Annotated in this window: 46 protein-coding genes and 1 pseudogene (1 of these 47 cut by a window edge); 24 read left to right on the top strand and 23 right to left on the bottom strand. The window is 70.0% G+C overall.

The window, feature by feature from the left end:
* Nucleotides 1-304, top strand: the 3' end of a protein-coding gene (locus tag ACFQS9_RS16755; RefSeq protein WP_378406664.1) for a cytochrome P450. Its footprint begins 836 nt before the window's first position; the window shows 304 of its 1,140 coding nt (coding positions 837-1,140); its start codon lies beyond the left edge, outside the window; its stop codon occupies nucleotides 302-304.
* Nucleotides 301-1,623 carry an MFS transporter gene (locus tag ACFQS9_RS16760; protein WP_378406666.1) on the top strand — a complete coding sequence of 441 codons (1,323 nt, stop codon included), beginning with the start codon at nucleotides 301-303 and terminating at the stop codon, nucleotides 1,621-1,623. Before ACFQS9_RS16755 ends, ACFQS9_RS16760 begins: the two co-directional genes overlap by 4 nt.
* 155 nt (nucleotides 1,624-1,778) lie before the next feature.
* On the opposite strand, the gene ACFQS9_RS16765 is transcribed toward ACFQS9_RS16760, so the two are convergent.
* Nucleotides 1,779-2,972: an MFS transporter gene (locus ACFQS9_RS16765; protein ID WP_378406668.1), complete on the bottom strand. Its 1,194-nt coding sequence runs from the start codon at nucleotides 2,970-2,972 to the stop codon at nucleotides 1,779-1,781.
* A gap of 116 nt (nucleotides 2,973-3,088) precedes the next feature.
* On the opposite strand from ACFQS9_RS16765, the gene ACFQS9_RS16770 reads away from it, so the two are divergent.
* The 3 genes from ACFQS9_RS16770 to ACFQS9_RS16780 all read left to right on the top strand — a co-directional run bounded on the left by ACFQS9_RS16770 (nucleotide 3,089) and on the right by ACFQS9_RS16780 (nucleotide 5,435).
* On the top strand, nucleotides 3,089-3,907 hold the full coding sequence (locus ACFQS9_RS16770) for an SDR family NAD(P)-dependent oxidoreductase (RefSeq protein WP_378406670.1): 819 nt from the start codon (nucleotides 3,089-3,091) through the stop codon (nucleotides 3,905-3,907).
* 88 nt (nucleotides 3,908-3,995) lie between these two features.
* Nucleotides 3,996-4,529 (top strand): MarR family winged helix-turn-helix transcriptional regulator, encoded by a 534-nt coding sequence (locus tag ACFQS9_RS16775; RefSeq protein WP_378406672.1) that lies wholly within the window; start codon nucleotides 3,996-3,998, stop codon nucleotides 4,527-4,529.
* A 30-nt stretch (nucleotides 4,530-4,559) separates the two neighbouring features.
* Complete coding sequence (locus ACFQS9_RS16780) at nucleotides 4,560-5,435, top strand: hypothetical protein (protein WP_378406674.1); 876 nt, start codon at nucleotides 4,560-4,562, stop codon at nucleotides 5,433-5,435.
* 6 nt (nucleotides 5,436-5,441) lie between these two features.
* Here ACFQS9_RS16780 and ACFQS9_RS16785 read toward each other — a convergent pair whose 3' ends face one another.
* From ACFQS9_RS16785 to ACFQS9_RS16805, 5 genes are read right to left on the bottom strand one after another with little or no spacing between them, the layout of a single operon-like run.
* Complete coding sequence (locus tag ACFQS9_RS16785; RefSeq protein ID WP_378406676.1) at nucleotides 5,442-6,218, bottom strand: enoyl-CoA hydratase; 777 nt, start codon at nucleotides 6,216-6,218, stop codon at nucleotides 5,442-5,444.
* Complete coding sequence (mmsB, locus tag ACFQS9_RS16790) at nucleotides 6,215-7,117, bottom strand: 3-hydroxyisobutyrate dehydrogenase (RefSeq protein ID WP_378406678.1); 903 nt, start codon at nucleotides 7,115-7,117, stop codon at nucleotides 6,215-6,217. The genes ACFQS9_RS16785 and mmsB overlap by 4 nt, the downstream gene beginning before the upstream one ends.
* A 2-nt stretch (nucleotides 7,118-7,119) precedes the next feature.
* Nucleotides 7,120-8,187 carry an enoyl-CoA hydratase/isomerase family protein gene (locus ACFQS9_RS16795; protein ID WP_378406680.1) on the bottom strand — a complete coding sequence of 356 codons (1,068 nt, stop codon included), beginning with the start codon at nucleotides 8,185-8,187 and terminating at the stop codon, nucleotides 7,120-7,122.
* Nucleotides 8,184-9,335: an isobutyryl-CoA dehydrogenase gene (locus tag ACFQS9_RS16800; protein ID WP_378406682.1), complete on the bottom strand. Its 1,152-nt coding sequence runs from the start codon at nucleotides 9,333-9,335 to the stop codon at nucleotides 8,184-8,186. Before ACFQS9_RS16800 ends, ACFQS9_RS16795 begins: the two co-directional genes overlap by 4 nt.
* 7 nt (nucleotides 9,336-9,342) lie before the next feature.
* Nucleotides 9,343-10,848 (bottom strand): CoA-acylating methylmalonate-semialdehyde dehydrogenase, encoded by a 1,506-nt coding sequence (locus ACFQS9_RS16805; RefSeq protein ID WP_378406684.1) that lies wholly within the window; start codon nucleotides 10,846-10,848, stop codon nucleotides 9,343-9,345.
* Between the two features lie 294 nt (nucleotides 10,849-11,142).
* On the opposite strand from ACFQS9_RS16805, the gene ACFQS9_RS16810 reads away from it, so the two are divergent.
* Nucleotides 11,143-12,816: a sulfatase family protein gene (locus ACFQS9_RS16810; RefSeq protein WP_378406686.1), complete on the top strand. Its 1,674-nt coding sequence runs from the start codon at nucleotides 11,143-11,145 to the stop codon at nucleotides 12,814-12,816.
* A gap of 65 nt (nucleotides 12,817-12,881) precedes the next feature.
* Entirely contained in the window at nucleotides 12,882-13,655 is a 774-nt protein-coding gene (locus ACFQS9_RS16815; RefSeq protein ID WP_378406688.1) for an SDR family NAD(P)-dependent oxidoreductase, read from the top strand.
* 10 nt (nucleotides 13,656-13,665) lie between these two features.
* Here ACFQS9_RS16815 and ACFQS9_RS16820 read toward each other — a convergent pair whose 3' ends face one another.
* Nucleotides 13,666-14,427, bottom strand: a complete 762-nt coding sequence (locus tag ACFQS9_RS16820; RefSeq protein WP_378406690.1) for an SWIM zinc finger family protein — start codon at nucleotides 14,425-14,427, stop codon at nucleotides 13,666-13,668.
* On the bottom strand, nucleotides 14,424-17,303 hold the full coding sequence (locus ACFQS9_RS16825; RefSeq protein ID WP_378406691.1) for a DEAD/DEAH box helicase: 2,880 nt from the start codon (nucleotides 17,301-17,303) through the stop codon (nucleotides 14,424-14,426). The genes ACFQS9_RS16820 and ACFQS9_RS16825 overlap by 4 nt, the downstream gene beginning before the upstream one ends.
* 104 nt (nucleotides 17,304-17,407) lie before the next feature.
* Between ACFQS9_RS16825 and ACFQS9_RS16830 the strand changes: the two genes are divergently transcribed.
* From ACFQS9_RS16830 to ACFQS9_RS16850, 5 genes are all read left to right on the top strand, one after another.
* Complete coding sequence (locus tag ACFQS9_RS16830; protein WP_378406692.1) at nucleotides 17,408-17,725, top strand: hypothetical protein; 318 nt, start codon at nucleotides 17,408-17,410, stop codon at nucleotides 17,723-17,725.
* 109 nt (nucleotides 17,726-17,834) lie between these two features.
* Nucleotides 17,835-18,779 (top strand): esterase/lipase family protein, encoded by a 945-nt coding sequence (locus ACFQS9_RS16835; protein ID WP_378406694.1) that lies wholly within the window; start codon nucleotides 17,835-17,837, stop codon nucleotides 18,777-18,779.
* Nucleotides 18,780-18,878: 99 nt separating this feature from the next.
* Entirely contained in the window at nucleotides 18,879-19,595 is a 717-nt protein-coding gene (locus ACFQS9_RS16840; RefSeq protein ID WP_378406696.1) for an HNH endonuclease family protein, read from the top strand.
* Between the two features lie 146 nt (nucleotides 19,596-19,741).
* Complete coding sequence (locus ACFQS9_RS16845; RefSeq protein WP_378406698.1) at nucleotides 19,742-20,203, top strand: hypothetical protein; 462 nt, start codon at nucleotides 19,742-19,744, stop codon at nucleotides 20,201-20,203.
* A gap of 51 nt (nucleotides 20,204-20,254) precedes the next feature.
* On the top strand, nucleotides 20,255-21,085 hold the full coding sequence (locus ACFQS9_RS16850; protein WP_378406700.1) for a shikimate 5-dehydrogenase: 831 nt from the start codon (nucleotides 20,255-20,257) through the stop codon (nucleotides 21,083-21,085).
* A gap of 11 nt (nucleotides 21,086-21,096) precedes the next feature.
* On the opposite strand, the gene ACFQS9_RS16855 is transcribed toward ACFQS9_RS16850, so the two are convergent.
* From ACFQS9_RS16855 to nagB, 5 genes and pseudogenes are all read right to left on the bottom strand, one after another.
* Nucleotides 21,097-21,960, bottom strand: a complete 864-nt coding sequence (locus ACFQS9_RS16855) for a sulfurtransferase (protein WP_378406741.1) — start codon at nucleotides 21,958-21,960, stop codon at nucleotides 21,097-21,099.
* Nucleotides 21,946-22,437 (bottom strand): annotated as a pseudogene (locus ACFQS9_RS16860) (O-acetyl-ADP-ribose deacetylase); the annotation flags it as partial. The gene ACFQS9_RS16855 and the pseudogene ACFQS9_RS16860, both read right to left, overlap by 15 nt.
* A gap of 41 nt (nucleotides 22,438-22,478) precedes the next feature.
* On the bottom strand, nucleotides 22,479-24,050 hold the full coding sequence (locus ACFQS9_RS16865; protein WP_378406702.1) for a molybdopterin-dependent oxidoreductase: 1,572 nt from the start codon (nucleotides 24,048-24,050) through the stop codon (nucleotides 22,479-22,481).
* 110 nt (nucleotides 24,051-24,160) lie between these two features.
* Nucleotides 24,161-25,426: a serine hydrolase domain-containing protein gene (locus ACFQS9_RS16870; RefSeq protein WP_378406704.1), complete on the bottom strand. Its 1,266-nt coding sequence runs from the start codon at nucleotides 25,424-25,426 to the stop codon at nucleotides 24,161-24,163.
* Between the two features lie 90 nt (nucleotides 25,427-25,516).
* Nucleotides 25,517-26,296 carry a glucosamine-6-phosphate deaminase gene (gene nagB / locus ACFQS9_RS16875; RefSeq protein ID WP_378406706.1) on the bottom strand — a complete coding sequence of 260 codons (780 nt, stop codon included), beginning with the start codon at nucleotides 26,294-26,296 and terminating at the stop codon, nucleotides 25,517-25,519.
* A 170-nt stretch (nucleotides 26,297-26,466) separates the two neighbouring features.
* Here nagB and ACFQS9_RS16880 point away from each other — a divergent pair, with 170 nt between their 5' ends.
* The gene (locus tag ACFQS9_RS16880; RefSeq protein WP_378406708.1) at nucleotides 26,467-26,724 is read left to right on the top strand and encodes a GlsB/YeaQ/YmgE family stress response membrane protein; all 258 of its coding nucleotides are present in this window, start codon (nucleotides 26,467-26,469) and stop codon (nucleotides 26,722-26,724) included.
* 153 nt (nucleotides 26,725-26,877) lie between these two features.
* On the top strand, nucleotides 26,878-28,086 hold the full coding sequence (locus ACFQS9_RS16885; RefSeq protein ID WP_378406743.1) for a benzoate/H(+) symporter BenE family transporter: 1,209 nt from the start codon (nucleotides 26,878-26,880) through the stop codon (nucleotides 28,084-28,086).
* Here ACFQS9_RS16885 and ACFQS9_RS16890 read toward each other — a convergent pair.
* From ACFQS9_RS16890 to ACFQS9_RS16910, 5 genes are all read right to left on the bottom strand, one after another.
* Nucleotides 28,061-28,747, bottom strand: coding sequence for an alpha/beta fold hydrolase (locus ACFQS9_RS16890; protein ID WP_378406710.1), 687 nt, complete (start codon nucleotides 28,745-28,747; stop codon nucleotides 28,061-28,063). The genes ACFQS9_RS16885 and ACFQS9_RS16890 overlap by 26 nt on opposite strands.
* A 100-nt stretch (nucleotides 28,748-28,847) precedes the next feature.
* Nucleotides 28,848-29,693 carry a poly(3-hydroxyalkanoate) depolymerase gene (gene phaZ, locus ACFQS9_RS16895; RefSeq protein WP_378406712.1) on the bottom strand — a complete coding sequence of 282 codons (846 nt, stop codon included), beginning with the start codon at nucleotides 29,691-29,693 and terminating at the stop codon, nucleotides 28,848-28,850.
* The gene (locus ACFQS9_RS16900; RefSeq protein ID WP_378406714.1) at nucleotides 29,690-30,142 is read right to left on the bottom strand and encodes a MaoC family dehydratase; all 453 of its coding nucleotides are present in this window, start codon (nucleotides 30,140-30,142) and stop codon (nucleotides 29,690-29,692) included. The genes phaZ and ACFQS9_RS16900 overlap by 4 nt, the downstream gene beginning before the upstream one ends.
* Nucleotides 30,143-30,180: 38 nt before the next feature.
* Complete coding sequence (locus tag ACFQS9_RS16905) at nucleotides 30,181-31,821, bottom strand: PHA/PHB synthase family protein (protein ID WP_378406745.1); 1,641 nt, start codon at nucleotides 31,819-31,821, stop codon at nucleotides 30,181-30,183.
* Nucleotides 31,822-31,880: 59 nt separating this feature from the next.
* A complete protein-coding gene (locus ACFQS9_RS16910) occupies nucleotides 31,881-33,392 on the bottom strand; it encodes a long-chain-fatty-acid--CoA ligase (protein ID WP_378406746.1) in 1,512 nt (503 codons plus the stop codon).
* A gap of 147 nt (nucleotides 33,393-33,539) precedes the next feature.
* Here ACFQS9_RS16910 and ACFQS9_RS16915 point away from each other — a divergent pair, with 147 nt between their 5' ends.
* Both ACFQS9_RS16915 and ACFQS9_RS16920 read left to right on the top strand, forming a co-directional pair.
* The gene (locus tag ACFQS9_RS16915) at nucleotides 33,540-34,736 is read left to right on the top strand and encodes a PucR family transcriptional regulator (RefSeq protein WP_378406716.1); all 1,197 of its coding nucleotides are present in this window, start codon (nucleotides 33,540-33,542) and stop codon (nucleotides 34,734-34,736) included.
* A 57-nt stretch (nucleotides 34,737-34,793) separates the two neighbouring features.
* Entirely contained in the window at nucleotides 34,794-35,246 is a 453-nt protein-coding gene (locus ACFQS9_RS16920; RefSeq protein ID WP_378406718.1) for an acyl-CoA thioesterase, read from the top strand.
* A 281-nt stretch (nucleotides 35,247-35,527) separates the two neighbouring features.
* Here the strand turns inward: ACFQS9_RS16920 and ACFQS9_RS16925 are convergent, their stop codons facing one another.
* Together ACFQS9_RS16925 and ACFQS9_RS16930 are read right to left on the bottom strand one after the other, a co-directional pair.
* Nucleotides 35,528-36,559 carry a phosphotransferase family protein gene (locus tag ACFQS9_RS16925; RefSeq protein ID WP_378406720.1) on the bottom strand — a complete coding sequence of 344 codons (1,032 nt, stop codon included), beginning with the start codon at nucleotides 36,557-36,559 and terminating at the stop codon, nucleotides 35,528-35,530.
* Between the two features lie 40 nt (nucleotides 36,560-36,599).
* Entirely contained in the window at nucleotides 36,600-37,835 is a 1,236-nt protein-coding gene (locus ACFQS9_RS16930) for an acyl-CoA dehydrogenase family protein (protein WP_378406748.1), read from the bottom strand.
* A gap of 239 nt (nucleotides 37,836-38,074) precedes the next feature.
* On the opposite strand from ACFQS9_RS16930, the gene ACFQS9_RS16935 reads away from it, so the two are divergent.
* The 6 genes from ACFQS9_RS16935 to ACFQS9_RS16960 all read left to right on the top strand — a co-directional run bounded on the left by ACFQS9_RS16935 (nucleotide 38,075) and on the right by ACFQS9_RS16960 (nucleotide 46,546).
* A complete protein-coding gene (locus tag ACFQS9_RS16935; RefSeq protein ID WP_378406722.1) occupies nucleotides 38,075-40,111 on the top strand; it encodes a CocE/NonD family hydrolase in 2,037 nt (678 codons plus the stop codon).
* A gap of 87 nt (nucleotides 40,112-40,198) precedes the next feature.
* Complete coding sequence (locus tag ACFQS9_RS16940) at nucleotides 40,199-41,584, top strand: cytochrome P450 (protein ID WP_378406723.1); 1,386 nt, start codon at nucleotides 40,199-40,201, stop codon at nucleotides 41,582-41,584.
* A gap of 64 nt (nucleotides 41,585-41,648) precedes the next feature.
* Nucleotides 41,649-43,049 (top strand): cytochrome P450, encoded by a 1,401-nt coding sequence (locus ACFQS9_RS16945; RefSeq protein ID WP_378406725.1) that lies wholly within the window; start codon nucleotides 41,649-41,651, stop codon nucleotides 43,047-43,049.
* 169 nt (nucleotides 43,050-43,218) lie between these two features.
* Nucleotides 43,219-44,307 (top strand): thiamine pyrophosphate-dependent dehydrogenase E1 component subunit alpha, encoded by a 1,089-nt coding sequence (locus ACFQS9_RS16950; protein ID WP_378406727.1) that lies wholly within the window; start codon nucleotides 43,219-43,221, stop codon nucleotides 44,305-44,307.
* Entirely contained in the window at nucleotides 44,304-45,281 is a 978-nt protein-coding gene (locus ACFQS9_RS16955; protein ID WP_378406729.1) for an alpha-ketoacid dehydrogenase subunit beta, read from the top strand. Before ACFQS9_RS16950 ends, ACFQS9_RS16955 begins: the two co-directional genes overlap by 4 nt.
* 11 nt (nucleotides 45,282-45,292) lie before the next feature.
* Entirely contained in the window at nucleotides 45,293-46,546 is a 1,254-nt protein-coding gene (locus tag ACFQS9_RS16960) for a dihydrolipoamide acetyltransferase family protein (protein WP_378406731.1), read from the top strand.
* Nucleotides 46,547-46,578: 32 nt separating this feature from the next.
* Here the strand turns inward: ACFQS9_RS16960 and ACFQS9_RS16965 are convergent, their stop codons facing one another.
* Complete coding sequence (locus ACFQS9_RS16965) at nucleotides 46,579-48,105, bottom strand: MFS transporter (protein ID WP_378406733.1); 1,527 nt, start codon at nucleotides 48,103-48,105, stop codon at nucleotides 46,579-46,581.
* A 38-nt stretch (nucleotides 48,106-48,143) separates the two neighbouring features.
* Entirely contained in the window at nucleotides 48,144-48,965 is an 822-nt protein-coding gene (locus tag ACFQS9_RS16970) for a class II glutamine amidotransferase (RefSeq protein WP_378406735.1), read from the bottom strand.
* 173 nt (nucleotides 48,966-49,138) lie between these two features.
* Between ACFQS9_RS16970 and ACFQS9_RS16975 the strand changes: the two genes are divergently transcribed.
* Both ACFQS9_RS16975 and ACFQS9_RS16980 read left to right on the top strand, forming a co-directional pair.
* Entirely contained in the window at nucleotides 49,139-49,537 is a 399-nt protein-coding gene (locus ACFQS9_RS16975) for a DUF7144 family membrane protein (RefSeq protein WP_378406737.1), read from the top strand.
* Between the two features lie 82 nt (nucleotides 49,538-49,619).
* Complete coding sequence (locus ACFQS9_RS16980) at nucleotides 49,620-50,825, top strand: MFS transporter (protein WP_378406739.1); 1,206 nt, start codon at nucleotides 49,620-49,622, stop codon at nucleotides 50,823-50,825.
* 90 nt (nucleotides 50,826-50,915) lie between these two features.
* On the opposite strand, the gene ACFQS9_RS16985 is transcribed toward ACFQS9_RS16980, so the two are convergent.
* The coding region (locus tag ACFQS9_RS16985; RefSeq protein WP_378406750.1) for a hypothetical protein at nucleotides 50,916-51,007 on the bottom strand (92 nt) is incomplete at its 5' end.

Here is a 51,007-nt window from a genome sequence, read left to right on the forward strand (position 1 = left end):
CGTCGTGGTGGATTTCGCCTCGGCGAACCGTGACCCTCGCCGCTTCGGTACACCGGACCGCCTGGACCCGTCCCGCGGCGACAAGAAGCACCTGGCGTTCGGGCACGGTCCGCACTACTGCCCAGGGGCCACCTTGGCGCGTCGGCAGGCCCATATCGTCTTGAAGGTCCTGGTGCCGCGCCTGGCTGCGCTGAGGCTTGCCGCGCCCGTCAGCGAAATGCGTTGGCACCAGAATCGTTTCAGCAGGCGACCACAATCTCTGCAGGTCACCGTCGCCGTCTCCGACTCCGAGGTCACCTCGTGAACACGAAGATCAATCCGATCACCCGCCGCTATGTCGTGCTCAATGTGCTCGGCTGGCTGCCGACCGGGCTGTGCGCCCCGGTTCTCGTCCTGCTGCTGGCCGCGCGCGGGATCGATGTGGCCACCATGGGCACCCTCCTCGCCGCCTACGGGCTGACGGCCGCGTGCCTGGAGTTGCCGACGGGCGGGGTCGCCGATGTCATCGGGCGCCGTCCGGTGCTCGTTGCCGCCTCGGTGCTGTTCCTGCTGTCGACGCTCCTGGTCGGGCTCGGCACCAGCATCCTCGTCATCGCTGCGGGGATCCTCCTCGAGGCGGTCGGCAGGGCGCTGGACTCCGGCCCGCTTCAGGCCTGGTACGTGGACACCGCGCACGCCGTGGACCGCGAGGCCGACCTCACGTCCGGGTTCGCGCGCGGCAGAACCGCCGGATCGCTCGCGCTGGCGGTCGGGGCGCTGGCAGGCGGGGCACTCGCGGGCGGCGCCCTGGCGGGCTGGTTGCCGCTACCGGCCGACGGCGATGCGCCGATCCTCTCGCTGTCCCTGCCCTACCTGGTGGCCGCCGGGGTCGTCGTGGTCCGCGGCCTCGCTCAGCTGGCGTGGCTCAGCGAGGCGGAACGCCCTCCGCGTGCGGTGCTGCGCGAGGTGCTGGCCGACATCCCGCGGACGGTGCGCGACGGGGTCCTGACCTGCGCCCGAAACAGCGTGCTCCGCCGAGTAACCGTCCTGTGCGGCGTGATCGGCGTCGTGCTCGCAACGGTCGAGTTGCTGGCCCCGCTGCGGATAGCCGAACTCCTGGGCGGGGAAAGCCGGGCCGTCGCCGCCTTTGCCGTCTTCACCGCGCTCGGAGGGTTCGCGATGGCGGCCGGGTCGTCCGTGTCGCCGGCGCTGTCGCGGCTGCTCGGGTCCGCCCGCCGGACGGTGGTCCTGGCGCTCGTCGCGGCGGCCGTCGCCGCTGCGGCGCTGAGTGCCCCCGTCTTCCTCCTGGCCGCCGCCGGCTACGTTGGCGTCTACCTCGCGCTCGGCGCCCCTGAACCGTTGTTGGACGCGCTCACTCACCGCGTGGCCACGTCCCGCGAACGCGCCACGGTGCTGTCGGTCCAGTCGCTCGCCTTGCGGCTGTGCGGAAGCGCCGGTGCGTTGGTGGCGGGCCTGCTCGCGGCGAATACCTCCATCGCCTACGCATGGGCGCTCGTCGTGGGCGTCCTCGGGGCCGGTGCGATCGTGGCGGTCGGGCTGTCCGGCCGCGAGACGGCGGACGAATCACCCGATGCCTCGGCGGAGTCCGACGCCCGCCCCAGCCCCGCGCTGGAACGGACGTGACCGGGAACCTTGGGTTCCCTTGGAGCGAGTGACGGGATTCGAACCCGTGTGGACGGCTTTGCAGGCCGGTGCCTAACCACTCAGCCACACCCGAATCGATGGGACACTCTGCCGCCCCACGAGCGGTCCCACCAGGGTTCGGCTCACGCTGATCGTTAGTCGGCCTGCTCGGGTCGACGCAGCGCGAGCAGGGCGCTGAACCCGGCGGCCAGCAGCGCGAACGCCACCGAGCACACCGCGAAGGCGGTGCCGCCGAGCGTCGTGTAGCCCAGCGCGGTGGTGCCGGCGCCCGTGCCGATGTAGAGCACCGAGTTGTTCCACGACACCGCGGGCGCCCGCCGCTCGGCCATCACCGTGGTCAGGTAGACCTGCGCGGTGCTGAAGAACGCGGTGCCGCAGAAGAACGCGAGCACGAACCCGGCGAGACACACCTGCCAGGTGTCCGCGGTCGCCGCGATCCCCAACGCCACCGCGAGCACCAGGCCCCACCCGACGCTCAGTTCCGAGACGTGCCTGCCCGCCGAACTCCACCGGTCGATCAGTGGCCCGGCAACCATCGAGCCGATCAGCGAACCGATCCCGACCACCATGCCCACCAGTCCGAGCACACCGGTCTCGAAACCGAACTTCGTGGCGAACAACGCTCCCGCGTATGCGTAGGTACCGAGGCGAGCGGCCTGCACGAAAAAGTTGCCGGCCATGATGGTCCGGAACACCCCGACCTTCCACAGCCCGAACGAGGACCTCAACGCGGACAACGGCCGACCGGACGATGCGGATGCCCGCACCGATTCGCGCAGCCGCAAAGCGATCAGCGTGCCCGCCGCCACCAGTCCGAGCGCGACCGCCGCAAAGGCAAACCGCCAGCTCGACCCGGCCGCGGCGAACGTCGCCAGGGGAACTCCGACGATCTGTCCGCCCGCGTAGGCGGCCGACCCCCTGGCGATCGCGCGACCACGTTCGTGCGGCGCCGCGGTCTCCGCCAGGTAGGCCCACATCGCCGGGCCCACCAGGGCACCGCCGATACCGCCGATCGCGCGAGCGGCGAGCAACCAGCCGAGTCCCGGTGCCAGTGCGCACAACAACTCACCGGTCGCGAAGACCGCGATCCCGGACAGGATCACGCGTCGACGCGGCAAGTGTTCGGTGAGCGCCCCGACCAGGGGGCTGGCGATCGCATAGGACAGGCCGAACACCGTGACCACCCAGGCGGTGGCGGCGATGCTGGTGCCGAAGTCGCTGGAGATGGTCGGCAGCAGCGGGGACGCCAGGAACAGCTCCGCGCCCATCAGGAAGAACACCGCCTGGATCAGGGCGTGCTGGCGCCAGGGTGTGTGCTGCTGCGTCAAGTCTCACTCCTTCGCCCGCCGACGCTACCGCCAGCGCTCGCCCGTCCCCGTGGCCGACTCCCGCTGACAGGGAACAGGTGGTGCCCAGCGCAGGCCCCCTCCCCTACGGTGCGGGCATGACTGCATTCGAGTTGCGGGACCTGGCCGGCACCACCGCGGTCGTCACGGGGGCGGCCTCCGGCATCGGCGCGGCGATCGCGAGACTCGCCGCCGAACTCGGAATGCGGGTGGTACTGGCCGACTTCGACGTCGATCGGCTCGACGAGGTCGCGCGCGGGATCGCTGCGACCGGCGCCGAGGCGCTCGCCGTGCGCTGCGACGTCACCGATCCCGATGACGTCGAGCGCCTGGCCGCGACCGCGTACGAGGCCTTCGGCCCGGTGCGGCTGCTGGTCAACAACGCCGGCATCGAGGGGACCGGGCGGCTGTGGGAGCTCTCCCCCGACACCTTCGGCCGGGTGATGGACGTCAACGTCTCCGGGGTGTTCCACGGGATTCGCACGTTCGTCCCGCGCATGCTGGCGGCCGGGACCGCCGCCCACATCGTCAACACCGCCTCGATCGGCGCGGTGACCACCGTGCCCGCCCAGGCCACCTACTGCGCCAGCAAGCACGCGGCGCTGGCCCTGACGGAGTGCCTGGCGATCGAGCTCGCCGCCGAGCGCGCCCCGATCTCCGTGGCGGCGCTGCTGCCCGGCCCGGTGCACACCGCGATCTACGAGACCGCCGAGGCGGACGGGGCTGCGGGCACGGCCGCCCGCGAGCGGATGGAGACGTACCTGCGCGAGAACGGCGTCACCCCGCAGGATGCCGCGCAGACGATGTTCGACGGCCTCGCCGCCGGGGACTTCTGGATCTTCACCCATCCCGAGCGCGCCGACGAACTGCTGCGCAACCGCGCCGAGCGGTTGACCGGCCACCTCACCCCGGGATAGGCGCTTCGCGCAGTGGTGCGGATACGGGGTGCGGAACCTCCGTATCCGCACCACTGCGGCGGAGCCGCTTCGTGGGATGATGGCGAGCATGCCGCCTTCGTCACCGCTCCCACTCGATCCGATCGAGGAGGCCCACCGCCAATGGGAGAAGCACGGCTGGGGCGACGTCGCGGACGGCATGGCCGCCGTCACCTCCCTCATGCGCGCGCAGCAGATCATGATGGCCAGGGTCGAAGAGGTGCTCAAGCCGACCGGACTCACCTTCTCCCGGTACGAACTGCTGACGCTGCTCACCTTCACCCGTACCGGCGCCCTGCCGATGGCGAAGGCCAGCGCGCGCCTACAGGTGCACCCGACCAGCGTCACCAACGCCGTCGATCGGCTCGAATCGGCGAAACTCGTTCGCCGAGTGCCGCATCCGAGCGACCGGCGCGCTACCCTGATCGAAATCACCCAGGCCGGGCGCGATTTGGCCCTCACGGCCACAGAGCAGCTCAACACCCAGGTCTTCGCTCAACCCGGATTGTCCGCCGATAAGCTCGACACCCTCGTGCGGATTCTCGCGGAGCTCCGCCGTAGCGCGGGCGACTTCGACACCGGGGACGCACCCAGCAAGTGGTGAGCTGATCAGCGAGCAAGGAGCGCGACGTTGGTGCTGGTTCTTGGCGTGTCGGCGGGCGCCGGTGGGGCACGCGGGGTCTTGACGGCCCCCGATCGGCCACACCACGAGCCGGTCGCACGCTGTGATGTCCGGCGCCGCACCGGCGCCGAGATCGGCGAGGCCGTGATCTCCGTGATCCGCACGCTGCGCGCGGCCGCCGTGGACCGCTCCGAGATGGTCGCGGCCACCGCGGTGACGTTGCGCACCGGAATCGACCCCGAGGCGGTGTACGACGCGAGCGCGGCGCAGTCCCGGCATCACGTGCGGGTGGTGCCCGAAACGTCCTCGCAGCTGCGCTATCTGAGGTTCACCGGGCTGATCCCGCGGCACGGGGCCTCGGTGCTCTACGACGTGGGCAGCTCGGGTCTGTCCGCCTGCGTCGCCGACGCCGCCTCGGGCGAGGTGCTGGTGGCGCGCCGCAGCGCGGTGGTGGGCGGCGACCAGTTCGACCGGTCGCTGCAGGCGTACCTCTTCGACCAGGGCTTCCGGCTCGACCTCACCGAATGCCGGGACCTGAAGGAACAGCTGGGGCACGAACGCGTCGCGACGGCCACCGACCCCGACACCGGCGCCTGCCGGGTGCTCACGGGCAGTGATCTGGCCGCGCTCACCCGCGATGCCGTGGCGCATTCGACCTCGGTGCTGCGCAGCATGATCCGCGAGTCGAAGGTCCGCCCGTCCCGCATCGTGGTGCTCGGCGGCGGGGCTCGTGTCCCGGGGCTGGTCGCGACCCTGCAATCGGAGCTGCGAATCCAAACCGTCGTGCCGCCCGAGCCGGCCTCGGTGGCGGGACGGGGAGCGGTGCTCCTCGCCGCCGCCACCGCGGCACCGGCAGCGCGCCCGGGTCCGGCGTTCGCCGGGTGGTGACGGGCGTCAGCCGTTGACGAACTTCGGCGCGCGCTTCTCCACGAACGCGGCCATGCCTTCCTTCTGATCCGCCGTCGCGAAAGTGGAGTGGAAGACCCGGCGCTCGAACTTCACGCCCTCCGCGAGCGTGGTCTCGAAGGACCGGTTCACGGCCTCCTTCGCCATCATCGCGATCGGCAGCGACATCGACGCGATCGTCGTGGCCGCCTCCAGCGCCACCTCGAGGAGGTCGGCGGCCGGCACCACGCGGGCGACCAGGCCGGCCCGCTCCGCCTCCTCGGCGTCCATGTTCCGGCCGGTCAGGCACAGGTCCATCGCCTTGGCCTTGCCGACCGCGCGGGTGAGCCGCTGCGAGCCACCGATTCCCGGGATCACACCGAGCTTGATCTCCGGCTGGCCGAACTTCGCGGTGTCGGCCGCGATGATGAAGTCACAGAGCATGGCCAGCTCGCAGCCGCCGCCGAGCGCGTAGCCGGCGACCGCGGCGACGATCGGGGTCCGGGCCGCGGAGAGCCGATCCCACTGCGAGAAGAGATCCTCCGCGTACACCTGGGCGAAGGTCTTCGGCTGCATCTCCTTGATGTCGGCGCCGGCCGCGAAGGCCTTCTCCGAGCCGGTCAGCAGGATCGCCCCGATCTCGTCGTCGGCGTCGAAGGCCTCCACCGCGGCGACGACCTCGCGCATCAGCTGGCCGTTGAGCGCGTTGAGGGCCTTCGGCCGGTTCAGGGTGATGACGCCGACGCGGCCCTTGCGCTCGATCAGGATGGTCTCGTACTCGCTCACTTGGTTCCCTCGGATCGGGTGCGGATGTCGTTGACGATGGCGGAGAAGTCCAGGCCGCCATTGCCTTCGGTGTTGAAGCGGTGGTAGATCTCCGCGGCGCGCAGGCCGAGTCCGTCCTCGACGCCGTTGGCGCGCAGCGCGTTCGAGGCCAGCCCGAGGTCCTTGTCCATCAGCGCGGCCGCGAAACCGGGCTGGTAGTCGTTGTTCGCGGGGCTGGCCGGCAGCGGTCCGGGAACCGGGCAGTAGCTGGTCAGCGACCAGCACTGGCCGGACGCGTTGGACGCCACGTCGAACAGCGCCTGGTTGGTCAGGCCGAGCTTCTCACCGAGGACGAACGCCTCGCTGACCGCGATCATCGAGATGCCGAGGATCATGTTGTTGCAGATCTTCGCGGCCTGACCGACGCCGGATCCGCCGCAGTGCACCACCTTGGCGCCCATGACGTCGAGAAGCGGGTGCGCGGAGGCGAAGTCCGCCTCGGAACCACCGACCATGAACGCGAGGGTGCCCGCCGCCGCGCCCGCGACACCACCCGAGACGGGGGCGTCGACGGCGCGGTGTCCGGCCGCGTGTGCCCGCTCGGCGGCGGCCTTCGCGTCGGCCACGTCGATCGTCGAGCTGTCGATGAACAGCGTGCTCGGCTTGGCGGCCGCGAGGATCTCGTCGTACAGGTCGAGCACCAGCTTGCCGTTGGGCAGCATGGTGATGACCACGTCCACGTCGGCGACGGCAGCGATCGCGGTGTCCGCGACCGTCAGGCCGTCCTTGTGTGCCTGCTCCTGGGCGGCGGCAACCGGGTCGTACCCGGTGACCTCGTAGCCGGCCTTGACCAGGTTCGCGGCCATTGGCCCGCCCATGTGCCCGAGGCCGAGAAACGCGACGGAGGGTTGAGTGCTCATTGTCAGACCCCTTCGAGGTCGAGTGCGGCGAGGCCGAGTTCGAGCTCGCCGAGCGGCTGGAAGTAGCGGTCGACGTCGGCGTCGGTGACGTCCGCGAGGGTGGCCGGCGACCAGGCCGGGTTGCGGTCCTTGTCGACGACCTGCGCGCGGATCCCCTCGACGAGGTCGTGCGAGGCGAGTGCCGCGACCGAGACCCGGAACTCCTCGTCGAGGACCGCCTCGAGGCTGCCGAGGGTGCGGGCGTGGCGCAGTGAGCGCAGCGTGACCTTCTGGGCGACCGGCGACTTGGCCAGGACCTGCTCGGCCGCCTTCGCGGCCTCCGGCACGTCGGCGGCCTGCAGTCGTTCGACGATTTCCTCGACCGTGTCCGCGGAGTACGCGGCATCGATCCAGGAGCGCTGCGCGAGCAGCGGCGACTCCGGCGCGGGACACTCGAGCCGCGCCAGCGCGTCGGCGACCGACCCGGATTCGAGGGCGGCCACGAGGGCGCCCAGCGATTCCGACGGCACGAAGTGGTCGGCGAACCCGAGCGCGATCGCGTCCCCGGCGTTCAGGCGGCCGGTGGTCAGCGCGACATGGGTTCCGGTCTCGCCGGGCGCCCGCGACAGCAGGTAGGTGCCGCCGACGTCGGGCACGAACCCGATGCCGGTCTCCGGCATCGCGATCGACGAGCGTTCGGTGACGATCCGCACGCTGCCGTGCGCAGAGATCCCGACGCCGCCGCCCATCACGATGCCGTCCATGATCGCCACGTACGTCTTGGGATACCGGCCGATCGCGGCGTTGAGGATGTACTCGTCGCGCCAGAACTCGCGCGACCCGTCGCCGCCGTCCCTGGCGTCGTGGTAGATCGAGACGATGTCGCCGCCCGCGCACAGGCCGCGCTCCCCCGCCCCGTCGACGACGACCGCACGCACCTGCGGATCGGCCTCCCACTCGAGCAGCGCGGCGGCCATCGTCCGCACCATCGAGTGGTTGAGGGCGTTGATCGCCCTCGGGCGGTTGAGCGTCAGGCGCCCGGTCGCGCCGACCCGCCGGACCAGGACCTCCGGTTCGTTCTCCTCGCTCACGCAGCTCCCGCCTTTCCCGCGATCACGCTGCGGGCGATGACCACCCGCATGATCTCGTTGGTGCCCTCGAGGATCTGGTGGACGCGCAGATCCCGCACGATCTTCTCCAGACCGTACTCCGACAGGTAGCCGTACCCGCCGTGCATCTGCAGCGCCCGGTTTGCCACGTCGAATCCGGTATCGGTGGCGAATCGCTTTGCCATCGCACAGAGTTCGACCTTGTCCTTCGCGTCCGCGTCGAGCGCGGCCGCGGCCCGCCACAGCAGGGTACGGGCCGCCTCGAGTTCGGTGCGCATGTCCGCGAGCTGGAACTGCAGCGCCTGCGAGTCGAGCAGCGGCGAGCCGAATGCCTTGCGCTCGGCGAGGTGGTTGACCGCCTTCTGCAGCGCGGCCTGGCCGCCGCCCACGGAGCACGCCGCGATGTTCAGCCGGCCGCCGTTGAGCCCCGACATCGCGATGCGGAATCCGTCGCCCTCCCGGCCGAGCAGGTTGGCGGCGGGCACCCGCACCTCGTCGAGGATCACCTGGCGGGTCGGCTGCGCGTTCCAGCCCATCTTCTTCTCGTTGGCCCCGAAGGACAGCCCCTCTGCGCCCTTCGGGACGATGAATGCCGAGATGCCCTTGGCGCCTGCGGATCCGGTCCTGGCCATCACCACGTAGACGTCGGAGGTACCCGCGCCGGAGATGAACTGCTTGACCCCGGTGAGCAGGTAGTCGTCGCCGTCCCGCACGGCCTTGGTGCTCAGGGCCGCGGCATCGGAACCGGCACCCGGCTCGGTCAGGCAGTAGCTGCCGAGCTGGTCCATCGAGCACAGGCCCGGCACCCACTGGTGCCGCTGCTCGTCGGTGCCGAAGGAATCGATCATCCACGTGACCATGTTGTGGATGGACACGTAGGCGGCGATGGACGGGCAACCCGTGGCGAGCTGCTCGAAGATCCGGACGGCGTCGAGCCGGGTGAGCCCCGACCCGCCGACGTCCTCACTGATGTAGATCCCGCCCATGCCGAGCGAGCCGGCCTTGCGCAGTACGTCCACCGGGAAGTGCTTGGTCTGATCCCATTCGATCGCATGGGGGGCCAGGTACTCCGAGGCGAAGTCCCGAGCGGTGTCGCTGATCGCCCGCTCGTCATCGGTCAGGGTGAACATGGTGTTCCTAGTCCATCGTCGGGATGACGAAGTGGTCGGTGGCGTGCTCCTTGGTGCCGGAGGGCCAGCGCTGGGTCACCGTCTTGGTCTTGGTGTAGAAGCGGATCGAGTCGGGACCGTGCTGGTTGAGGTCACCGAATCCGGATCGCTTCCAGCCACCGAAGGTGTGGTACGCGATCGGGACGGGGATCGGCACGTTGACGCCGACCATGCCGGTGTTGACGCGGGTGGTGAAGTCGCGGGCGGTGTCACCGTCGCGGGTGAAGATCGAGACGCCGTTGCCGTACTCGTGCTCGCTCGGCAGGCGCAGCGCCTCCTCGTAGTCGTGCGCGCGGACGACCTGGAGCACGGGTCCGAAGATCTCCTCCTTGTAGATCCGCATCTCCGGGGTGACCTTGTCGAACAGGGTCGCGCCCGCGAAGAACCCGCCCTCGTGTCCGTCGAGGGTGAAGCCGCGGCCGTCGACGACCAGCTCGGCGCCCTCGTCGACACCGATCTGCACGTAGTCGTTGACGCGCTTGAGGGCGTCGGCACCGACCAGCGGGCCGAAGTCGGCGTTCTCGTCGTCGGAGGTGCCGATCTTGAGCTCGGCGACCCGCTCGGCCAGCTTGGCGACCAGTGCGTCGGCGGTCTCGTCGCCGACCGGGACCGCGACGGAGATCGCCATGCAGCGCTCGCCCGCGGAGCCGTAGCCGGCACCGATCAGCGCGTCCGCGACCTGGTCCAGGTCCGCGTCGGGCATCACGATGGCGTGGTTCTTCGCGCCGCCGAAGCACTGCGCGCGCTTGCCGTGGGCTGCCGCGGTCTCGTAGATGTACTGCGCGATCGGGGTGGAGCCGACGAAGCCGAGCGCCTTGACTCGGGGGTCGGTGAGCAGCACGTCCACGGTCTCCTTGTCGCCGTTGACGACGTTGAAGACGCCCGGCGGCAGGCCGGCCTCGATGAACAGTTCGGCCAGCCGCAGCGGGACGGAGGGGTCACGCTCGGAGGGCTTGAGGATGAAGGCGTTGCCGCAGGCGATCGCAGGCGCGGCCTTCCAGAGCGGGATCATCGCCGGGAAGTTGAACGGGGTGATGCCGGCGACGACTCCGAGCGGCTGGCGCATCGAGAAGACGTCGATGCCGGTGCCTGCGCTCTCGGTGTACTCGCCCTTGAGCATGTGCGGGATGCCGGTGGCGAACTCGACGACCTCGAGGCCGCGCTGGATGTCGCCCTTGGCGTCGGCGATCGTCTTGCCGTGCTCGGAGGACAGCAGCCGGGCGAGCGAGTCCATCTCGTCCTGGATCAGCTGCAGGAACCTCATCAGCACCCGGGCCCGCTTCTGCGGGTTCCACTGGGCCCACTCACGCTGCGCCTCTTCGGCATTCGCGATGGCGGCCTCGGCATCGGCCTTGTTCGCCAGCGGGACGCGCGCCTGAACCTCACCCGTGTTGGGGTCGTAGACGTCGGCGAACCTGTCGGAGGTGCCGGGGACGCGCTTGCCGCCGATGAAGTGCGTAAGTTCCTGAACCATTTTCTTGGACCTGTTCTCGCTAGGGCGAATGCCCGCGCCGACCCCATGGCAACCCACGGGCGCGCGGTTCGGAGTTCCGGATATGTTGCCATCCTATAGTTGGATGTCCATGTATGTCTAGGGGTGACGCCGACCAGGTGGGCGCCACACACAATCGGCCGAAACCCGGGGTACGCAGGCCGCCGACGGAGAACAATCACCGTCACAAGGTGCCGGCCGGACCGCCACCGGGCGCGCGCGAATGGGCAAGAACCTGTCAGCTGCACTCTCTCGTCTCAGGATGGAGATCGCCCGATGGAGCCCCAGACCGAATCGACCCGGTGCGCGATCGAATCACCCCACTGCTCGGACGAGTCCGCCGGATTCTCCGCGCGGACGACCCGCCAGACCTTCCTCGGCGCCGCGGGCGCCCTGGTCGCGGCGGGCATGGCCGGGATCGGCTCCACCGGGCCACGGGCGACCGCCGCGGAAGGGTCCGGCATCCCCGTCAGGCGCCCGAACATCGTGGTCATCATCACCGACCAGGAGCGGCTTCCGATGTTCTGGCCGGCTGGCTGGGCGGACCGGAACCTGCCCAACCGCAAGCGGCTGTCCGACCGGGGACTCACCTTCACCCAGGGTTTCTGCAATGCCGCGATGTGCTCGCCCAGCCGCAGCACCTTCTTCACCGGACTCTTCCCCGCGCAGCACGGCGTCACGGCCACCCTCACCGAGGGCGGCACGGTCTCCCCGACCGAGCCGACGCTGCCGGTCGGCATCCAGAACATGGCCAAGCTGCTGTCCTCGGCCGGTTACAACGTGCACTACCGCGGCAAATGGCACATGAGCAAGGGGTCCGGGAGCGGCGACCCGTCCAGCGCCGACGTCGCGGCGTATGGCTTCCAGGGGTGGGTTCCGCCCGAGGGCGGCCAGGACACCAACCCCGACCACTTCGGCGGCGGCTGCGCCGACCTCGACAGCGGCTACGCGGCGCAGGCGGTCGACTTCGTCCGCGGCGTCGATTCGAGCACGCCGTTCGCGCTCATCGTCTCGTTCGTCAACCCGCACGACGTGCTCGCCTACCCACAGACCTGGGACGCGATCAACGGCACCTGCAACAACTACGGCTCCGACGCGCCCGGCGTGTTCGAGCAGGGCATCGAACTGCCGCCGACCTACGGCGAATCCCTCGCCCTCAATTTCAAACCCACCGCCCAGATCCAGTCGGAACTGCTGCTCGCGGCCGGCCTCGGCCCGCTGATCGGCCCGAACGCCGCCCGCAACTACGTCAACTTCTACGCGTACATGCACAAGGTGGTCGACGAGCACATCGGGGCGGTGCTCGACGCGCTCGAGTCCCGGCCCGGGATGCGCGAGTCGACGATGGTGATCCGCATGTCCGATCACGGCGAGATGGGCATGTCCCACGGCGGCCTGCGCCAGAAGGTGTTCAACACCTACGAGGAGACCCTGCGCGTCACCATCGTCGTGAGCAATCCCGTCCTGTTCCCCACGCCGGTCCAGTCCCGCGCGATGGCGTCCCTCATCGACGTGATGCCCACGCTGGCCACCCTCGCGGGCGTGCCCGATCGGGGGGCCTGGGACTTCCGCGGGACCGACCTGACGCCGGTGATCGCCGACGCGTCCGCCAACCCGGCCAACCCCACCGCGACCGTGCAGGACGAGATCGTGTTCACCTACGACGACCAGAACTGTGCCGTTCCCGACGGACAGTTCCTGGTCACCCAGCCCAACCACATCCGCTGTGTGCGCGACACCCGCTGGAAGTACTCGGCGTACTTCGACCCGTCCGGGGTGATCCCGCCGCAGTTCGAGCTGTACGACCTCGAGTCGGACCCGCTCGAGATGCACAATCGCGGCAACCCGCTCAATGTCGGCTTCTACGACCCGCGCCAGTCCGCACTCATGCACGAGCGGCTGTTCGCGGCGATGGCCCGCACCGGGACAACCCCCGCCCGCGGCCTGTAGGCGGCGTAGCCGCTGAGCGGGACGAGGGGGTTGTGGGCGCCCCCGGGCAGGCAGACGCTGGGTACATGTCTGAATCCACCAAGCCCTCCCTCACGACCGCCGTCATCGTGACCGGCGGCGCGTCCGGCATCGGCCTCGCCTCCGCTCGCGCGCTCGCCGAGGCCGGCCGCCCCGTCGCTCTCTGGGACCTCAACGAGGCCAAGGCCAAGTCCGAGGCCGACGCCATCGCCGCCGAGTTCGGCGTCGCCGCGATCGGCGTCGGCATCGACCTGAGCAACCCGGACCTGTACGCGGACGCGCTGGCCACCACCCGCGCCGCGCTGCCGAACATCGGCGGCCTCGTGCACGCCGCAGGCGTCGTCGACCAGGGCTCGCTCGAGGGCGTCACCGTGGACGTGTGGGATCTGGGCATCAACACCCACCTGCGCCCGCTGGTGCTGCTGACCAAGGAACTGCTGCCGGACTTCCAGGCGAACCCGGGCTCGGCGATCGTCGGCATCTCGTCGATCAACGCGCACCTCGGCAACGCCATCAACCCGGTCTACTCCGCGGCCAAGGGCGGCATGCTCGCCGTCGTCCGTTCGCTCGCCGACCGGCTCGGCCCCGAGGGCATCCGCATCAACTGCGTCTCCCCCGGCCAGATCCTGACCCCGATGCTGCAGCCCACCGTGGACCTGCTCCCCGAGGGCACCTTCGAGCGCCGCATCCTGATGGGCCGCCTCGGCAAGCCGGAGGAGGTCGGCCGCGCTGTGCGCTTCATGCTCTCCGACGAGGCCAGCTACATCACGGCCAGCGAACTGGTCGTCGACGGCGGCAACATCTCCTCGCAGCGCATGTAGCTGCCGGGCATCAGTGCCCACCCAGGATCCGGTAGGTGGCCGTCAGCTCGCGAAGCGCGGCGGCCACCACCGGCTCCTCCACCCCTCCGGCCCGCAGCGCCCGGCGCAGCGGCTCGGGGGTGAGATCGTCGGGCGCGGGCCGGAAGGCGACCCGCGGCAGCGGCGGCAGTGTGATCCGGTCGCCGAAGAAGTCGTCGAGATCGGGCGCGGATTCCGCATCCTCCCCGTCCGAGTCGAACGAGCGGATCAGGACGTCGAGATCGAGCCCGCGGAGGGTGAGGATGACCAGCGGCTCGGTGTCCAGCCGCTGCGCGGTGAGGTAGACGATGGCCGCCGCGTGCTTGCACGGCCAGCCCTGATCCGGGCAGGTGCAACCGAAATCCAGCTCGCCGGACTCGGTGGGCAACAACAGGTCCCCGAGCTCGATCGGCACCGTGCCCGAGGCGAGCGTGGCGAGCATGCCCGGCGTCGACCGCACCCGGTCGATCAGCACGTCGACGGTGTCGGGGTCGAGCGGCCGGAGGGTGAACGTCGCGGTGAAGGGGTCGATCTGACTGCCCTGGACCTCGCCGACCACCGCTCCGGGTGCGATCCGGTAGCTGATCACCTGTCCCGCGCGGGCCGAGCCGCGCCCGCGGGCGATCCGGCCGGAGTCGGCGATCCGCTCCATCGAGGACACCAACGCGCGACCCCACCAGGACTGGGCAAACGGGCCGCCGCGCGCCGCGCGCGCAGAGCCGAACTGGCTGAAATCGGTTCGCCGACGGTTCATTCCCCCACCGCCTCGTCGCCGAGCCGCATCAGTTCGCGCAACTCGTCGGTCGACATCTCGGTGATCCAGTTCTCGCCGGTGCCGACGGCGAGGTCGGCCAGTTCCGACTTGCTCGCCAGCATCGCGTCGATCCGTTCCTCGAGGGTGCCCACACACACCAGCTTGCGCACCTGCACGTCGCGACGCTGACCGATCCGGAACGCCCGGTCGGTGGCCTGGTTCTCGACCGCGGGATTCCACCAGCGATCCAGGTGCACAACGTGATTGGCCGCGGTGAGGTTGAGCCCGGTGCCGCCTGCCTTGAGCGAGAGCACCATGATGGCGGGAGCGGAGCCGGCGGAGCGACCCGACGACACTGCGGAGTCCCCGCCCTGAAACGCCTCCACCATCGCGTCGCGCTTGGCCCGCGACACCCCACCGTGCAGGAACGGCACCTCGGCGCCGAACCGCTCGGCCAGATACGGCGCGACGAGCGAACCGAACTCGCGGAACTGGGTGAACAGCAGCACCCGCTCGCCGTCCGCGAGCACCGAGTCCACGATGTCCTCGACGAGGCCGAGCTTGCCGGAGCGGTGCCTGCCGCGTCGCTGCACCGGCGAGCCGTCGCCGAGAAAGTGCGCCGGATGGTTGCACACCTGCTTGAGCCGGGTCAGCGCGGCGAGCACCGCCCCCTTGCGCGCCGCGCCCTCGGTGTCCCGGATCCGTTCCATCATGTCGTCGAGCACGGCCCGGTACAGGGAGGCCTGCTCCGCGGTGAGGTTCGCGCGCACCGTCATCTCGAACTTCTCCGGCAGGTCGGAGATCACCTCGGGATCGGTCTTGACCCGGCGCAGCACGAAGGGCGAGGTCACGGCCCGCAGCCGCGCCAACGCGCCCTCGTCGTGCTCGCGTTCGATGGGGACGGCGAACCGGGCCCGGAACTGCTGTGCGCTGCCGAGCATCCGCGGGTTCACGAAGTCCAGGATCGAGCGCAGCTCGTCGAGCCTGTTCTCGACGGGCGTCCCCGTCAGCGCGAGCCGGTGGTCCGCCGGGATCGCACGCGCCGCACGCGCCGCGGCGGTGCCCGAGTTCTTGACGTGCTGCGCCTCGTCGAGCACCAGCCTGCGCCAGCGGCGCTCACCGAGGGCCGCCGCGTCCCGGGTCAGCAGCGCGTAGGTGGTGATCACCAGGTCGTGTTCGCCCGCGGCCGCGGTCAGGTCCTCGCCTCGGAGACGGTCGCCGCCGTGGTGGACGAGCACCCGTAGCCCGGGAGTGAACCGGGCGGCCTCGCGCTGCCAGTTCCCGACCACGGACATGGGACAGACGAGCAGCGTCGGTCCCGGGCGCGTCGCCCCCGCGACCCGTTCGTGGGCGAGCAGCGCGAGCAGCTGCACCGTCTTGCCCAGGCCCATGTCGTCGGCCAGCACCGCGCCGAGCCCGAGGTCGCTCATGTACACGAGCCAGTCGAGCCCGCGCCGCTGGTAGGGCCGCAACCGCGCCTCGAGCCCCGGCGGCGACGGGACGGCGGTCGGCCGCGCTCCCGAATCGAGCAGTCCCGCAACCCAACCGGTGGTGGTGATCTCCTCTACCGGCACCGGCGGCGGTTCTTGTGCGGTGAGCTCGCCCAGGAGGTCGGCGAGGGTGCTCCCGCCGACATCGGCCTGCCGGATGACGTACCGGGCGGCCCGCGCGAGCACGGTCTTGTCGGCCTGCACCCACTGTCCACGCAGCCGGACCAGGTCGGATTTCGTCCGGGTCAGCTGCGCCATCTCGGCGGGCGTGAGCACCATGTCGCCGAGCGCGAGCTCCCAGTTGTAGGCGACGAGCTGGTTCATCCCGACGGCGCGGTCCTCGGTGTCGGCGGCCACCGGTGGGCTGCTGACCCGCAGGCGCAGCGACGGGGCCACCACGCTCCACGCGCGCGGCAGCAGCAGGGTGACGCCGGCCTCGGCGAGCACCTGGGCGCCGTGCGCGACCAGGTCGGTCACCACCTCCAGCGGGAGCAGCAGGTCCAGGCTGTCCGGGTCGGACGGCACCGCGCGGAGCATCGGGTAGGCCTCCATGGCCTCCGCGAGCTTGCGCACCCCGACCGTCAGCGCCTTGGGATCGCCGAGATGGACAGGCACCGGGCTGGGCGCCTCCCCCTCCGGCCGCAGGCAGACCTGCAGCCGCCAGAGCACCAGGTCGCCCTCCTCGAGGGTGGACTCGTCGTCCTCCGCCGGCTCGAGCAGCCGCAGGACGAGCTCCGGCTCGTCCACGACGAGGCTCTGGCGCCACTGCTGCAGGTCGGTCGCCACCTGCTGGGTGCCCTCTGCGTACGGGGAGCCCGCGCCGAGCGCCGCGAGGAGTGGATGCTCGCTCTCCCGGTCGCCGAGCAGCTCACGAACGATCGGGTCGGTGATCTCGAAGACGAAATCTTCCAACACCTTCCGCGCGCCGACGGACCCACGGAGCACGGCGGGCGCGGCCGCGGCCAGCTCGGAGATCCAGGCCCGCTGCGGATCGCCGCCCACGAGCCGCCACCGGGCCCACCACTGGCCGTCCACGCGTTCGAGCTCGGGCACGACCCGACCCGCCCGGACCCACCGCTGCACGCCCCTGGCGACATGTGCGAGGAAGCGGAGATCGCCGGGAAGCTCGGCGAACGTGTCCGGGTGCAGGTCGAGCAGCAGCGCGGCGGCCGCGGGCGGCGCCAGCGCGAGGGCGGGCACCGTCACCTCGCCGAGGGTGCCGTCGCCGTTCGGCAGCGCCACGGTGACCCGGTGCCGGAACTTGCGGCCACAGGCCCTCCGCAGCGACGCGGGCAGGTGCTCGATGTCGTCGTCGACCGGCTCGGGTGCACCGCCGTCGCGCCACAGCATCAGCCCCGATCCCGGGGACCACACCGCGTGCACCATCAGCCCATCCAATCAGGCAGCCACGACAAGTCTCGACGACGCTGGATTAATCCATCTGACCAGCGGGATAATGGGCCATTGGCGGATCGCGTCGGGAGCGACAGATGACCATTCTGGTTCAGGTGCTCGAACAGGGCTACTCGCACAGCACGCCGTGGCAGCAGCGGAGATACCAGTTCGTCGACGCCGCACACATCGTCGGCCTGCGGTTGGACGGGCAGTCCGGCGTGTGGTTGGACATGACCCGACCCGGCGAGTCGCACCAGTTGGCGCTCACGCCCTCGCCCGACCTCTCGATCTACTTCCTGATGCGGGTCTTCGACGACATCGCGAACTGCGAGCGCCAGGGCGGCTCCTGGATGATCGGCCACGACGGCAGCAACCTCGAGACGATCATCGCCACCCGGTTCCCGATGCCCTGACGGTGCGCGCACCGAAACTGCCCGATTTCCCCTCTATGCAACCAACCGAGCACTTGCTAGGTTGCTGTGATCCGTGATCACAGTGATTCATTCCACAATTGGGGGGTACATGTTCCGGGCATCACGCACCGCGGCCTTCATCGCGTCACTGGCCGCACTGGTTCTGCCGTTCGGCGCGGGGACCGCCCAGGCCGAGCCGCTACCTGAGAACTACAACTTCTTCGCGGGCATCCCGAACGAGCTGACCAACCCCGGCGGCTCGCTGCCCGGAGCGAACGACTTCGGTTGCAAGCCGACCGCGGAGCACCCCCGACCGGTCGTGCTCGTGCACGGCACGGGCGGCGGGCAGCAGACCAACTGGGGCGCCTATGTCCCGATGCTCAAGAACGCCGGTTTCTGCGTGTTCGCCCTGACCTACGGGGCGATTCCCGGCGCACCCTGGCCGATCTCGGCGATCGGCGGGATGGGTCCGCTCGAGAACAGTGCCGGTGAGTTCAAGACCTTCGTCGAGCGGGTGCTGGCCTCCACCGGCGCCGAGACCGTCGACGTCGTCGGCCACTCGCAGGGCACACTGATCCCGACGTACTACCTCAAGCACCTCGGCGGCGAGGGCACGATCACCAACTACGTCTCCGTCGCTCCGCCGTGGCTGGGACTGACCACCCTCGGCGTGGACGCGCTGCCCGCCTTCGCCAAGCGGTTGGGCGTGCCCGAGACCTCGATCCCCGTCTGCCAGGGCTGCGGGGAGATGACCGCCGACTCGGAGTTGATCAAGAAGATCAACGCCGGCGGCACCCCCTACGTCAAGGGCGTGAACTACACCAACATCTCCACCCGCTACGACGAGGCGATCGCCCTGCACCAGGGCCAGGTGCCTGGGCCTCCCGGCTACACGGTGAACAACATCGTCGTGCAGGACACGTGCGCTCAGGACTACTCCGAGCACGCCGCCGTCGCCGGTTCCCAGCGCGCGGCGTACATGGTGTTCAACGCCCTCGACCCGGCGCACCAACGCGAGGTGCCGTGCACCTTCGTCCCGCCGTTCACGGGGTAGCAGCAGGTCGTCGGCCGATCGGCATCACGCGTGTTCCGCGCGGTTGTCGGTGCCGATCGGCACACTGTCCGGACCACCGGCCCGGACAGGAGGTCCCGGATGTTCACCCGCCGCATTCCGATACCGCTCCTGCTCGCGGTGCTGCTCGGCGGACTCGTCGCCGGCTGCGGTGTGCTCGACCGCTTCGCGCCCACCCCGCAGCCCGCCCCCGGCAGCCCCTCCCGCGCGCAGATCGAGCAACTGCTCGCGGCGGTGCGGATCGTCGACGGCCGCACCAAGGCCGGGGGCTACGAGCGTGGCTGCCGCGCCGGACAGGCCTGTGTGTTCGGCCCGGCGTGGTCGGACGACCACGCCGGTCCGGGCGGGCACGACGGCTGCGACACCCGCAACAACGTGCTCGCGCGCGACCTGACCGAGGTGCGGTTCAGATCGGGCAGCCGCGACTGTGTGGTGGTGGCGGGGGTCCTCGCGGACCCGTACACCGGCCGCAGCCTGCGCTTCAGCAAGAACGCGGCCAAGGACGTGCAGATCGACCACATCTACCCGCTCGCCGCCGCCTGGGACCTCGGCGCCGCGCGGTGGCCGGCCGAGCGCCGGCTGGAGTTCGCCAACGACATCACCTACAACCTGCTCGCCGTCGACGGTGCGGTGAACCAGTCGAAGGGCGATTCGACCCCCGCCGAATGGCTGCCGCCCGATCCCGGCCACCACTGCTACTACGCGGGCAAATACCTCACCACCGCCGTCCACTACGACCTTCCGGTCACCGCCGCCGACCAAGACGCACTGTCCCGGGTCGCGGCGACATGCGGCTGACCGAGGCCGACCGCCGGATCGTCAGAGGAGCGGCGCCTCTCCGAAAGGCACACTGCCCCGGTCACCCACCGGTACCGGAGAACACCGGATGCACCGCGCCGCGTCGATGTACCGTCGGACCACTGCCGCCGGCGATCTGGAGCACCATGTCCCTTCCCATGCTCGGCAAGTCGATCGCGATCAGCGGACTGGTGCTGGCCGGGTTGTTCGGTGCCGGCGCCCCCGCGACGGCGGATCCGACGCAGGACAGGTGGGTGAACATCCCGGACACGGCGACCGTCGCTGACGGACTCGCCTGTGGCGGCCGAATCGGAGGCGTCACCGTCGCCACGGACAGGCTCCAAGGGCTGGTCTACGTCCGGCTGAACGCGACGTTCGTCGGGATATCGTCGACGCCTGGAGTGCTGTGCTCGGTATTTGCGACGCTGCACTGGCGCAACCTGGGTACCGGTGCTGCTGGATCGTGGTCCACCGAGGTCAGTGGCGGAGTGATCGACTTCCCGGCGGAGCCGTGGACACACCTCGAGACGGGGTCCGGCCGCGTCGAGGTCACGCTGACCACCGATCGTCCGCACATTCCCAGCGTCACCGAGATCAACGTGTACTGAGTCGGCTGACCGGGTGGACTGCCGACGCCCGCCGGCGATAGCGTCGAGCGGGTGAGCCGAACGATCCGAGACGCCCTGACCAAGGACACCCGCCTGTGCATGTCCCTCGCCGCGCGGCCGTCGAACATCGGCACCCGGTTCCACAACTATCTCTACGAGGAGTTGGGCCTCGACTTCGTCTACAAGGCCTTCACCACAACCGATCTGCCCGCCGCCATCGCAGGCATCCGTGCCCTCGGCATCCGCGGCTGCGGTGTCTCGATGCCGTTCAAGGAGGCCTGCATCGAACACGTCGACGTCATGCACGACTCCGCCGCCGCCATCGCCTCGGTGAACACCATCGTCAACGACGACGGTGTGCTGCATGCCTACAACACCGACTACGAGGCGGTCGCGACCCTGCTGGCCGAGCACCGGGTCTCCCCTGAACTCACCGCCGTCGTCGCCGGTAGCGGCGGAATGGCCAAGGCCGTCGTCGCTGCCCTGCGCGACAACGGGTTCGGCGAGGTGACGGTCATCGCCCGAAACGAGGTCGCCGGCCCCGCGCTGGCCGAGCAGTACGGCTTCGCGTGGCGACCGGAGCTGGGCGAGCTGCGGCCGGGGCTCCTGGTGAACGCGACGCCGATCGGGATGGCGGGCGGTCCCGCAGCCGATGGCCTGCCCTTCCACCAGGACGCCGTACGGGAGTCCGAGGCGGTGTTCGACGTGGTGGCGATGCCGCCCGACACCCCGCTCGTCCGGGCCGCGTCCGCACTCGGCAAGACCGTCATCACCGGCGCCGAGGTGATCGCGCTGCAGGCCGCGGCCCAGTTCGAGCTCTACACCGGGGTGCGCCCGACCCCCGAACAGATCCGCCGGGCCTCGGAGTACTCCAGGTCGTAGCCGGCCCGGATCTACGGCGTCGGCCCGGTCGCCGCGGGACGATCCGGGTCACCGCACCACTGTGACCACGACCCCGGATACAGGGCCGCCTCGATCCCCGCGACGGCGAGAGCGGCGACCTCGTGCGCGGCCGTTACCCCTGATCCGCAGTAGACCGCGACCGGTGCCGAGCCGTCGGCGCCCATCCCGGCGAACCGTCGGCGCAGCGCCCCGGGATCCGCGAATCGTCCGGTGCCGTCCAGGTTCTCGGTCGTCGGAGCGCTCCGTGCCCCCGGGATGTGACCGGCGCGCGGATCGACCGGTTCCACCTCACCGCGGTACCGCTCGCCGGCGCGGGCATCGAGCAGCACCCCGTCCACCGCGAGTGCCGCGACCTCGTCCGCCGTCACCGTCGGCAGGTGTCCGGCGGTGAGCACCACGTCCCCTGTCGGTACCGGTTGGCCCGCACCGGATTCCAGTTCGAACCCCGCCGATGTCCAGGCGGACAGCCCGCCGTCGAGCATCCGGACGTCGGGCACCCCGGACCAGCGCAGCAGCCACCAGGCGCGCGCGGCGGCGGTGTTACCCGTGGCGTCGTAGACGACGACCGCGTCGCCCGTACCGATCCCCCACCGCCTGGCGCTGTTCTGCAGGTCCGCGATCCCGGGCAGCGGGTGCCTGCCGAGCTCCGGCGCGGGCGGTGCGGAGAGTTCGGTTTCCAGGTCCACGAACCGGGCACCGGGAATGTGCCCGTCGCGGAAGTGGTCCCGGCCGTTCGGGTCGCCGAGCGCCCAGCGGACATCGAGCACAACGGGTGGCCGGGACGCGCCCAGCCGGGCCGCGAGTTCGTCGGCCGTGACGAGCACCCCGAGCTCGCGCCGCAGCAGTTCGGCCATCGCCTCGCCGTACGCGACGAAGACGACCTTCCGCACCGCGGTGCCGGACCCGCGCACCGCGGAGACCGCCTGGTGCACGGCGTCGGCGTGCGGCCAGCCGTAGACACCGGCCGAGATCAGCGGGAACGCGACCGTTGCCGCGCCCAGTTCGTCCGCCACCTCGAGGCTGCGCGTGTATGCCGAGCGGAGCACGGCCGAGCGGTCCTCGACGGCCGAGTACACCGGGCCGACCGTGTGAATCACCCAGCGCGCGGACAGGTTTCCCGCACTCGTCGCGACGGCATCACCCGCGGGCAGCTCGTCGGGCAGCGCGGTCGCGCGCAGTCGCCTGCACTCCTCCAGGATGCGTGGTCCACCGACCCGGTGGATGGCGCCGTCGACACCCCCGCCGCCGAGCAGCCCGGAGTTCGCCGCGTTCACGATCGCGTCCGCCTCGACCGTCGTGATGTCCCCGCGCAGCACCTCGATAGCCACCATGGCCCACACCGTACCCCCGCCGGCGGGCTCGGGGCGGGGCGTCAGCGCACCGTGATGGTGCGGCTGTGCCAGCCGGTCGCCCCGTCGGGAATCGGCGGCGTGCGCTCCTCCGTCTGGACGTTGCCGTCCAGGTCGGTGGCGCGCACCTGCACGGTGTGCACCCCGGCGGGCGCGTCCCACTGCCAGGTCCACTGGCGCCAGGTGTCGAGGGAGTACTCGGGCGTGAGGGTCGCCGGCTGCCACGGACCCTCGTCCACCCGCACCTCCACCCGCTCGATGCCGCGATGCTGTGCCCACGCGGTTCCCGCGATCAGGACCGGTCCCTCCGATACCGGCGCGAAGGCGGCAGGCACATCGATGCGGGAGGCCGTCTTGATCGGCCCCCTGGCGCCCCACCCGCGCTTGGTCCAGTACGCCTGTGCCCGATCGAATCTGGTGAGCTCCCAGTCCACGACCCACTTGGTGGCAGAGACATAGCCGTACAGTCCCGGCACCACCTGGCGGACCGGGAACCCGTGCTCGAGCGGCAGCGGCTCGCCGTTCATCGCGACGGCCAGCAGGGCGTCGCGGCCGTCGCGCAGCACCTCGACGGGGGTGCCGACGGTGAAGCCGTCGACACTCGTCGACAACAGCATGTCCGCGTCGCCGCGCACGCCGACCTCATCGAGGAGCTCCGCGATCGGGTAGCCGATCCAGGTGGCGTTGCCGGCGAGGTCCCCGCCCACCTCGTTCGAGACGCATGTCAACGTGATCGCGCGCTCGATCGGCGGCCGTCGCAGGAGCTCGTCCCAGGTCAGCGTGACCTCGCGGTCCACCATGCCGTGAATGCGCAGGCGCCAGTCCGCGGTGGTCAGCCGGGGCACCTGCAGCGCGGTGTCGATGCGGTAGAAGATCGGGTTCGGGGTGATGAACGACGTAGCGCCGGGGACCTCCAGGTCGACTCCGGGCGGGATCGGCGCGGCCCGGTCCGCGACCGGGGGAATCCTCACCCGGCGCCTGCTGTCGAGCACACCGCTCAATCGCTGGTTCATCTGCCGTCCGGCGACTCCCGCCGCCGCGGCGACGGCCGCGGCGAGCGTCGCGAGCACCAGGAATCGGCGCCGGCCCGTATCGCCGTCGCGGCCGGGCGGCGGTCCGTCGAGTTGCGAGGTCAGCTGTCGCAGCACCACGATGCCCAGGGCAACCCCGACGACCGTCGGCACGGCAGCGCCCCAGCCCGCGCCGGGCCGCGTGATGGCGGCGTATACCCCGACCAGGCCGAGCGCGGCGAGAATCGTGCTGCCGTAGGGCCGTGTGGGCCGTTCGACGATGCCCGCGATCGCGGCGAACACCGCGATGAGGACCGACATCCCGACGAACAGCGCCGGCTTGTCGCCGGTGCCGAAGGTCGAGATGGCGAACTCGCGCGCCCAGGCCGGGCTGCGGTCGACGGTGGTCGATCCGACCGCGAAGAAGGGCGAGGACTCCGGCCCGGTCAGCGCAGACAGCAGTTCGCCGACGCCCAGCACCACGCCGGCGGCGATCACCCCCGACACCGCCCGCGCGATCAGCCGCCGCGCCGGTTTCCGGGCCGTGGGGTCCTCTTCTGTGGACGTCGAACTCGGTGCCCGCATACCCGCCTCCGCTCCCTTGCATGGTAGTTCGCAAGGTCTTCGGAGCCGATGGGTCGCGCGGATGGGCGCATCACCGCGTCACCGATGTGGGCGTGGGCGGGCGCCCCTGGTCAGCGGGTGGGCTCGGTCGGCTGGGTTGTCGCCTCCGGAGTCGTCGTCTCCGGACTCGGCTCAGCCGCGCTCAGCCGATAGACGTGGTCCGGGGAGATGATCTCGGTGATCGCCGCCGCCAGCTGGGTGCTCGGCTCGCTGCCCTCGTAGGAGATGTCGGTGTTGATCATGATGACGAGGGTCGTCTTCTGCTCCGGCAGGTAGACCGTCACGGTCTGATACCCGGGCAGGCTCCCGTTGTGCCCGATCCAGCCGGCGATGTCGAACACGCCAAGGCCATAGCCGACGTCGGCGGGATAGCCCGGCGCGTTCACCGTCTCGAGCCGTTGTGCCTGTGTCTCCGGCTTGAGCAGGGTGCCGGTCGCGAGCACCGGTCCCCAGATGTGCAGGTCCTCGAGGGTCGAGATCATCGCGCCCGCGGCCCAGCCCCAGGACGGATCCCAGTCGGTGGCAGTGGATTCCTTGCCGTCGGCGGTCTGCACGGTGTATCCCTGCGCGTGCGGTTCCGGGAACGCGTTGGTGGTGGGGAAGATCGTCTTCTCCATGTGCAGCGGTTGGAGGATCCGCTCGTTGATGTAGTCCGGCAGCGACAGTCCGCTCTCCTTCTCCACCACGAGTCCCAGCAGCACATAGTTGGTGTTGCAGTACTGGAATCCCTGGCCGGGCTGGAACGTCGCCGGTTGGGCGAAGGCGTAGCCCAGCAGCTGCTGCGGGGTGAAGGGTGCCTTGGGATCCGCGAAAAACGCCTTCTGGAACTCCGGGCTCTCCGAGTAGTTGGCCAGCCCGCTCTGCATGCGGGCCAGCTCCCGGATGGTGATCTGATCGCCTGCGGGAACGCCGTCGATGTACTTCGAGATGGGGTCGTCGAGACCCACCTTGCCCTCGTCCACCAGCTGCAGGATGGCGGTGGCCGTGAAGGTCTTGGTCAGACTGCCGATCCGGGTGTAGAAGTCGGTCTGCATCGGCGCGTCGGTGGACTTGTCGGCGACGCCGAAGGCCTTGACGTACTTGCCGTCCGGCCCCCAGACACCGACAATCGCGCCGGGCACGGATGTCTTCTTCATCGTCGCGTCGATGGCGTCGTCCAGGCGCTGGGCGACGCCCGAATCCATCTCCGCGGTGGATTCGGCGCCGGTCGGCGCGGTGGTGGCCGACTGGTCCGAGGTCGAATCGCCTGAGCATCCCGCTGCCACGAGCAGGGTGACGGCCGCGGCCGCGATCAGCCCCCGCCTCCGGTATGTGCTGGTCACGACCTGTGCTGTCATCGCAGGGTCCCGTCGTCGACGTGCGCTTGCCGCCGAACCTACTCCGTACCGACCGGTCCCGCCGCCCGTTTGGACCGAAGGACCGTCGTCTCAGAATCGCTGCCAGGTCGGCTTGTGCCGCAGCGCATAGCGGGAGTAATCCGCCAACGCGAGGTGGTGCGCCGCCGCCTCGTCGAGAACCACGGTCGTGTGCCGGTGCAGCTGGATCACCGATGCGGGGCAGAACGCGGTGAGGGGGCCCTCCACCGCCGCGGCGACAACGTCGGCCTTGCCCTCCCCCGCCGCGACCAGCACCAGATGCCCGGCCTCGCCGATGGTGCCCAGGCCCTGGGTGAGCACATGCCGAGGGACGTCGTCGACGCGGCCGAAGAAGCGGGCGTTGTCGAGACGGGTCTGCTCGGTGAGCGTCTTGACGCGCGTTCGCGAGGTCAACGCCGATCCCGGCTCGTTGAAACCGAGGTGTCCGTTGGTGCCGATCCCGAGCAGTTGCACGTCCACACCGCCCGCCGCGGCGATCGCGGCGTCGTAGCGGGCGGCCTCTCGGGCCAGGTCCTCGGCCTGCCCGTCGAGGTAGTCCACCCGATCGGGGTCGATGTTCACCCGATCGACGAATTCCGACCTGATCACGGAAGAATAGGACTGCTCATGGTCTTTCGGCAGTCCGACGTACTCGTCGAGCAGGAACGCCCGGGCGGACGAGAAGTCCAACCCGTCGTGGCGATGCCGCCGGACGAGTTCGCGGTAGGTGCCGAGTGGCGACGATCCGGTCGCGAGGCCGAGCGTCGTCGGGCCGCCGCGCACGTAGTGCTCGACGATGTCTGCGACGGTCGAGGCGACCTCGTCGGGCGTCGACCGGATCACGACCTCCATGTGGCCGCAGCCTACCGGCGCGGACACCCGAACCCGGGCGCCTCGCCCGTGGTCGGCTCGGTCACGATCCCCGCCGCGGCCGGCCCGTCCGCGATCGGATCCGGGCGGATTTCGATACCGTTGTCGACGCGCCGTGGTGGCGCGGGACCGTCATCGACCTAGGAGTCACCATGCTTGGACTCGGCATCATCGGCTGGATCATCGTCGGCGGGCTCGCCGGCTGGATCGGCAGCAAGATGATGGGCACCTCCGAGCAGCAGGGCATCCTGCTCAACATCGTGGTCGGCGTCGTCGGCGGCCTGCTCGGCGGCTTCCTGCTCAACCTCATCGGCGTCGACGTCAAGGGCGGCGGACTGATCTTCAGCTTCTTCACCTGCCTCCTCGGCGCGGTCATCTTGCTGTTCGTGGTCAAGAAGGTGCGCACCTAGCACCGCCTCGCTCGCCGAGCGTGCAGTTGTGGGGGCATACGCCCAGGTAGCGCGACGGAAGGTGCACGCTCGGCGGGGAGACGCGATCCCCGAGACGCAGACGGCCCGGCGGACGCCGTGCGCGACTGCGGCAAAATGTCCGAGGTGTCCCGAATCGCCGAGCCCGAAACCACCCTCACGCGCGATCCGGGTCTCTCGCACCCGATCAGTGCGGGAGTGGTCACCGCACTCGTCGGCTTCACCAGCTCCTTCGCCGTGGTGCTCACCGGCCTACGCGCGGTCGGGGCGAGCCCAACGGAGGCCGCCTCCGGCCTGATGGCATTGTGCGTGACCCAGGCGGTCGGCATGCTCTGGCTCTCGCGCCGCTACCGGATGCCGATCACCCTGGCGTGGTCCACGCCCGGCGCCGCGCTGCTGGCCGGAACGGGCCTGATCGTCGGCGGCTGGCCGGCGGCGGTGGGCGCCTTCATCGTGGTCGGCCTCGCGGTCACCCTCACGGGCCTGTGGCCCCGGCTCGGCAGGCTGATCGCCGCGATCCCCACCGCGCTGGCCCAGGCCATGCTCGCCGGGGTGCTGCTCCCGCTCTGCCTCGCCCCGGTCACCGCCTTCCGCGACTCCCCCGCCGCGGTCGCCCCGGTCGTCCTCGTCTGGCTGATCCTGCTGCGATTCTCCCGACGCTGGGCCGTGCCCGCGGCCTTCGCCGCGGCGGCCGTGGTGATCGGCGTCAGCATCGCCTTCGGCGACGGCTCCCTCGACACGTCCGCGCTGGTGCCGACGCTCGACCTCACCGCCCCGCAGTGGACCTGGCAGGCGCTGGTCGGCATCGCGGTACCCCTGTACATCGTGACGATGGCCTCGCAGAACATCCCGGGCACCGCGGTGATGTCGTCCTTCGGGTACCGGGTGCCGTGGAAGTCCGCGATGACCGTCACCGGCATCGGCACCGTGATCGGCGCACCCGCCGGCGGACACGCGATCAACCTGGCCGCCATCAGCGCCGCCCTGGCCGCCGCTCCCTCCGCGCACCCGGACCCGAAGCGCCGCTGGGTCGCCGCCTTCACCGCGGGCTGCTCCTACCTGGTGCTCGCGCTGTGCTCGGCCGCGCTGGCGACGCTGGTCGTCGCGGCACCGCACGGAGTGGTCGAGGCCGTCGCGGGTCTCGCGCTGCTTGCGACCCTGGGCGGCTCGCTGGCGGCGGCGGTGGCCGACGAGACCGACCGGGAGGCGGCCGTGCTCACCTTCCTGATCGCCGCGTCGGGCGTCGGCATCCTCGGCATCGGGTCGGCGTTCTGGGCCCTCGTCGCCGGACTGATCATCCGACTGGTCCTGCGGGGAGTCAGGCCACGCCCGCGAACTCCTTGAGGATCTGGCTCAGCGCCGCCGGTTCCTGCAGCATCGGCAGGTGACCGGTGGCCATCTCGCGCCGCCACCCCGCTCCGAGCTCGGCGGCGTATCGGCCCTGCAGCGCCGCTGGGAACTCCTTGTCCGCCGTCGTCACCACGTATCCGGCTCGCGCGGGGAACACCCGTGCCGAGACACGATCGCGGTACAGGCGCTGCGATTCCGGCGCGAAATCCGCGACGATGCGCGCGACCTCGTCCTCACCGAGACCGGCGCAGAGGCCGGACCGGATCGCCTTCTCGGGCGGCCGGGTGCCCGCGACCCGCATGATCAGCCCGACGATGTGCCGCTGCGGCGCGGGCAGCGCGCCGAGGAACGAGCGGCCCGCCGACGGCACCGAGGCCGCGACCGCGAGCAGCCCGCCGACGCGTGTAGGCGCGACGGCAGCGACCTCGCTCGCCACCACCCCACCGATCGAATGTGCCACCACGGTGAACTCACCGTCGGGCGCCTGCGCCAGCACCGCCTCCGCGTAGTCCCGCAGCGTCGCGCCCGCCTGCTTCGGGTACGCCGCGACGACCGAGTCGACGGGCAGCGAGGCTCGCACCTCGTCCCAGATCCAGGCCGGAAGCCCTGCGCCGCTGAGGAAAACGATCGGGGTCGACTTCGGTTCGATGGTCATGCGCACTCCTTGGATGTGAGGGTGAACGCAACAGTAGACAGAGAGCCCGACAAGCAGGTGTCGGCTTCGAAAACCTCGTCGCCATGGCGGGTCCTCGGCCTCACCGACCCCTGGCAGGCGACCGTGGGAGCGGGTCCGTCGCGCTGAGGAACCTCTCGATCGCCGGCCCGAATTCGGCGGCGTTGGTGAGCAGGTCGACATGTCCGCCGTCGTGGATCTCGACGGTGGCGTTCGGCAGCAGGCGGTGCATGATCCGGGCGTTGATCACGGGGATGAGGGGATCGTCGGTTCCGGCGATGATCAGTGTCGGTTGCCGGATCGCCGGCAGCGCGGGCAGGCTGGTCCACGTCGTGCCGGCGAGCAGTTGGTACAGGTAGCCGCGCCCGGATCCGCCCCGGTGGTGGTCGATCAACTGGGTGATGGCGGCGGCGCTGTCTTCGGCGGTGCCGCCGTAGATCTTCCCGGCGATCGACGCGAGGTACTCGGTATCTGTGAAGCGGCGCGGGGTGAGCATCTTCGCCAGCACCGACGGTCTCGCGGGCACCATCAGGGCGCCGGTCGCGGTCGCGGCGAGCACCAGGCGCCGGCACCGGCGGGGGTTCTGGAACGCGAACTGCTGTGCCAGGGCCCCGCCCCACGAGTAGCCGAGCACATCGACGCGGCCGTAGCCGAGTTCGTCGAGCAGGCCGCCGAGCAGCCAAGCGAGGCAAGGGAATCCGTAGGGTAGGGCCGGTGTGGGTGATCCGCCGGTGCCGGGCACGTCGAACCGGATGACGGTGCGGTCGTCGAGGTGGTCGACCAGCGGCTGCAGCATCTCCAGGCTCGCGCCGATGCCGTTGCACAGAACCAACGGCACCCCACGGCCTCGCCGGACGCTCACGCGGATCCGCCGTCCGACCACCGTCGCGATGCGGGTCTGGTCCGGCGGGCACACCGGCCGGTTCATCGGTAGACGGCCACGCACTCGGCGACGCAGGCTGGCCGGTCCACGTTCTCGGCCTCGAACGCGACCCCGAAGACCGCCTCGACGCCGCCCGGCTTCTGCTGTGCGGACACCAGCGCGACGGTGGCGCGGACCTGCGCGCCGACCAGGACCGGGGCGGGGAAGCGCACCTTGTTGAGCCCGTAGTTCAGGGCCGCCTCGAGGGTGTCGATGGTCAACACCTCGTTGAGGGCCCGCGGGATCAGCGACAGGGTCAGGTAGCCGTGGGCGATGGTGCCACCGAACGGCCCGGCGGCCGCCCGCTGTGGATCGGTGTGGATCCACTGGTGATCGCCGGTGGCGTCGGCGAACAGATTCACCTGATCCTGGGTGATCTGCTGCCAGTCGGTGGTACCGAGCTGCCGGCCGACGAGGCTGAGCAGGTCGGTCGGGCGGTTGATCTGTGTGCCCATCGAGTTCTCCGAATCGTTACGGGTGTCATTGCGGTGGTTCAGCGTTCGCGGACGTAGGAGCCGGGCGCGGGCATCAGCGGCGGTAGGTCGGGGTGGCCGAGCACCGCCGGCGCGTCCCGATCCGGCCCGCTGCGCTCGGCCAGCCAGGAGGTGTAGTGCGGCCACCACGAGTCCTTCTGTGTGTCGGTGGTCTCGAGCCACTCGTCCGGGCTCTCGGTGTCCGGCGGCGCGAGCCGGAAGGAGGCGCGGGGGTTGCCGGGCGGGTTGACCAGCGAGGCGATGTGCCCGCTGGTGGACAGCGCGAATTGCACGTCGCCGCCGAACAGTCGGGCGCTGCGGTAGCAGGCCTGCCAGGGGCTGATGTGGTCGGCGATGCCGGCGATGACGTAGGCGTCGACGGTGACCTTCGACAGGTCCACCGGGGTGCCGAGCATCGTGACGCCGCCGGGGACGGTGAGCGCGTTGGCCAGGCCGGACAGCACCATGTCCTTGTGCAGGGCCGCGGTCATTCGGGTGGTGTCAGCGTTCCAGAACAGCACGTCGAACGACGGCGGGGTGTTGCCCTGGATGTAGTTGTTCACCCAGTACCGCCAGATCAGGTCGTTCGGGCGCAGCCAGGCGAACACCTCCGCCAGCGACCGCCCGTCGAGATAGCCGCGCGCGGCGGAGATCCGGATGGCCTCCTTCGCGGTGAAGGCGTCGATGAAGGCGCCGGTCGTGCCCGCCCGGGTATGGTCGATCACCGTGACCGCCAGGGTCAGCCCGGCGATGCGTGCGGCCTCGCCGATGTCTGTCAGGTGCGCCGTGACCATCGCGGCGAGCATCCCGCCGGAGCAGGTCGCGAACAGGTGCGTGCGGTCGGTGCCGGTGATCTTCTCGACGGCCTCGAGCGCGTCGAGGATGGCCTGCCCGTAGGTGTCGAATCCCCACGTGCGGTGGCGGGTCTTCGGGTTGCGCCACGAAATCGTGAACACCTGCTGGCCCTGGTCCAGGAAGTGCTCGACCAGGCTGCGCCCCGGGGAGATGTCCAGAATGTAGAACTTGTTGATCACCGGCGGCACGATCAGCAGCGGCGCGGTGCGCACCGCCGGGGTTCGCGGGGTGTATTGGATCAGCTCGAGCACCCGGTTCTGGAAGACCACCGAGCCCGGGGTCGCGGCGACGGTCCCGCCGACGGTGAAGGCGTCCGGGTCGACCATCGCCGGCACCCGCGGCTTGGTCGCGAGGTCGCGCACCAGGTGGCCGAGCCCGCGGACCGCGCTGGCGCCGCCGGTGTCGAGGAACGCCTTGTAGCCGAGCGGGTTGAGCAGCGGATTGTTGCTCGGCGCCGCCGCGTCGACGACGTTGTCGAGCACGAACTGCACGCGTTCGAGGTCGCGCCAGTCCAGGTTCGCGTCGGCGACTAGTTGATTGGCGGTCTCCGCCGACGCGAGATAGGTCTGCATGATCCTGCGCAGCAGCGGGTTGCCGGACCACGCCGGGTCGGCGAACCGCTTGTCGGATCGCGCGGGTTGCCGAGCCGACGTGCCGCGGGCGATGTCGACCAGCTCGACGGCCAGTCCCCGGCCGCGGCCGGCGAGGAAGTGCGGCGCCTTGCCCAGGGCGATGCCGGCGCGGAGCCAGGATCTGTTCGGCAGCATGCGCCGGCCGATTCCGAGCGCCGAGGCGGTCAGCAGCATGTCCAACGGCGCCGCCAGTTCGTCGCCGACGGCGACGTCCGTGGTGGTGGGTGCGATGGTCACGACGGGTCCTCCTCGAGTCGGGGCGCACGGACCTCGCGCCGCAGTATCTTGCCGGTCGGGCCCTTGGGCAGCGCGTCGACCAGCCACACGCGCCGCGGGTACTTGTAGGCGGCGACGCGCTGTTTGACGAAGGCGCGCAACTCCTCCGCGGTGGCGGTGGCACCGTCTTTGAGCGCGACCGCGGCGCCGACCTCCTCGCCGTGGTAGTCGTCCGCGATGCCGATGACCGCGGCCTCGGCGACCGCGGGGTGCTCGTAGAGGACCTCCTCGATCTCTCTCGGGTAGACGTTGTAGCCGCCGCGGATGATCAGCTCCTTCTTGCGGTCGACGACATAGAAGTAGCCGTCCTCGTCGGTCCGGCCCAGATCGCCGGTGGACAGCCAGCCGTCGGTGATCGTTGCGGCCGTCGCGTCCGGCAGCTGCCAGTAGCCCTTCATCACGTTGTGCCCGCGGATCTGGATCTCGCCGACCTCGCCCGGGGCCACCTCGGCTCCGGTGTCGTCGACGACCCGCATCTGCACCCCGTCGATGGGGACGCCGATCGAGCCCGGTTTGCGCTCTCGGTCGGGGTGGTTGAAGCAGGCGACCGGGGACGACTCCGAGAGCCCGTACCCTTCGAGAATCGCGCAGCCGAAGGCGGATTCGAATCCGTGCAGGACCTGTACCGGCAGCGCGGCACCACCGGAGATGCAGGTGCGCAGCGATGCGGTCTGCTCGGCGGGGAACTCGGCGGCGGCGTGGAGCATCGCCGTGTACATCGTGGGCACCCCCTCGAAGACCGTGACCCGATCCCGCGCGATGATCTCCAGTGCCTTGCGGGCATCGAACCGCGGGAGCAGCGTCAACGCGGCCCCGCTCGCGACCGCGGTGTTGAGCCCGCAGGTCATGCCGAACACGTGGAACAGCGGCAGGCAGCCCATCACCACGTCCCCCGGGCCCAGTCGCAGGAGCCGGCGGGCGGTCACGGCCTGGTTGCGGCCCAGGTTGCCGTGGGTCAGCTCGGCGCCCTTGGGCGTTCCCGTGGTGCCGGAGGTGTGCAGGATGACCGCCGTGTCGTCGGCGGACCGGCTGAGCGGGCGCGGCTGCGGCGCCAGGCCCGCGGTCAGCTCGGCCAGCGACGCGTCATCGACCAGCCAGCACTTCGCGCCCGCCGCGGCGGCTCCGCCGTGGGCGGCCTCGGCGCACTGCGGGAGCGCGAACAGCGCGCGGGCACCGGTGTTCGTCAGCTGGAACCGAACCTCACGCTCGGCGAGCAGCGGGTTCATCGGCACGACGATGCCGCCCATCCGCAGGATCCCGTAATAGGCGATCGCGAACGCCGGGGTGTTCGGCAGCATGATGCCGATCCGGTCGCCGGGCTCGGAGCCCTCCGCGTCGAGCAGCGCGGCGAAACGCGCCGCGGCGTCGTCGAGTTCGGCGAACGACAGTGCGAGGTCGTCGCACCGCAATGCGGTGGCGCCGGGATACATCGACGCCGCCTCGGTCAGATTCAGGGCGAGATTGGTGATGACAGCCTCCCGAGTCGTGCTGTTCAGGGCTGTTCCATCGTCGATCCGATGTCCGTCCGCGTCGATGGAGTGGGAAACAACGGGCACGCCCCGACAGTGTTCCCGCGAACAACATCACGGTCGATGCCGCTCTTCTAACCTCATCGCATGCCCACCGGTGATATCGAGCAGCAGATGGTCGAGCTCGGCACGGCGCTGTACCGGCGCGCCGACGAACTCGGTCAGGCGGTCGCCAATGTGATCGCCGCCGAGGTCGACTTCTATGCGTCCGGCTCTGCCGTCACCTCCGCCGAGCTGGCCGAAAGCTGCAAGGCCAACCTCCGGTTCATCTTCAGCGGCCTGCAGGGCGATCAGGACTTCGACACCACCCCCGCGAGAGCCACCGGGATCCGTCGCGCCAAGGCGGGTGTGCCGCTCGCGGCGGTCATGGAGGCTTACCGGGTCGCGTTCCGCCTGATCTGGGAGGCCATGCTCGACGAGTCCAGGGCGCGTCGGCACATCACCGCCGAGGCGATCCTGCGCGTCACCGGGCAGGTATTTCTCGGCCAGGACACCTTCACCCAGGCGATGAGCAGCGGGTACCGCGAACAACAGACACGCCAGGTCCTGCAGGACGAGGCCGAACGCGCCGCCCTCGTCGAGGCGCTCCTCGAGGGACGAATCGTCGAGCGGGCAACCCTGTGGGAGGTCGCGGAGATCCTCCGGATCCCCACCCGCGGGACGTGCGTCGTGGTGGCCGCCGACGTTCCGGCGATCGGCAGGCTCGCGCTCCCCGACATCGAAGCTAAGCTCCGCAGCCTCGACCTCGTCTCCGCGTGGCGACTGCTTCCGGACATTCAGATCGGGATCGTGTGCGTGAGTAGCGATCGGCAACTCGACGCCCTGATCGAGCTTCTCAATCGGGTCAGCTCGACCCGCGTCGGCGTCAGCCCCCGCTTCGATGACATCACCCGCACCGCGGACGCGGTCCGGTACGCCCGGGCCGCGATGGCCGGACCCGCCCACAGGGAATCGTTGGTCACCGTCTTCGAAGATTCCCTCATCAGCATCGCCGCCATCAGTTCCCCGGAACTCATGAAACGGCTCGCCGAACCGGTGCTGGCCGGGTTCGATGACCTCTCCCACGATGACCGACAGATTCTGTTCGACACCTTCCGGCAGTGGATCGACCACGACGGCTCCGTCACCGATGCCGCCGCACAGCTGTTCTGCCACCCGAACACCGTGCGGCATCGGCTCCGACGCATCGAGGAACGCACCGGCAGACTGCTCAGCCGACCGCGGGATGTCGCCGAGTTGTGCATGGTCTTCGAGGTGGATCGTCGGCTGGGCCCGGCCGACTGAACCGGCGCTCGAGCGGGATACCGGCCTCACGCATCCGTGCGCACTAGGGTCGCCACCATGACCTCCGCCCAGCCCGACCCGACCGCCGCCGACTACCCCGTGCTGTGGCCGGTCCCCACCCGCTGGGCGGACAACGACCACTACGGCCACGTCAACAACGTCACCTACTACTCGTACTTCGACACCGCGGTGAACGGCTGGCTGATGTCGGCCGTCGGGGTCGACATCCGCGACCTGCCCGCGATCGGCGTGGTCGCCGAGACCTCGTGCACGTACCGCAGCGAGCTGAGCTTCCCCGATCAGCTGCAGGTCGGACTCTCGGTGTCCCGGCTCGGCACCCGCAGCATCGTCTACGCGCTGGCGATCTTCCGCGAGGGGCCCGATGGCGCCCTCGACCTGGCGGCGACGGGCCGCTTCGTGCACGTCTACGTCGACGCCGAGAGCCGGAAACCGGTGCCCATCCCGGACGAGATCCGCACGGCCGTGAGCCGGCTCGTCCGGACCGACTGACACCCGAAACGCCGAACGCCCCGTTCTCGGGAAACGGGGCGTCGAGGAGGCCGGAGCCGCTACTCCGGCGTGGTTGCCGGAGGGGTCTCTGCGTCCGCCGAGAGGCTACTGAGAAGCGGCATCAGCAGGGCGAGGATCTTTTCCATGGCGTTCTCCTTCAGTGTGATCTCTGTCACCGTGGTTTCGGCTTGCCGAGAAGTGTGCACCCCGAATCGCGGCACGCGCAGCGGTTTGAAAATCTCGCTTGCAAGATCTTTTTGATCACGAATTGCAAACGATTGCTAGCGGAGCCCGGCCTTGCGCGCGATGTCCATCGCCTGGGCCACGATGTCGTCGATCAGCTTCGTCGACGGCGCGCCCACGGCGGCGGTGTTCCGCGGATCCTCCATCGTCCGCCGCAGCACCCCCTCGGCGATGATCGAGATCTTCCACAGCGCGAGCGCGTGCCAGAACCCGAGCGCGGCCGGGTCCCTGCCGGTCTCGTGGATGTAGGCCTTCGTCAGCTCTTCCCTGGTCGGAAAGCCCTCCAGCGTCGACGCCGCGAACGGTCCCGGCACCTCGTCCTCCGCCTGCGCCCAGTACGCGAGCAGCGCACCGACGTCCGCGAGGGGATCGCCGAGGGTGCACAGTTCCCAGTCGACGACGGCGACCACCCGGCCGTCGTCGCGTGCGGTGATCACGTTGCTCAGGTGGAAGTCGCCGTGCACCAAGGTCAGTTCGGTCTGCGCGGGGATCGACCGGGCGAGCAGCGCGGCCAGCTCGTCGACCGCCGGGATGTCGCGGGTCTTCGACTTCGCCCACTGCCCGGACCAGCGCCTGAGTTGGCGCTCCGCGTACGGCGAGTGGCTCGCCAGGTCGTCGAGGCCGGCGAGCTCGAGGTCGACCCCGTGAATGCTGGCCAGCGCGTTGGGCATCGACAGTCCGGTGGCCCGACGCCGTTCCGGGGTCAGCTTTTTCGCCACCCCGATGCTGTCGATCACGATGCCGTCGACGAAGCTCATCAGCATCAGCGGCGCGTCGGTGATCGCGGGATCCTCGGTCAGGCCGAGGACCTTTGGCACCGGCACCCCGGTCCCCTGCAGCGCGGAGAGGATCCGATACTCGCGGGCGACGTCGTGCGCGGACGCCAGCAGGTGCCCGAGCGGCGGCCTACGCAGCACCCACTGGCCACCGCCCGCGTCGGACACCAGGTAGGTCAGGTTCGACTGCCCGTTGCCGATCCGCGTGAAGTCGAGCGGCGCCACCGCGCCGACCCCCATGTCGGCGATCCAGTTCGACACCGCCTCTTCGTCGAGCCCTACGGCATTGCTCATCGGGTTCCCTTCCCTGTCACTGACTGCGTTGCGGTGTCGGTCATCTCGCGGCCGCGGCGGCCTCTTCGGCGGCGAGCCGGTACGGCGCCAACTCCTGGCGCGCGATGGTTCGCTTGTGCACCTCGTCGGGGCCGTCGGCGAGCCGCAGGGCGCGCAGGTGCGCGTACATCATCGCCAGCGGGAAGTCGTCGGACACCCCGCCGCCGCCGTGCACCTGGATCGCACGATCGACGATCTTGAGCGCCATCTGCGGCGCGGCCACCTTGATCGCGGCGATCTCGGTGCGCGCCTCCTTGTTGCCGACCGTGTCCATCAGCCACGCGGCCTTGAGGGTGAGCAGCCTGGCCATCTCGATCTCGATGCGCGCCTCCGCAATCCAGTCCTGGATGTTGGCACGCGCGCTCAGCGGGCGACCGAAGGTGACGCGGGTCGAGGCCCGCAGGCACATCAGCTCCAGCGCCCGCTCCGCCATCCCGACCGCGCGCATGCAGTGATGGATGCGCCCCGGCCCGAGGCGGGCCTGGCTGATCATGAAACCCGCACCGGGACCGGCCAACACGTCGGCGTCGGGAACCCGGACGTTCTCGAACAGCACCTCGGCATGGCCCTCGCGGTCCTGATAGCCGAACACCGGCAGCCCGCGCACCACCGTGATCCCGGGGGCGTCGATCGGCACCACCATCATCGATTGCTGGCTGTAGACGGGACCGGTGGGATCGGTCTTGCCCATCACGATCAACACCCGGCAGTTGGCGTGCAACGCATTCGAGGTCCACCATTTGCGGCCGTTGAGCACCCAGTCGTCGCCGTCGCGGGCCATGGTCATCTGGATGTTGGTCGCGTCCGAGCTGGCGACGTCGGGTTCGGTCATGGCGAACGCCGACCGGATGGTGCCGTCGAGCAACGGCCGGAGCCAGCGTTCCTTGTGCGCATCGGTGCCGAAAAGCGTGAGCACCTCCATGTTCCCGGTGTCCGGGGCGGAGCAGTTGCACGCCTCGGACGCCAGGTGACTCCGACCCATGATCTCGGCCAGCGGCGCGTACTCCGAATTGGTCAGCCCCGGCCCCAGCCCGGGGTGCGGGTGAAACAGATTCCACAGCCCGCGTGCCCGCGCCTCGACCTTGAGTTCCTCGATGATCGGCGGCTGGAAATGCGGGTCCGCCGACTCGCGCATCTGCTGCTCGTACACCGTCTCGGCCGGGTAGACCCGCTCATCCATGAAGGCCAGCAGCTTGTCGCGGTACTCCTGGCAGCGTTCGGTGGGTGCGAAATCCATCTGCGTTCCCTCTCCCTGGATCAGCGTGCCCGAGACGGCCGCGACCGCGGCGGAATTACCCAAGCAGCCATGCTAGATCGCGGGTGCGGTTACCACGTGCGGACGCGAATATCGCTGCCGAGCCGCAACAAATCGGTGCCGAATCGATTTCGGTCGAGCACGAAACGCGCCCCGGCGGAGAATTCCATCGCGGAACTTACTCAAAAGTAAGATACGTGCTAGCGTCGGCCCGTCCGGTGATGCCAGTCACAACTCACGGGGGAGACACGATCGTGCGCACATGGCCAAGGGCTGCGGGTTCCGCCGTCCTCACCCTGATCATCGGAGCGACGCTGGCCACCCCCGCCGCGATCGCACAGCCGGCGGCCGAGGCGGGCCGCGCGTGGACCGACACGGCCGACGCACCACCGCAGTACCCGGGCATCGCGGTCGAGGAGGACGTCCCGATCACGATGAGCGACGGGGTGGTGCTGCGGGCGAACGTCTACCGCGCCGCCGGTGCGGACGGCAAGCCGGTCGAGGGACGCGTTCCGACGGTGGTGAACCTGACCCCGTACACGCGGTTCGTCGACACCGTGATCGACGAGATCGCCAACTATCCGGCCCTCGGACCCCAACTGATGGACTTCGTCGGCGATCTCGATTTCTCGGGCACACCCGTCGACGGCATCACGGAGCTCACCCAGGTGGTCCGGGGCGGCGGCGCCCGATTGCTCGGCGTCAACCGCAACCTGGTCCAGAACGGCTATGCCCAGGTGATCGTCGACGTCCGGGGCACCGGCTACTCGAACGGCACCTGGGGGACCTTCGACGAGCGTGAACAGCAGGACACCGTCGAGGTGCTGAACTGGGTCCGCGGCCGGGACTGGTCGAACGGGACGATGGGGATGGCAGGGATGTCCTACTCCGCCATCAACCAGATCCAGGCCGCCGGCCGCAATCCCGAGGGACTGAAGGCGATCTTCCCGGTCATCCCCGGACAGGACTTCCACCGCGAGGTCGTGGCTCCCGGCGGGGTACTCGGCTCGGGCTTCGTGCCGCTCTGGATCTTCGGGGTCAACCTGCTGAAGTGGATGCCGCCGTTCGAGTCGCTCGTCAAGGGGCAGTTCGACCCGCAGTGGCTGGCCGACCGGGCCTCGGATCCGATCACGCTGGTGCCCGAGGTGTTCCAGTCGCTGTTCTACGGGGATTCACCACCCCTCGACGACGGCGACTTCTATGCCACACGCGGCGTCGATGCCTCGAAGGTCACCATCCCCACTTTCGTCTACGGCGGCTGGAAGGACATCTTCAAGCGCGGAGAACCGCGACTGTACAACGACATTCCGCTGCCCCCGGGCCGCAAGCAACTGATGATGGACGACACCTACCACATCAACCCCGGATACCGGCTCGGACTGCCCGGCAGCCCGCCGCGACTCGACGTGCTCGAACGGGCATGGTTCGACCGCTGGCTCAAGAACATCGACAACGGGATCGACGAGTACGGCCCGGTGACGCTGTATCAGCAGGGCGGCGGCTGGACCGTCACCGAGTCCTTCCCCCGTCCCGGCGCCGACCACCGCCGGATGTACCTGTCCGCCGCACCGTCGGGGACCGCCGGACACGCGAGGGGCGACGGATCGCTGAGCCCGGTCGCCCCGGCCGAACCGAGCACGATGACCGTGTTCCCCGGGCTGCGCATGGCCTGCTCGCGGGACACCGCCTCGGGGACGGCCGGCATCGGCGCGATCCTGGGGTCGGCGTGCACCCGCGACACCCGATTCGCCGAGGGTGAGGCCCTGACCTTCACCAGCGCCGCGGTCGACTCCCCCACCGCCATCTCCGGTCCGATCAACGTCCACCTGAACACCGTCACCGAATCGGCCGAGGGCGTCTGGCACGTCACCGTGAACGACGTTGCGCCCGACGGCACCTCGACGATCCTCAGCAACGGGGCACTGCTCTCCTCGCGTCGCGCGATCGATGATTCCCGCAGCGAGAGGTCGGCCAACGGCGACTACACGGTGCCGGTGCACCCGCTCACCAAGTCGACGATCACCCCGGCCACCCCCGGCAGCCCCACCGTGCTGGACATCGACGTCGACGCCACCGACGCGGTCCTGCAGCCGGGCCACCGCCTCCGCGTCGACATCTTCGCGACGGATCTGCCGCGCCTGCTGCCCTCGCTGCCGGACCTGGTGGCCGGCGGACTGCGGCCGCAGCACCTCGCCCTCGATCCGCGCCAACCCAGCTTCGTCAATCTCCCGGTGGTCGGAGCAGGCGGCTGGGGGTGACACCGTGACCGCGCCGGGGCGGCGGCGAGGGGCGACAAACACCCCCACAGTGCGCGAGAATCAGGCATGGCTCGTCCGCTTCCCGCGATGACCACCGACACGCTGCCGCACCCACCGCACCGGCTCCCGGTGCTGGGCGACGTGCTCTCCGCCGACGCCGCCCGCCCCGCCCACAGGCTCGCCGAACTCGCCGGGTTCCTCGGCCCGATCTACGAGACCAAGATCTTCAATCGTCACCTCACGGTCGTCTCGGGGCCGGCGATGTACGCGGAGCTCGGCGACGAGAAACGGTTCGGCAAGCACGTCGGCTTCGCCTTCGCCGCCTCCCGCGAGTTCCTGGGCGACGCGCTGCCCACGGCCTACAGCGACGAACCCAACTGGGCGCGAGCGCACAACATCCTGATGCCCGCCTTCACGCTCTCCGCGATGCATGTGTACCACGACACCATGCTCGAGACCATCGGCGAGCTCCTCACGCACTGGGACACCCTCGCCGACGCGGACACCACCGTCGACGTGCACACCGACACGAGCAAGCTGACGCTCGAGACGATCGGCCGCATCGGATTCGGCTATCACTTCGATTCGTTCACGCGCAGCGAGCCCGACCCCTTCGCCACCGCGGTGGCGCGCATGTTCGCCTACATCGGGCGCGCCGGGTTCCGCATCCCGGTGCACTGGTTGGAGAACGCGGTCCACGGCAAGGACATCCGGCAGAACGCCCGCGACGTCGACTACGTCAGGCGGGTCGTCGACGACATCATCCGCGAGCGTCGCAGCCACCCGGACGGTCAGCCCGACGACCTGCTGGCGCTGATGCTCAGCACCGCGGACCCCGAGAGCGGGCAGCGCCTCGACGACGAGAACGTGCGCAACCAGGTGATCAGCTTTCTCAGTGCCGGTCACGAGACCACCTCGGGCACACTGTCGTTCGCGCTGCATCTGCTCGCCACGCACCCCGAGATCGCGGAACACGCCCGGGCCGAGGTCTCCTCGCTGTGGCCGGCGGGCACGGAGCCGGAGCCGGTGTTCGGCGACATCCACAAGCTCAAGTACGTGCGCCGGATCGTCGACGAGACGCTGCGGCTGTGGCCGATCGCCCCCGGCTACTTCCGCGAACCGAAACAGGACACCACCCTCGGCGGCCACGTCGTCCGGAAGGGCGAGGCGCTGCTCGCGCTCACCCTGCGGGTGCACCGGGACCCGGTCTGGGGCCCGAACCCGCTGGCCTTCGACCCGGACCGGTTCCTGCCGGACCACGCCCGCACCCGCCCGACCGGCATCTACAAGCCGTTCGGCACCGGCATGCGCTCGTGCATCGGACGCCAACTCGCCCTCCACGAATCCACGCTCGCGCTGGCGCTGATCCTGAACCGCTACGAGCTCGATCCGGTGCCGGGCTACGAACTGGAGGTGGCGGAGGAGTTCACGCTCAAGCCGGTCGGCCTCCGGCTGGGGCTGCGGCGGCGGTGAAGAACCCCGCCGAGTTGGGCGGGTTCGGCCGCGCCCGGCGCCCCCGGCACGCCAAGATGGAGCCATGGCAGTCCTCACGGTCGATCGTCCGTCGATGCCCCACCCGCCGCGCCGGATCCCCCTGCTCGGGGACCTGCTCGACGTCGATGTCACCAAGCCGACGCAGAACGCGATGGCCTGCGCGCGGCGCCTAGGCCCCGTCTACCAACGCAAGATCTTCAACTACGTGTTCACCTTCGTCTCCGGCGCGGACCTGGCCACCGAGCTGAACGACGAGAGCCGGTTCCAGAAGCACGTCGGCATCGCCCTGCGGAACCTGCGCCCGATCGGGCGCGACGGGCTGTTCACCGCCTACAACTCCGAACCGAACTGGTCGAAGGCCCACAACATCCTGATGCCCGCCTTCACCCAGTCCGCCATGCGCAGCTACCACCAGACCATGCTCGACACCGTGCGCGAGCTGATCGGGCACTGGGACGAGCGCTGCGACTCCTCGCCCGTCGAGGTCACACCGGACATGACGAAGGTGACCCTCGAGACCATCGGCCGGACCGGCTTCGGATACGAGTTCGGCTCGTTTCACCGCGAGGAGCAGGACCCGTTCGTCGGCGCGATGGTCCGCTCGCTCAGGTTCGCGCAGAAGGCCTCGTTCACCCTCCCGATCCCGTTGCTGGACCGGGCGCTCAAGCGAAAGGCGATCCGCAGGAACCGGGCCGATCTGGCCTACATGGCCGACGTGGTCGACGAGGTTGTCCGCTCGCGCCGCGCGAACCCCGGGGAGCACCGCGACGACCTCCTCGGCCTGATGCTGTCCGCCGAGGATCCCGAGTCCGGCGAGCGCCTCGACGACGAGAACGTCCGCGACCAGGTGATCACCTTCCTCATCGCGGGCCACGAGACCTCCTCGGGCGCCCTGTCGTTCGCGCTGTACTACCTCGCGAACAACCCGGACGTCGCCGAGCGGGCCCGCGCCGAGATCTACTCGATGTGGCCGCAGGGCACCGACCCGGATCCGACCTTCGAGCAGATCCCGAAGCTGCGGTACGTGCGGCGCGTCCTCGACGAGACGCTGCGCCTGTGGCCGACCGCGCCCGGCTACATGCGCGAGGCCCGCGAGGACACGGTGCTGGGCGGCCGCTACCCGATGAAGGCGGGCGAGGCCGCGTTCGTGTTGTTGCCGCAACTGCACCGCGACCGGGTCTGGGGCGACGACCCGGACGCCTTCGACCCGGACCGCTTCCTGCCGGCGAACGTGCGCAAACGCCCCGGCCACATCTACAAGCCGTTCGGCACCGGGATCCGCTCCTGCATCGGCAGGCAGTTCGCGATCCACGAGATCGTGATGGCCCTGGCGCTGCTGCTGCACCGCTACGACCTCGAGCCCGAGCCCGACTACGAACTCGAGGTCACCGAGCTGCTCACCCTCAAACCCGAGGGCTTCCGACTGCGCCTGCACCGCCGCTGACCCGCCGCGACGAACCGGTCATCCATGCAGGTCAGCGAGGTGATCGGCCCCTCGAGCGGCCGATCACTTGCGCCGCGCCCCCAAAGGTGGATGCTGTGAGGTAAGGACAAATTCAGCGCCGCCGAGGTCTCACGAGGACCGCCCCGGCAGAGGCAGCGAGGAGGGTCCGGTGTCCGAGAAGATCGACTATCCGGTCCAACTCATCCAGCCCGACGGAGCCCGGGTACACGGGTCCGCCTATTCGGCCGAGGTCGCCGACATCGGCCCGGACGAACTGCGAGGGCTGTACGAGGACATGGTGGTGCTGCGCCGGATCGACGCGGAGGCCACCGCGCTCCAGCGCCAGGGACAGCTGGGGATCTGGGCGCCGAGCTCGGGCCAGGAGGCGGCGCAGATCGGGTCCGCGCGGGCACTCGAACCCGACGACTACGTGTTCACCAGCTACCGCGAGCACGGGCTCGCCTACAGCCGCGGGGTTCCCCCCGCACAGTGGCCGCCGCTGTGGCGGGGTGCGGCCCTGGCGAACTGGGATCCCGCCGAGTTCAACCTGACCAACCCGGCCATCGTCGTCGGCTCACAGGGGCTGCACGCCACCGGCTACGCGATGGCCGCGCACCTGGACGGCGCCGAGATCGCCGTCATGGCGTACTTCGGCGACGGAGCCACCAGCCAGGGCGACATCTCCGAGGCGCTCGGGTTCGCCGCCGGCTGGGGCGTGGGCGTGGTGTTCTTCTGCCAGAACAATCACTGGGCGATCAGCGAGCCGGTACGACTGCAGAGTCCGTTCCCACTGGTGGCACGGCCCGGGGGATTCGGGATCCCGGGGATCGCGGTCGACGGCAACGACGTCCTCGGCGTGCTCGCGGTGACCCGGACCGCGGTCAGGCGCGCACGCGAGGGCGGCGGGCCGACCTTCATCGAGGCCATCACCTACCGGATGGGCCCGCACACCACCGCCGACGACCCCACCCGGTACCGGACCGGCGCGGAGGTCGAGCACTGGCGTGCCCGCGATCCCATCGACCGACTCCGTCGGCTGCTCGAGCGTGAGGGCGCGATCGACGAGGAGTTCACGCGCCGGGTCGACGCCGCGGCGGGCGAGGCGGCAGGCGCGCTGCGGGCAGGCGCCCTCGCCATCCCGGATCCGGCTCCGTTGACGCTGTTCGATCACGTCTACTGCGGTCCGCACCCGCTGATCGACGAGGAACGCGAACAGTTCTCGGCGTATCTCGGCACCCTCGAGGAGGTGCGGCCATGACCACGATGGCGCTGGGCGCCGCGCTGAACGCCGGGCTGCGCAGGGCCCTCGAGCGCGACCCGAAGGTACTGCTGATGGGCGAGGACATCGGCAAGCTCGGGGGCGTCTTCCGGGTCACCGACACGCTGCAGAAGGACTTCGGCAGCGCCCGCGTCATCGACACCCCGCTCGCCGAGTCCGGCATCATCGGGACCGCGTTCGGGATGGCGCTGCGCGGCTACCGGCCGGTGTGCGAGATCCAGTTCGACGGGTTCGTCTACCCCGCCTTCGACCAGATCGTGTCCCAGGTGGCGCGGATCCACTATCGCACCGCGGGGCGGGTGCGGGCGCCGCTCACGATCCGGGTGCCGTTCGGCGGCGGAATCGGTGCGGTGGAACACCATTCGGAGTCCCCGGAGGCGTACTTCGCGCACACCCCCGGCCTGCGCGTGGTCACCCCGTCCACCCCCGACGACGCCTTCCACATGATCGTGCAGGCCATCGCCTCGGACGATCCGGTGGTGTTCTTCGAACCCAAGCGCCGCTACTGGGACAAGGGAGAGGTGGACCTCGACGGGCCGGCCCCGCTCGAGCTGCACCGCGCCCGGGTCGCTGCCCCCGGAACGGACGTCACCCTGGTCGCCTACGGAGCGATGGTGTCGACGGCGCTGTCGGCGGCCGACGTCGCAGGGCGAGAGGGGCATTCGATCGAGGTGATCGATCTGCGCTCGCTCTCCCCCATCGACTTCGACACCGTCGAGGCGTCCGTCCGCAAGACGGGGCGGCTGGTCGTCGCGCACGAGGCGCCGGTGTTCCTCGGGCTCGGGTCCGAGATCGCGGCCCGGATCACCGAACGCTGCTTCTACCAGCTCGAGGCGCCCGTCGTCCGGGTCGGCGGGTTCGCGACCCCCTACCCGCCCGCCAGATTGGAGAAGTACTACCTGCCCGATCCGGATCGCATCCTCGACGCGGTCGACAAGACCCTCGCCGCCTGAAGGGACATCCCGTGCACCCAGCGAACGAGTTCCGGCTGCCCGACCTCGGTGAGGGCCTGACGGAGGCGGAGCTCGTTCGCTGGGCCGTCGCGGTGGGCGACACCGTCGAACTGGACCAGGTGATCGCCGAGGTGGAGACGGCAAAGGCCTTGGTGGAGTTGCCCTCCCCCTTCTCGGGCACGGTGTTGGCGCTGCTCGCCGAGGCGGGCACCACCGTCGAGGTCGGGGCCCCGCTGATCCGGATCGGCGAGCCCGGTGCGGTCGACGCCCCCGGTAGCGCGGCGCCCGCCGGGCCGCCGGAGCACCCCGCCACGCTGGTGGGCTACGGTCCGACCGCGGAGCCCGAGAGCCGAAGGCGCAGAACCCCAACCGATTCCGCGGACGCGAGATCCGCACGGCCCGACGCGAAGCCCTCCGCGCGCAGGCTGGCCCGCGAGCTCGGCATCGACCTGAGCGGTATCCAGGGCACCGGGTCCGGCGGCGCCGTCACCGCCGAGGACATACGCGCGCACGATGTTCCACGCGAAACACCACCGCCCCCGGGCACAGCACTGCCCCCGGGCACACCATCTGCCCGGGAGACCCGCACCCCCATCCGGGGTGTGCGGCGGCAGACCGCGGACGCCGTCGTCCGCAGCGCCTTCACCGCTCCGCACGTCACCGAGTTCGTCACCGTGGACGTCAGCGCGTCGACGGATCTGATCGCGCACCTGCGCGCGAGCCCCGCCTTCGCCGGCCTCGATCCGACCCCACTCGCCCTGGTCGCCAAGGCACTGCTGGTCGCGCTGCGCGGACACCCCACCCTCAACTCGAGCTGGGACGACGAGCACGAGGAGATCGTCACCAAGCACTACGTCAACCTCGGGATCGCGACCGCCACCCCGCGCGGACTGCTGGTGCCCTCGGTCAAGGACGCGCACCTGATGAGCCTGCTCGAGCTCACCCGGGCGATCCACGAGCTCACCACCACCGCCCGGGCCGGCCGGTGCACCCCCTCCGACCTGTCCGGCGGCACCATCACGATCACCAACGTCGGGGTGTTCGGCGTGGACACCGGAACCCCGATCCTCAACCCGGGCGAGGCGGCGATCCTGTGCCTCGGCGCGATCGCGCCGCGCCCCTGGGTGGTCGAGGACCGGGTCGCGGTCCGCCAGGTCACCACTCTGGGCCTCTCGTTCGACCACCGCCTGGTCGACGGCGAACAGGCCTCGCGCTTCCTCGCGGACATCGCCGCGACGCTGACCGACCCCCTCACCCTGCTCTAGCCGCGCCCGCAGCCGGTGCCCGGAGATCCCGATCAGACCAGAGAGGTGCCCTCGCCGGAGCCCTGAGACGGGGGATCCGGAATCCGCATCATGCGCAGCGAATTGAACACCCCGATGAGACCGGCGAGCATCGGGATGAGCAGCGCCACCTGAAGCGCGAGCGGCCGCGCGTCCGTGTTGATGCGCAGGATCTCGTCCTGGATCTCCGGGGGTCGACCGACGAGCAACTGTTCGAGCTGGGTGTTGCTCATCACCTCCGCGTCGTCCTCAAGCACCTGCGCCACGTGCTGCTGATCGGCAGGCGGCAGCACGGTGCTCGACTCCGCCATCGAGGTGAAGGCGATGGACAGCGTGGCCAGCATGATGGCGCCTGCGAACGCCAGCCCGAAGGACAGCCCGAACGACCCGGCCGCCGAATTCGCGCCCGCGGCCTCGCTGACCCGCTCCTCCTCGATCGGGGCGAGCGTGTAGTTGTTGAGCTGCGACACCAACAGGCCCAACCCCGATCCCGCGATCGCCAGTGGGACCAGCAGTCCCCAGCCGAACTCTGCCCGGGGCACGATCGGGATCAGCACTACTGTCCCGATCGTGAAGAGCACGAACCCCCACCGGATGATGCTGCTCGGCCGTCGATCTCCCGTCTTCTTCCCCGCCAGCAACGCCACTGCGAACATGCTCAGCGACAGTGGCGCGAGGGACAAGCCGGCCTGCATCGCGTTGTACTCGAGCACCATCTGCAGGTAGATCGGCAGCGCGATCATCGTGCCGCCCAGGGCGATCTGCTGGAGCATCTGCTGGGTGATCCCCAGCCTGAACATCTTGGATCTGAACAGATCCGGGTCCAACAGCGCCGGTTGCCCCCGACGCTTGCGACGGACCAGCCAGTACGCCAGCGCGGCCAACGCGATCGCGCCGATCGCCATGAGCAGGGCGACGGATTCGCCGCCTTCCTGCCACACCAGGATCCCCAGCACGATGCCGCCCATGCCGAGCACCGAGAGGGCCGCACCCACCGCGTCCACACCCCGGGGCCCGGCGTACGACACCTCGCGGACGAGCCCGATACCGGACAGCACGATCACGATGACGACGACCTCCAGGACGAAGGCAACGCGCCACGAGAGGTAGGTGGTGATGAAACCTCCGAGCAATGGTCCGACGGCAGCGGCGATCGCGGCCGCCGACCCGATCAGGGCGTAGGCCTTCTTCCGCGCGTCACCCTCGAAGTTGCCGTGCACGAGGGACTGCATGGCGGGCAGCAGGAGCGAGGCGCCGATGCCGCCGAGCACCGACCAGAAGACGACGACCACGGTCAGGCTCTGCGCGACCGCCATCGCCGAGGCGCCGACCGCGTAGCCGAGCAGACCCAGGACGTAGGCCCGCTTGCGTCCGATGAGATCGCCGACCTTACCGCCGATCAGGATGAACGCGGCGGATACCAGCGCCTCGAGGGCGATTGCCGCCTGGACCCCGCTGACGGTCGTGCCGAGATCCCGCACGACCGACGAGATCGACACGTTCATGAGCGATGTGTCGACGACGAGGACGAACATCGCCATTGCCAGCAGGATGGCGAGCGACCGCCGGGGGCGGGCGATCACGCCGGTCGGATCGGCTCGAAGGGCCTGATCTCGTCCTTGCCCGGCCGGACCACCCCCGCCGAGGATTCCGGCACTTCGTTCCACGCACCCTCGAGGTCGCGAAGGGGCTCCGAGACCACGAATCGGGCCTCCCCGCCCAGCGCGTGGAGGATCTCGACCTCGGGGTGCAGGGCCCGCAGTGTGGCGATCTCGGTGGAGAAGAACAGCGACCTCGACTGCCGCTCGCTGGAATAGCGGAATATCCAGAGCGAATCCCCGTCGGTGGTCGCGACGGTCATCTGCACGGGATCGCCGACACCGTGAGCTCGGCCGACGTCCTCGACGAAGCCGACGGCGCGGGCAACGGCGCCGAAGGGGTCGTCGGCGAGCCCGAAGGTCAGGGCGAGGAAGAACAGGGCCTCCGAATCCGTCGATCCCTCGATGTCGGCGAACAGCGCCGGGTCGACGGCCATCAACAGCTCGCGCCTGGTCTCGTGAAAGCCCCGGATGGCGCCGTTGTGCATCCACAGCCACCGTCCGTGCCGGAACGGGTGGCAATTGCTGCGCTGCACGGGCGTCCCGGTCGAGGCCCGCACGTGCGCGAGCAACATCGGCGTGCGCACCTGACCGGCGACCTCCCGGAGGTTCCGGTCGTTCCAGGCCGGTTCGGTGCTCTTGAACACCGCGGGTTCGGCGCCCTCGCCGTACCAGCCGACGCCGAAGCCATCACCGTTCGTGGTCGTCGCCCCGAGGCGGGAGTGCAGACTCTGATCGATCAGCGAATGCGCAGGGCGGAACAACAGATCCTCGGCGAGGATCGGCTCACCTGAATAAGCCATCCACCTGCACACGAATCAATTCAAGCAGAATCGCCACCGTCTGCGACAGAGATGCGCGCCCGCGCTCCGCCCGGTGCCGCCGAGGTGATCAAATCACCGACACTTCCCCGTCGAACGGAGGAGAATCGAATCCAACCGGGCCAGATCGCTCCAGCGAGGGAAGGCGAACAGCGATGTCCGAGGAATCGAGTGTCAAGCAGGGGGCCGCAGCTGGTACTTCGATGGGTGCGGCGGTCATTCTCGTCACGGTCGGCGCCCTACAGGTTCTGCAGGGTATCGCCGCTGTGGCCGAAGACGAGGTGATCGTCGTCGGTATCGAGTACACCTACAAGTTCGACCTCACCTCGTGGGGATGGATCCACATCGTGCTCGGGGCGGTCGTTGCGGCGGTCGGTGTCGCGCTGTTCACCGGGGCGGCGTGGGCGCGGGTGTCCGCGATCGTCATCGCGGCGTTGTCGATCCTCGCCAACTTCTTGTGGCTGCCGTACTACCCCTGGTGGTCGGTCCTGATCATCGCACTCGACGTGGTGGTGATCTGGGCGGTCTCCACCTGGAAGCCCGAGCGCGCCTGACCGGCATCGCCCACGCAAAGCCTGAACCGAGCCCCCGCGGACTGGGCTCGGTTCCGGCGGTTCGCGGGTAGTACGGTGCAGGGTGCGCTCTTCCGTCACCGACCCCGTCCGGCTCCGCCGCGCCCGCGCGGCGATCTTCGGGATCTTCGCGGTCAACGGCTTCCTGCTGGCCGCCTGGGTCGTGCACATCCCGGCCATCTCGGAGCGCACCGGCATCAGCCACGCCACCCTCGGCTGGCTGCTCCTGCTGCTGGCGGGCGGCGCCCTGATCGGCATGCAGGTGGCGGGTCCGCTGGCGGACCGCTACGGCAGTCGGCTGATGGTGATCGCCGCTGGGGTGTTCATCTCGTTCGGGGTGATCGGGCCTGCGCTGGCGACCGATGCCCTCTGGCTCGGCGCCACCCTCACCGTGTTCGGGTTCGGCAACGGCGCGCTGGACGTGTCGATGAACTCGCAGGCCGTGCACGCCGAGCGGCTCTATCGGCGGCCGATCATGTCGGCCTTCCACGCGTTCTTCTCCGTCGGCGGCGTCGTCGGGTCGTTGCTCGGCGCCGCGGTCCTGGCCGCGGGGTGGGCGCCGCTGACCTCGCTGACCGTCGCCGCCGCGATCGGGTTCCTCACCGTCGGCGCGTGCGGACCGTTCCTGCTGCCGCATACCGCCCCCGACCACGCGGCCCCCGACCAGACCACCCGCAGGCGCCCCGCCGGCGGGGCCCCGAAGAAGGTGCTGGCCCTCGGCGCGCTCGCGTTCGCGCTGTTCCTGTCCGAGGGTGTCGCGAACGACTGGAGCACCCTGCAGGTCAAGGAGCACCTCGGGACCTCCGACGCGACCGCAGCGCTGGCCTTCGGTGCGTTCGCGCTGATGATGACGGTGGGCCGGTTCGGCGCCGATCGGGTCAGCGCGGAACTGGGACCGGTCTCCGTGGTGCGCTACGGCACGTTGATCGCGGCCCTGGGCATCGGCCTGGTGACGGTGTCCGGCTGGGTGTGGCTGACGCTGACCGGATGGGCACTGTTCGGGCTCGGACTGTCCGGTTGCATCCCCCAGATCTTCACCGCGGCGGGCAACCTGAGCGTCGGATCGGCCGGCGTGAACATGTCGCGGGTGGTGGGCATGGGCTACGTCGGGCTGCTCGCGGGCCCGGCCCTGCTCGGCTGGCTGACCGAGCTGGTGCCGCTCACCGCGACGATGGTGGTGCCGCTGGTGTTCGTGCTGATCGCGTCCCGGCACGCCGGCCAGGTTCGGCGGTCGCCGCGCGCGCCCGTCGAACTCGACGCCCGGGATTGACCCGGCCAGGACCACAGAGGCCCCGAAAACAACTGTGCGCGACCGGCACCCCGGTCGGGGAACCGATCGCGCACAGGCGGCGCAGCCGCGCTACAGCGCCTTGAGCTCCTCGGTGACCTCGGAGACCATCTTCTTGGCGTCGCCGAACAGCATCGAGGTGGTGTCCGCGAAGAACAGCGGGT

This window comes from Rhodococcus daqingensis (assembly GCF_042665615.1).
GTDB classification, from domain to species: domain Bacteria; phylum Actinomycetota; class Actinomycetes; order Mycobacteriales; family Mycobacteriaceae; genus Rhodococcus_G; species Rhodococcus_G daqingensis.

What these genes read in the sequence shown, in the direction of transcription:
- ACFQS9_RS16770 (WP_378406670.1), top strand. Translation starts at nt 3,089, where the DNA reads ATGACTGCATTCGAGTTGCGGGACCTGGCCGGCACCACCGCGGTCGTC.
- ACFQS9_RS16775 (WP_378406672.1), top strand. Translation starts at nt 3,996, where the DNA reads ATGCCGCCTTCGTCACCGCTCCCACTCGATCCGATCGAGGAGGCCCAC.
- mmsB (WP_378406678.1), bottom strand. Translation starts at nt 7,117, where the DNA reads ATGAGCACTCAACCCTCCGTCGCGTTTCTCGGCCTCGGGCACATGGGC.
- ACFQS9_RS16800 (WP_378406682.1), bottom strand. Translation starts at nt 9,335, where the DNA reads ATGTTCACCCTGACCGATGACGAGCGGGCGATCAGCGACACCGCTCGG.
- ACFQS9_RS16805 (WP_378406684.1), bottom strand. Translation starts at nt 10,848, where the DNA reads ATGGTTCAGGAACTTACGCACTTCATCGGCGGCAAGCGCGTCCCCGGC.
- ACFQS9_RS16810 (WP_378406686.1), top strand. Translation starts at nt 11,143, where the DNA reads ATGGAGCCCCAGACCGAATCGACCCGGTGCGCGATCGAATCACCCCAC.
- ACFQS9_RS16815 (WP_378406688.1), top strand. Translation starts at nt 12,882, where the DNA reads ATGTCTGAATCCACCAAGCCCTCCCTCACGACCGCCGTCATCGTGACC.
- ACFQS9_RS16820 (WP_378406690.1), bottom strand. Translation starts at nt 14,427, where the DNA reads ATGAACCGTCGGCGAACCGATTTCAGCCAGTTCGGCTCTGCGCGCGCG.
- ACFQS9_RS16825 (WP_378406691.1), bottom strand. Translation starts at nt 17,303, where the DNA reads ATGGTGCACGCGGTGTGGTCCCCGGGATCGGGGCTGATGCTGTGGCGC.
- ACFQS9_RS16830 (WP_378406692.1), top strand. Translation starts at nt 17,408, where the DNA reads ATGACCATTCTGGTTCAGGTGCTCGAACAGGGCTACTCGCACAGCACG.
- ACFQS9_RS16835 (WP_378406694.1), top strand. Translation starts at nt 17,835, where the DNA reads ATGTTCCGGGCATCACGCACCGCGGCCTTCATCGCGTCACTGGCCGCA.
- ACFQS9_RS16840 (WP_378406696.1), top strand. Translation starts at nt 18,879, where the DNA reads ATGTTCACCCGCCGCATTCCGATACCGCTCCTGCTCGCGGTGCTGCTC.
- ACFQS9_RS16845 (WP_378406698.1), top strand. Translation starts at nt 19,742, where the DNA reads ATGTCCCTTCCCATGCTCGGCAAGTCGATCGCGATCAGCGGACTGGTG.
- ACFQS9_RS16855 (WP_378406741.1), bottom strand. Translation starts at nt 21,960, where the DNA reads ATGGCCGAACTGCTGCGGCGCGAGCTCGGGGTGCTCGTCACGGCCGAC.
- ACFQS9_RS16865 (WP_378406702.1), bottom strand. Translation starts at nt 24,050, where the DNA reads ATGCGGGCACCGAGTTCGACGTCCACAGAAGAGGACCCCACGGCCCGG.
- ACFQS9_RS16870 (WP_378406704.1), bottom strand. Translation starts at nt 25,426, where the DNA reads ATGACAGCACAGGTCGTGACCAGCACATACCGGAGGCGGGGGCTGATC.
- nagB (WP_378406706.1), bottom strand. Translation starts at nt 26,296, where the DNA reads ATGGAGGTCGTGATCCGGTCGACGCCCGACGAGGTCGCCTCGACCGTC.
- ACFQS9_RS16880 (WP_378406708.1), top strand. Translation starts at nt 26,467, where the DNA reads ATGCTTGGACTCGGCATCATCGGCTGGATCATCGTCGGCGGGCTCGCC.
- ACFQS9_RS16890 (WP_378406710.1), bottom strand. Translation starts at nt 28,747, where the DNA reads ATGACCATCGAACCGAAGTCGACCCCGATCGTTTTCCTCAGCGGCGCA.
- phaZ (WP_378406712.1), bottom strand. Translation starts at nt 29,693, where the DNA reads ATGAACCGGCCGGTGTGCCCGCCGGACCAGACCCGCATCGCGACGGTG.
- ACFQS9_RS16900 (WP_378406714.1), bottom strand. Translation starts at nt 30,142, where the DNA reads ATGGGCACACAGATCAACCGCCCGACCGACCTGCTCAGCCTCGTCGGC.
- ACFQS9_RS16905 (WP_378406745.1), bottom strand. Translation starts at nt 31,821, where the DNA reads ATGCTGCTGACCGCCTCGGCGCTCGGAATCGGCCGGCGCATGCTGCCG.
- ACFQS9_RS16915 (WP_378406716.1), top strand. Translation starts at nt 33,540, where the DNA reads ATGCCCACCGGTGATATCGAGCAGCAGATGGTCGAGCTCGGCACGGCG.
- ACFQS9_RS16920 (WP_378406718.1), top strand. Translation starts at nt 34,794, where the DNA reads ATGACCTCCGCCCAGCCCGACCCGACCGCCGCCGACTACCCCGTGCTG.
- ACFQS9_RS16925 (WP_378406720.1), bottom strand. Translation starts at nt 36,559, where the DNA reads ATGAGCAATGCCGTAGGGCTCGACGAAGAGGCGGTGTCGAACTGGATC.
- ACFQS9_RS16930 (WP_378406748.1), bottom strand. Translation starts at nt 37,835, where the DNA reads ATGGATTTCGCACCCACCGAACGCTGCCAGGAGTACCGCGACAAGCTG.
- ACFQS9_RS16935 (WP_378406722.1), top strand. Translation starts at nt 38,075, where the DNA reads ATGCCAGTCACAACTCACGGGGGAGACACGATCGTGCGCACATGGCCA.
- ACFQS9_RS16940 (WP_378406723.1), top strand. Translation starts at nt 40,199, where the DNA reads ATGACCACCGACACGCTGCCGCACCCACCGCACCGGCTCCCGGTGCTG.
- ACFQS9_RS16945 (WP_378406725.1), top strand. Translation starts at nt 41,649, where the DNA reads ATGGCAGTCCTCACGGTCGATCGTCCGTCGATGCCCCACCCGCCGCGC.
- ACFQS9_RS16955 (WP_378406729.1), top strand. Translation starts at nt 44,304, where the DNA reads ATGACCACGATGGCGCTGGGCGCCGCGCTGAACGCCGGGCTGCGCAGG.
- ACFQS9_RS16965 (WP_378406733.1), bottom strand. Translation starts at nt 48,105, where the DNA reads ATGGCGATGTTCGTCCTCGTCGTCGACACATCGCTCATGAACGTGTCG.
- ACFQS9_RS16970 (WP_378406735.1), bottom strand. Translation starts at nt 48,965, where the DNA reads ATGGCTTATTCAGGTGAGCCGATCCTCGCCGAGGATCTGTTGTTCCGC.
- ACFQS9_RS16975 (WP_378406737.1), top strand. Translation starts at nt 49,139, where the DNA reads ATGTCCGAGGAATCGAGTGTCAAGCAGGGGGCCGCAGCTGGTACTTCG.